The sequence below is a fragment of the Saccharothrix lopnurensis genome (assembly GCF_042658445.1).
GTDB lineage: Bacteria > Actinomycetota > Actinomycetes > Mycobacteriales > Pseudonocardiaceae > Actinosynnema > Actinosynnema lopnurensis.
Genome location: NZ_JBHSQO010000005.1, coordinates 171378 through 220964 on the forward strand (window position 1 = coordinate 171378; position 49587 = coordinate 220964).

A 49587-nucleotide genomic window follows, 5' to 3' on the forward strand; every position below is an offset into this window, starting at 1 on the left:
CCTGCCCCCTCTCCCTCACCGGACCCCCCACACGCCCCACCCACCCCACCCAGCACCACGACCAACGCCACCACCACCGCGCGCCGCATAGCCACCCCCGCGAGTCGTACGTCCAGGACCACCGTGTCGTACGCCCAGGACCCCCGAGTTCAGCGTTCAGGACCTCCGAGTTCAACACTCGGAACCCCCGGGCGCCACCTTTCCGGGTGGTCAGCGCTGCGGGGCCTCCTTGAGGAAGCAGGTCAGGCGGGCCGTGCACACGCGGCGTTCCCGCTCGTCGCTGATGGCGATCTCGTACGTGGCGGTGCTGCGCCCCCGGTGCACGGGCGTGCACACCCCGGTGACGACACCCTCCGTGACACCCCGGTGGTGCGTGCACGACAGCTCCAGGCCCACCGCCAGCCGCTCCGGCGCCGCGTGCATGGCCGCCGCGATCGAACCCAGGGTCTCGGCCAGCGCCGCGCTCGCGCCGCCGTGCAGCAGCCCGTACGGCTGCCGGTTGCCCTTGACGGGCATCGTCCCGACCAGGCGATCGGCATCCCATCGGGTGATCTCGATGCCGAGCCTGTCGGTCAGCTGCTCGTGGGCGGCCGCCGGGTCGGCGCCGGGGGTTTCCTCGGGTGATGTCGTCACGAACGTGCTCCACGGGTCGTCACGCGTCTGCTCCACGGGGTGCGGAACTGTCGGGCCCTCACCCTAGACTCGCCCCGTGAGCACTCCAGAAGCCTCCCGCCTGCTGCTGGTCGACGGCCACTCCATGGCCTACCGGGCGTTCTTCGCCCTGCCCAAGGAGAACTTCCAGACCGCGACCGGGCAGACCACCAACGCGGTGTACGGCTTCACCTCGATGCTGATCAACCTGCTGCGCGACGAGAAGCCCACCCACGTGGCGGTGGCCTTCGACGTCTCGCGCAAGACCTTCCGCACCGAGGCTTACGCGGAGTACAAGGCCGGGCGCAGCGCGACCCCCGACGAGTTCCGCGGGCAGGTCGACCTGATCAAGGACGTGCTGGGCACGCTGCGCATCCCGGTGCTCACCAAGGAGGACTTCGAGGCCGACGACGTCATCGCCACGCTCACGACGCAGGCGACCGACCTCGGGTGGGACGTCCTCATCTGCACCGGCGACCGCGACGCGTTGCAGCTGGTCAACGACAAGGTGACGGTGCTGTACCCCGTCAAGGGCGTGTCCGAGATGGCCCGCTACACACCGGAACTGGTGCTGGAGAAGCAGGGCGTGCCGCCCGGCCTCTACGCCGACTACGCGGCGGTGCGCGGCGACTCCTCGGACAACCTGCCCAACACCCCCGGCGTCGGCCCGAAGACGATCGTGAAGCTGCTCACCCAGTTCGGGTCGCTCGACGGGCTGATCGACCACGTCGACGAGGTGTCGGGCAAGGTGGGCGACGCGCTGCGCGCCAACCTGCCCAACATCATGCTGAACCGGCGGCTCACCGAACTGGTGCGGGACGTGGAGCTGCCCGCGGGCCCCACCGACCTGGAGGTCAAGCCGTGGGACCGCGACGCGGTGCACCGGCTGTTCGACGAACTGGAGTTCCGGGTGCTGCGGGACCGCCTGTTCGCCACGCTGTCCACCGCCGAGCCGGAGGCCGAGGAGGGCTTCGAGGTGCGCGGCGGCGCGGTGCCCGCCGGCGGGCTGGCGGCCTGGCTGGCCGAGCACGCGCGCGGCGGCCGGGTCGGCGTCGCGTTCCGGTCCTCGGGCGGTGAGCTGGAGGGTCTGGCGTTCGCCGCGGTCGGCGGCGAGGGCGGGTACGTCGAGGTGGCCGCGCTCACCGAGGAGGACGAGAACGCGCTGGCCGCGTGGCTGGCCGACGAGTCGGCGCCCAAGGCGGCGCACGACCTGAAGCTGCCGCTGCGCGCGCTGCGGGCCCGGGGCTGGGCGCTGCGCGGCGTCACCAGCGACACCGCGCTGGCGGCGTACCTGGTGCGGCCGGGCCAGCGGTCGTTCAACCTCGACGACCTCGCGCTGCGCTACCTCCAGCGGGAGCTGCGCGCCGAGGACTCGGACGACAACCAGTTGTCGCTGCTGGCCGACGAGGAGGAGGAGCGGCAGAAGGTCGCCCAGGGCGTGATCGTGCGGGCCTTCGCGGTGGCGGAGCTGGCCGACGCGCTGGACGCCGAGCTGGTGCGCACCGGCCAGGAGTCGCTGCTGTCCGAGCTGGAGCTGCCGTTGCAGCACGTGCTCGACGAGGTCGAGGCGGTCGGCATCGCGATCGACGCCGAGCACCTGGCGGCGCTGGAGGCGCACTTCGCGGCGGGCGTGAAGCAGGCCGCCCAGGACGCGTACTCGGTGATCGGCCGGGAGATCAACCTCGGCTCGCCCAAGCAGCTCCAGGTGGTGCTGTTCGACGAGCTGAACATGCCGAAGACGAAGAAGACCAAGACCGGCTACACCACCGACGCGGACGCGCTCCAGAACCTGTTCGAGGCCACCGAGCACCCGTTCCTCCAGCACCTGCTCGCGCACCGCGACGTGACCAGGCTCAAGACCACGGTCGACGGCCTGCTCAAGGCGGTGGCCGACGACGGGCGCATCCACACCACGTTCCACCAGACGATCGCGGCGACCGGGCGGCTGTCGTCGACCGACCCGAACCTCCAGAACATCCCCATCCGCACCGACGAGGGCCGGCGCATCCGCCAGGGGTTCGTGGTCGGGCCCGGGTACTCCGAGCTGATGACGGCGGACTACAGCCAGATCGAGATGCGGATCATGGCCCACCTGTCCGAGGACGAGGGGCTGATCGAGGCGTTCCGCAGCGGCGAGGACCTGCACACGTTCGTGGCGTCCCGCGCGTTCTCGGTGCCGACCTCCGAGGTGACGCCGGAGCACCGCCGCCGCGTCAAGGCCATGTCCTACGGGCTGGCGTACGGGCTGTCGGAGTTCGGGCTGGCGCAGCAGCTGCGCATCTCCGCGGTGGAGGCGCGGGAGCAGAAGGAGGCGTACTTCTCCCGCTTCGGCGGGGTGCGCGACTACCTGCACGAGGTGGTGGAGGTGGCCCGGAAGAAGGGCTACACCGAGACCATCCTCGGCCGCCGCCGCTTCCTGCCGGACCTCAACAACGACAACCGGCAGCGGCGCGAGATGGCGGAGCGGATGGCGCTGAACGCCCCGATCCAGGGCAGCGCGGCGGACATCGTCAAGGTGGCGATGCTGGGCGTGTTCCGGGCGCTGGTGGACTCCGGGCTGCGGTCGCGGATGCTGCTCCAGGTGCACGACGAACTGGTGCTGGAGATCGCCGAGGGGGAGCGCGAGGCGGTGGAGGCGCTGGTCCGCGAGCACATGGGCAACGCCTACGAGCTGTCGGTGCCGCTGGAGGTGTCGGTGGGCGTGGGCCGGTCCTGGGACGACGCGGCGCACTGAGGGCGAGCGGCCCGGCACGAGCCGGAGCCGGGCCCGGCAGTGCCGGGCCCCGCGCTGACGCACCCGTCCCCGGCGGGTGCGGACAGCCGTACTTCGCTCCCGCCGACGCTGCCCGATGATCGTGGTGGCGAACGGGGGACGGCGATGGTCGACAGGTCGGCACCGGGGTGGTCGCGGCTGTTCCTCCCGATCGGGGTGTTCCTCGGGATCTTCGGGGTGTTCAACTTCGCCGAGCTGCCGCTGGGCTGGAAGGACCGCCAGGAGCAGGTCGGCCGCTACCTCGACGCCACGCTGGCCCTGGGCGCCGACTGGGTGATGCCGGTGATCTGGCTGGCCAAGCTGGTCGAACTGGCCCTGGGCCTGCTCGCCCTCGCCGCCACCGCACGGCGCGACACCCGGTGGCTGGCCGCGGCGGTGGTCGGCTGGCTGGCGTGGTTCACCCTGTTCAGCGCCGTGGACATGTGGGCGGCCGACCGGGTCGAGCTCCAGGAGCACACCGTCTACTTCGTCATGTTCGCGGTGCTGCTCGGCATGATCCACGTCGTCTCGGCGGTGGAGCGCTTCCTCGACGCGCGCCGGTGATCCGGGGCGGGCGGGCGGCCGGGTATCCGGCCTCCCGGCGGAGCGGCACCCCGGCAGCCACCGGGCCCGCGCAAGCGTTTGCGGCCACCTGTGCCGGCCCGACCCGCCGGTGCCCCAGATCCGTCCACTGTGGACCTGAGGGGTGCTCGGCGAACCGGTGCGCGCGGTGATCCATCAGCCCTGTGGCTGAGCCCGTTCGGGTGGATCTTCTTCGCTGGAAGGGTGACGAAGGTAACCTGATCGGGTGCCGTTCCTGGGGTCAGCCGACGAGTTGCCGCACCCTCCGCGACGGGTGCTCGTGACCGGGACCTCGGGTTCCGGAAAAACGACCCTGGCCCGTTCCGCCGCGGCGTTGCTCGGAGTGTCCTGTGTGGAGATGGACGCCCTCTTCCACGGTCCGCAGTGGACCCCCAGGGCAGAGTTCCTCGCCGACGTCCGCCGGTTCGCCGACGGCTCGGCCTGGGTCACCGAGTGGCAGTACTCCGCGGCGCGCCCGCTGCTGCTGGAGCGCGCCGACACCCTGGTCTGGCTGGACCACCCGAGGCACGTGGTGATGCGCCGGGTGGCGGTGCGCACGGCGGTGCGCCGGTTCCGCCGCCAGGAGCTGTGGAACGGCAACGTGGAACCGCCCCTGCGCACGGTGCTCACCGACCCCGAGCACCTGCTGCGCTGGGCGTGGCGGTCCCACCGCCGCACCGGCGAACGGGTCCGCGGGGTAGTCGCGGGCGAGCACGGCAACCGGCTCGCGGTGGTGCGGTTGCGAGGACAGCGTCAGGTCGACCAATGGCGGTCCGGCCCGTTGCGCCGGGCCGCGGAGCGGGGCGAGGAGTCGGTGCGATGAGCGAGCGGACGGCGTTGGTGCTGGGCGGCACCGGGATGCTGAAGGGTTGCGCGGACGAGCTGCTGGCGCGGGGCTGGCAGGTGGTGCTGCCGAGCCGCCGGGCCGAGGTGGGCCTCGGTCGGGCGGCTCGGGCCTCGCTGGGCACGCGCGGCCACGTGCCGCAGCAGGCCGGGCGGGCGCGGCCGGTGGTCGCGGACTGGGCGCGGCCGGAGGAGCTGGCCGAGCGGGTGCGGGCGGTGCTGGACCACCCCGCCGACCTGCTGGTGGCGTGGGTGCACGCGAGCTACCGGGACGACGTGTTGCGGGCCGTCGCGCCGCTGCTCGCACCTCGCGCGCCCGTGGTGGAGGTGCACGACAGCAGCACCGTCCAGCCGGTGCGCGGGATGCCGGACCCGGTGCTGGAGGGCCACCCGGCGCAGCAGGTGGTGCTGGGCTTCGTCCGGCACGGCGGCTCGACCCGGTGGCTCAGCCACGAGGAGACCTCGGAGGGCGTGCTGGAGGCCGTGCACCGCGCGCTGGAGGGCAGACCGCCCTCGGTCCACCAGATCGGCGAGATCGACACCTGGGTGATGCGGCACTAGCCCCCGACCGGGCTAACCCGGGCGCAGCCCCCGGACCAGCAGCAGCACCGATTCGCGCACCTCGGCGCGGCTGCGCTCGGGTTGGAACACCTGCCAGTCCAGCGCGATCACCAGCAGGGTGCCGAACAGCGCCGCGGCCGCCGTGCCGACCTCCACGCCCTCGGGCAGCCCGCCCGCGTCGGACAGCCGCTGCACCCGGTCGCGGATGATGGACACGATGTCGTCGCGCAGCAGGCTCAGCGTGCCGTGCCACTGCCCCGGCGTGCGCCACAGCTCGGAGACCAGCAGCTGCCCGAACGCCGGGTACTCGGCGAAGAACCCGAGCACCCCGTCCACCAGCGCCGAGGTCGCCGCCTCGGTCCCGACCTCGTCCCCGGCCACCCGCAGCCGGCCCGCGAGCAGCTCCACGCCGTGCCGCAGCAGGGCGTCGACCAGCGCGTCCTTGCTGGCGAAGTTGTAGTAGACGGTGCCCTTGGCGACCCCGGCCTCGGCGGCGATCTCCTCCACGGTCACGCTCGCCGCGCCCCGCTCGCCGACCAGCCTCAGCGCGGCGTCGAACAGCTTCTGCTTGGTCGCCGCGGTGCGGCCGGGACGCGCGCCGGTCACGGCACCGGTTCGGGTTCGGGGCGAGACGGGGTCCACACCCGCTGCTTATAGGCGGCGAACGTCGCCAGGGCAAGGCCCCCGATCAGGTGGGCGACCAGGACCGGGGTGTCCTCGTGTTGAACTGACCGGTCAGTTCAACCAGCGAACCGCGAGGGGCCGCCCGCAACCGCCGGGGGTGTGGCCTAGCGCAACGCGCCCGCCGGGCGCACCTCCCACATCGTCCACAGTGGACGGTAGCCCTGCCGGGGCCAGAACACCGAGGACAGCGGGTTCGGCGGGTTGTAGTAGAGGTAGGTGCCGACCGTGCCCAGCCGCGCCAGCTCGCGGTGCGCGAACGCCATCAGCTGCCGGCCCACGCCGCTGCCCCGCGCGCCCGGCAGCACCGACACGCAGTTCACGTAGCCCCAGCGGCCCGGCGGCAGGCGGGAGCCGGTCCAGTTGCCCGGCTCCGCGGTCACCACCGCGCACTCGACCAGCCCCACCGCCACGCCGTCGCGCTCGGCCAGCCACATCGGGCCGCCCGCGGCCAGCCGGTCGGCCAGCCCCCGCCGCTTGAGCTCCACCGCGTCCGGCCGCCGCACCGTGGAGCCGACCATCGACGAGTAGTGCAGCTCGGCCAGCGCCAGCGCGAGCACGGCCTCCAGGTCGCCGGGCGTGGCCCGGCGGATCGTCGCGACCCCCGCCACCGGCGGGCTCGGCCCGCGCCGCACCGCGATCACGGTCAGCGGCACCAGGCCGTGGTCGAGCAGCGCCCGGGTCGCCTCCGCGTCCCGGCTCGGCCAGGTCAGCACGCACGCCGAGTCGCGCTCGGCCGGCCGCGCCAGGTCCAGCCGCTTGCGCCAGGCGCGCAGCAGCGCGTCCATGCCCGCCCCGCCCGTGCCGCCCAGCAGCGGCGCCAGCTCCCACACCTCGGTCGCCGACCACAGGCGGGCGGGGGAGCGGCGCTCGTGCACCTGGTGGTGCAGCACCCCCGCGACCCGCGTGCCGTCCGGCAGGGCCGCGGTCACCACGTCCCCGTCCGCCGGGGCGGTCACCGGGGGCAGCAGCGGGTCGATGCCCGCGAACCGCGCGCTCTGCGCGTCCACCAGCACCCGCCCCACGGTCATGCCCGGGAGGCTACGGCTTCCGGGTGCGGAAGATCGCGGTGCCCGGGAACAGCCGGCCGCGCAGCGGGCTCCACTGGCCCCACCTGCGGGTGTGGCCCGCCGGCCACTCCGGCTCCACCAGGTCCAGCAGCTCCAACCCCGCCCCGACGAGGGCCCGCACGTAGTCCCCGGTGGTCCGGTGGTGCTCCACGTACGTGGCCCGGCCCGACTCGTCGACCTCCACGTACGGCGTCCGGTCGAAGTACGACTGGGTCACGGTCAGCCCACCCGGTCCCGGGTCGTCCGGGAAGATCCACCTCATCGGGTGAGTCACGGAGAACACCCACGGCGCCCCCGGCCGCAGCACGCGGGCCACCTCGCGGAACACCTCGCCCACGTCCGCCACGAACGGCACGCCGCCGAACGCCGAGCACGCCGCGTCGAAGGACCCGTCCCGGAACGGCAGTTGGTCGGCGCTGGCCTGGACCAGCGGCACGTCGAGCCCGGTCGCCGCGTTGCCCGCGCGGGCGTGCCGCAGCATCCCGGCCGACAGGTCCAGCGCCACCACCCCGGCCCCCCGGCCGGCCAGCCACCGCGCGCACGGCGCCGAGCCGCAGCCGACCTCCAGCACCCGCCGCCCGCGCACGTCGCCGAGGAAGCCGGCGTCCGCCTCGCGGAGCCCCTCCGGGCACCAGACGAAGTCCGCCGCGCCGAGGAAACCCCCGTGCTCGGCGTGGTAGTCGTCGGCGTCGGCGTCCCACCACACCCGGTTGGCCGCCCGCGACTCGTCGGCGTCGGCGCCCCGCTTGGCGATGCCGGTGGTGCCGAGCGCCAGTTCGGCGCTCGCGTGCTGGTCGGACACACTGCTCCATTCACGTGGACCGGTTTGCCCGGCGGTCGTCGAGCCGCGTACGATACCGCGTGCGTGGTGCGTTCGCGCTGCCCATGATCGGTGATCCCCTGGTGAGTCGGTCTCCGCGGTGGGGCGTGCCCTCCGCGAAGCGTTGAACCCGCAGGCCGAAACCCCAATCCGTACCGGAGCCACCTACCTAATGTCCACCGACACCACCACTGTCCCGGTTGCCGCTGCGCCGAAGCAGGTCGCCATCAACGATATCGGGACGGAGGAGGACTTCCTCGCTGCTATCGACAAGACGATCAAGTACTTCAACGACGGCGATATCGTCGAGGGCACGATCGTCAAGGTCGACCGGGACGAGGTCCTGCTCGACATCGGCTACAAGACCGAGGGCGTCATCCCCTCGCGCGAGTTGTCGATCAAGCACGACGTCGACCCCAACGAGGTCGTCAAGGTCGGTGACGAGGTCGAGGCCCTCGTCCTCCAGAAGGAGGACAAGGAAGGCCGGCTGATCCTCTCCAAGAAGCGCGCCCAGTACGAGCGCGCCTGGGGCACCATCGAGGCCCTCAAGGAGAAGGACGAGCCGGTCCGCGGCACGGTCATCGAGGTCGTCAAGGGCGGCCTGATCCTGGACATCGGCCTGCGTGGCTTCCTCCCCGCCTCCCTGGTGGAGATGCGGCGCGTGCGCGACCTCCAGCCGTACGTCGGCCGGGAGCTCGAAGCCAAGATCATCGAGCTGGACAAGAACCGCAACAACGTGGTCCTGTCCCGCCGCGCCTGGCTGGAGCAGACCCAGTCCGAGGTCCGCAGCGAGTTCCTCAACCAGCTGCAGAAGGGCCAGGTCCGCAAGGGCGTCGTGTCCTCCATCGTCAACTTCGGTGCCTTCGTGGACCTGGGTGGCGTCGACGGCCTGGTGCACGTCTCCGAGCTGTCCTGGAAGCACATCGACCACCCCTCCGAGGTCGTCGAGGTCGGCCAGGAGGTCACCGTCGAGGTCCTCGACGTCGACATGGAGCGCGAGCGCGTGTCGCTGTCGCTCAAGGCGACGCAGGAAGACCCGTGGCGCCAGTTCGCCCGCACCCACGCGATCGGCCAGATCGTGCCGGGCAAGGTCACCAAGCTCGTCCCGTTCGGCGCGTTCGTCCGGGTGGACGAGGGCATCGAGGGCCTGGTCCACATCTCCGAGTTGGCCGAGCGCCACGTCGAGATCCCGGAGCAGGTCGTGCAGGTCGGCGACGACGTCATGGTCAAGGTCATCGACATCGACCTGGACCGCCGCCGCATCTCGCTCTCGCTGAAGCAGGCGAACGAGGGCTTCACGCCGGACTCGGAGTTCGACCCGACCCAGTACGGCATGGCCGCCGAGTACGACGACCAGGGGAACTACATCTACCCCGAGGGCTTCGACCCGGAGACCCAGGAGTGGCAGGAAGGCTTCGACAAGCAGCGCGAGGAGTGGGAGCGGCAGTACGCCGAGGCCCACACGCGCTACGAGGCCCACATGAAGCAGGTCGTGAAGGCCGCTGCCGCCGAGGAGGAGGCCGCGGGCGAGACGAACTACTCGTCCGGTGGCGACGCCCCGGCCGCCGCGTCCTCCACGGGCGCCCCGGCCCAGGCCGGTGGCACCCTGGCCAGCGACGAGCAGCTGGCCGCGCTGCGGGAGAAGCTGTCGGGCGGCGCCTGATCGCTTGAGGTTCGCTGAACCTCCCGGTCGCCCCCTGCCCACAACGGGCAGGGGGCGATCCCTTTTCCTGGGTCTCCGGTCCCCACCCAGAGTCACCAAACCATGACTTTTCGCCGCGAAACCATCCGATTGCGCTAGGTTGATCACCCTATGGGTGCGCGGATGGTGGGCCTCGTGGTGCTGGCGGTGCTGTGCTCGGCCTGCGTGTCCGAGCCGTCCCCGGCCGCGCCGCCGCCGCGGATCCCGACGATCCTGCCGCCCACCACGATCACCAGGGTCCCGCAGATGGTGGACCGCGAGCTGCCCGTCGACTGCGAGCTGATCGTGCCGACCGACGTGCTCACCACCCACCTCGGCCACGAGCTGCCCGGCGAGCTGACGCAGGTCGTCGGCATCCCCGAGCCGTCCCTCGGCCGCACCGCCAAGATCGACTGCTACTACGGCGTCGGCCGGGGCCTCGCGACCGCCCCGGTGGTCGTCGGCCTGGCCACGTACGTGGACGAGCCCACCGCCGCGGGCCGCGTCACCGACAGCGTGGACGCCGAGCGCCGCGAGGGCGCCACCGCCACGCAGGTCGACGTGACCAGGCACAAGGCGTCCCTGGTCACGACCAGGGACGAGCGGCTGCTCATCGGCTCCCTGGGGAAGACCACGTTCGTGGCGCGCGTCAAGGCCGGCGTCGTCCCGGACGAGAAGGTGGGCGCCGTCCTCGCCGCGCTGGCGCAGCAGGCGATGACCCCCGTCGAGGAGGACTGAGGGCCCCGCGGCCGGCAGGCTGTGCCCATGTTGCGCGTGGGCCTCTCCGGGGGAATCGGGTCGGGCAAGTCGACGGTGGCGGGCAGGCTCGCCGAGCACGGGGCGGTGGTGGTCGACGCCGACCTGCTCGCGCGGGAGGTGGTCGAACCCGGCACCGAGGGGCTGGCTGAGATCGTCGAGGCGTTCGGCGCCGACGTCGTGGGCGCCTCCGGCGCGCTGAACCGCCCGGCCCTGGCGGCGAGGGTGTTCAGCGACGAGGCGGCCCGCGCCACCCTCAACGGCATCACCCACCCGAGGATCGCCGCCCGCACCGCCGAGCTGATCGCCGCCGCGCCCGCGGAGGCGATCGTCGTGCACGACGTGCCGCTGCTGGTGGAGAACGGCCTCGCGCCGCTGTACCACCTGGTGGTGATCGTGCACGCGGACGTCGAGGAGCGCGTGCGGCGGCTGGTCGGCCGGGGGCTGGCCGAGGACGACGCCCGCAGGCGCGTCGCCGCCCAGGCCGACGACGAGCAGCGGCGCCGGGTCGCGGACGTGTGGCTGGACAACTCCGGCACCCCGGACGTGGTGCTGTCGCGGGTGGACGAGCTGTGGGCGGACCGGCTGGTGCCCTACGAGGCCAACGTCCGGCTGCGCCGCCACCGGGGGACCCCGCCGGTCGTGGTGCCCTACGACGGGACGTGGCCCGAGCAGGCGGACCGCGTCGTCGCCCGGCTCCGGGCGGTGGCCGGCGGCCGCGCGGTCGAGCACATCGGCTCCACGGCGGTGCCCGGCCTCGCGGCCAAGGACGTGCTGGACCTCCAGCTCGGCGTGCGGTCGCTGGAGGAGGCCGCCGAACTGGAGGACGTGCTGTCCGACGGGGGTTTCCCGGGTCTCGGCCTGAGCGAGGACACCCCTCGGAACCCCGGCGACGCGCCGGAGCTGTGGCGCAAGCGGCTGCACGTGGGCGGCGACCCGAAGCGCCGGGTCAACCTGCACGTGCGGGTCGAGGACGGCCCGGCGTGGCGGTGGGCGATCCGCTTCCGCGACTGGCTGCGGGCCGACGCGGCGGCGCGCGCGGAGTACGAGGCGCTGAAGCTGGAGCTGGCCGGGAGGCACCGGGTGGACGGCCACAGCCTCGACTACGCCGACGCCAAGGACCCGTGGATGGCCGCCGCGACCGCCCGGGTCGAGGCGTTCTACAGGGGCGGCCAGGCGTCGTAGATGCCGCGGTGGGTCAGCCACGCCCGCAGGTCGTGGCGGTGCAGGCTGACCTCCTCCAGGGTGCGGTGCACGGTGCGCAGCGCCTGATCGGCGTCGTCGGGCCCCAGCACGCGCCCGGCGACGGCGGCCGCGAACTCCTCGGAGCGCACGATCCGCGCGGTCGTGCCGCCCGGCACGGCCAGGCCCAGAAGCAGGTCCGTGGTGCGCCACGCGCGGCCGTCGCGCTGCACGCGGACCGCGCTGAGCACGCTCGGGCCGCTGCGGGCGTGCCGGGAGCGGGGTCGGTGGTGGGTGAGCCGCAGACCGAGCTCCGGCATCAACCAGGTGACCTCGGAATCCGAGAACGGGTCCTCGGGGGTGGGGCACTCCAACCGCAGCCCCCAGTCCTCGACCCGGCACGTGGACAGGAGTCGCGACGTGCCGCTGGAGTAGCTGCGAACTGCGCTGATGGTGTCGACCACGTCGACCAGCTGAGGTGTGATGACCGCTCCCACGCGATCCGAGGGTAGCCGCAGGTGTGCTCCCGGTAACTGTCCGGGTCGATTTGTTACATCACGGTCTGTGGTGTATGCGGTCTCTATCCGGTGACGGACCGGGATGGCGGTTGACCTGCATGTGTGACTGTCTGTATTAGCGCCGATGCCGGTTCGTGATCATCGCCCGGGTGGGTGGCGCGGGTTGCCGGGGTGGGCGCGCGCTCCGGCGCCGGGCGGGCGAGGCGCGCAGGTGGGGAACCGCGCCCGCGCCGGCGTCGCGGCCTGTCCGGGGGCCCGTGGTCCGCGGCAGGTGGGTCCGAAGGTGTGACGCGGCGCGACCGGCCGTTCGGCTACCCCCGGCGCCAGGTCGTGACCGCGCCCTGGGCGGCCAGCCAGCGCACCGCGTCGTGGCCGTGCGCGGCGATCCCGGCCACCGCGCGGTAGGTCGTCTCCAGTGCCCACTGGGCCCGCTCCGGCCGGATCAGCCCCCGGTCCAGGGCGGCCAGCAGCTCGTCGGTGTCCAGCACGGTCACCCCGCGCCCGGTGCGCACCACCAGGTCCAGGTACAGGTCGACGGTCTTCCACACCGACCCGCTGGAGCTGATCTCCACCACGTCCAGGTACAGGTCGTAGTCGCGCTCGCGGCCCGGGTGCCAGGTCCACCTGGTCACGCGCAGGCCGTGGCCGGGCAGCAGCCACGACTCGGTGTGCGCGATGTCAGGGTGGCCGGGCATCGGCCGGGCCATGTAGAGGCCGTGGGGTGCCAGCCGGTACTCGTCGACGCCGCGCAGGAACCCCTTCGGGTCGGTGTTGCTCTTGGCGTCGAGGTCGAAGTACTCGATCTTCGGCGGGTGGATGTGCATACGGGTCCCGGCGGAGCTCGGCGTCACAGGCCCGACCCTATGCAGCCCGACCCGTAGGACACTCACTTTTATCACCCGAAAGTAGGATGATCGCTTAGTCTGCGGGCATGTTCGGCATCATCCGCCCCTGCCGGAACCGCCTGGGCCCCGAGCTGCGCGAGGCGTGGCTGGCCCACCTGTGCGGCCTGTGCCTGGCGCTGCGCGACGACCACGGCCAGCTGGCGCGCGTGGTCACCAACTACGACGGCCTGGTCATCTCCGCCCTGGTGGAGGCGCAGGCCGGGCGCGCGCGACGGTCCGCCGGGCCGTGCGCGCTGCGCGGTATGCGGTCGGCCGACGTCGCCGTGGGCGCGAGCGCGCGCCTGGCCGCGTCGGTGTCCCTGGTGCTGGCATCGGCCAAGGTCGACGACCACGTGTCCGACCGCGACGGCGCGTTCGCGCACGCCCCGCTGCGGGGCGCGGGCAGGGGGGTGGCCCGGCGCTGGGCGGCCCAGGCCGCGACCACCGGCGCCGACCTCGGGTTCGACACCGCCGTGCTGGTGGACGCCGTGCGGCGGCAGCCCGAGGTCGAGGCGGCGGCCGGGCCGGGGTCGTCGCTGCTCGCCGTGACCGAACCGACCGAGACCGCCGCCGGTGAGGCCACCGCGCAGACCGCGCTGCTGGCCGGGCGGCCCGGGAACGCGGCGCCGCTGCGCGAGGTCGGGCGGCTGTTCGGGCGGCTGGCGCACCTGCTCGACGCGGTGGAGGACCTGGCCGAGGACCGGGCGTCGGGCGCGTGGAACCCGCTGCTCGCGACCGGCACCCCGGTGGCGGAGGCGCGGCGGCTGTGCGACGACGCGGCGCTGGGGATCGAACTCGCCCTGCGCGAGGTGGAGTTCGCCGACGACCGGCTGGTGCACGCGCTGCTGGTGCACGAGGTGCGCGAGTCGGTCCGGCGGGCGTTCGGCGAACCGCACGGCCCCTCGTCCCCGGGCCCCTCGTCCCCGGGCCACTCGGCACACGACGGCTCCTCCCGCGACCACTCACCCCGCGACCACTCACCCCGCGACCACTCACCCCGCGACCACTCACCCCGCGACCACTCGCCCGGGGACCCGCGCGGCCCCGTGCCGCCGTTCGGCGCGCCACCCGGGACCTGCTCGCCGCCTCCCGGCCACGTGCCGCCACCCGGTTACGCGCCCCCCGGCGCGACCGGCCCCGCCGGCCCGCCGCCACCCACCGGTCGCAAACCCCGCAAGGGCGGCGCCGACCCGGTGGGCCCCGGCAGCGGCCTGTGGTCCTGGCCGGAGCTGCGCCGACCGCCGGTCGGCCGGGGGTTCTCCGCGGGCTGCCTGGCGGTGCTGTACCAGTGCGGCACCTGCCAGTACTGCTGCCGCGACCCGCACCCCGGGCCGTGGAGCGGCAAGCGGCGCGAGGCGTGGTGCAACTGCGACTGCGGCCCGGACTGCAACTGCTGCAACTGCTGCGACTGCAACTGCTGACCACGCCCGTTCCCCGCCACCCGCCCCCACCAGGGCGGACGGAAATTGTCAGACCCGAGGCGTACCTTTCTGGACGTGGCATTCCCTACCGAGATCCCGGTCAAGGCGCACTCGTCGCACCGTCCCGTCGGTGACATCCCCCGCACCGACGGGCGGTTCCGCGTGGTCAGCGACTACCAGCCGGCGGGCGACCAGCCCGCGGCGATCGCGGAGCTCGAACAGCGCGTCCGCGCGGGGGAGAAGGACGTCGTCCTGCTCGGCGCCACCGGTACCGGCAAGTCGGCCACCACGGCGTGGCTGGTGGAGAAGCTCCAGCGGCCCACGCTGGTGATGGCGCCCAACAAGACCCTGGCGGCGCAGCTGGCCAACGAGCTGAAGGAGTTCTTCCCCGACAACGCGGTGGAGTACTTCGTCAGCTACTACGACTACTACCAGCCCGAGGCGTACATCCCGCAGACGGACACGTACATCGAGAAGGACTCGTCGATCAACGAGGACGTCGAACGGCTGCGCCACTCGGCCACGATGAGCCTGCTGACCCGGCGCGACGTGATCGTGGTGGCCTCGGTGTCGTGCATCTACGGCCTGGGCACGCCCCAGTCGTACCTCGACCGCTCGATCCTGCTGGAGGTCGGCGGGGAGATCGAGCGCGACCTGCTGCTGCGGGCCCTGGTCGACGTGCAGTACGCGCGCAACGACATCGCGTTCAACCGGGGCACCTTCCGCGTGCGCGGCGACACGGTCGAGATCATCCCGGCGTACGAGGAGCTGGCCATCCGGGTCGAGTTCTTCGGCGACGAGATCGACAAGCTGTACTACCTGCACCCCCTGACCGGCGACGTGGTCAAGGAGGTCGAGGAGCTGCGCATCTTCCCGGCCACCCACTACGTGGCCGGCCCCGAGCGGATGGAGAAGGCCATCCGCAACATCGAGGAGGAGCTGACCGGGCAGCTGGCCAGGATGGAGCGCCAGGGCAAGCTGCTGGAGGCCCAGCGGTTGCGGATGCGCACCACCTACGACATCGAGATGATGCGCCAGGTCGGCTTCTGCTCCGGCATCGAGAACTACTCGCGCCACATCGACGACCGCCCTGCCGGCACCGCGCCCGCCACCCTCATCGACTACTTCCCGGACGACTTCCTGCTGGTGATCGACGAGTCCCACGTGACCGTGCCGCAGATCGGCGGCATGTACGAGGGCGACGCGTCCCGCAAGCGCAACCTCGTCGAACACGGCTTCCGCCTGCCCAGCGCGCTGGACAACCGCCCGCTGACCTGGGAGGAGTTCGCCGACCGGATCGGGCAGACCCTCTACCTGTCCGCGACGCCCGGCCCGTACGAGATGGGGCAGGCCGGCGGCGAGTTCGTCGAGCAGGTCATCCGCCCCACCGGCCTGGTCGACCCGCAGGTCGTGGTCAAGCCGACCGAGGGCCAGATCGACGACCTGGTGCACGAGATCCGCACCCGGACGGAGCGCGACGAGCGCGTCCTGGTCACCACCCTGACCAAGAAGATGTCCGAGGACCTCACCGACTACCTCCTCGAACTCGGCATCCGGGTCCGCTACCTGCACTCGGACATCGACACCCTGCGCCGCGTCGAGCTCCTGCGCCAACTGCGCCTCGGCGAGTACGACGTGCTGATCGGCATCAACCTGCTCCGCGAGGGCCTCGACCTACCCGAGGTGTCGCTGGTGGCGATCCTCGACGCGGACAAGGAGGGCTTCCTCCGCTCCGGCACCAGCCTGATCCAGACGATCGGCCGCGCGGCCCGCAACGTCTCGGGCGAGGTCCACATGTACGCGGACCGGATCACCGACTCCATGCGGCACGCGATCGACGAGACCAACCGCCGCCGGGCCAAGCAGATCGCCTACAACGAGGAGCGGGGCCTCGACCCCCAGCCGCTGCGCAAGAAGATCACCGACATCCTGGAGCAGGTCTACGCCGAGGCGGAGGACGCGGTCGAGCCGGGTGGCTCGGGCCGCAACACGAGCCGGGGCAAGAAGCCGACGGGCGATCCGGGTGCCTCGGGCCGCAGCTCCGGCGTGCTGACCGACCGGGACACCAGCAGCATGGCGCGCTCCGAACTGGCGGACCTGGTGCAGCAGCTGACCGACCAGATGATGAACGCGGCGCGCGAGCTCCGGTTCGAGCTGGCGGGCCGACTGCGCGACGAGATCCAGGACCTGAAGAAGGAACTGCGCGGCATGGACGCGGCGGGGGTGAAGTAGGAGGGGCGTGCCTAACTCGATCGAGTGGTCCCGACGGCCGTGATGTACGGAAACGCCGTTACGCTCATCGGTTGAGAAAGACGGAGCCCCGAGACCACCCAGCAACCCCCGAACCCTCCCGCCGACCCGCCGACCCGCCGACCCGCCACACCCAAGGCCCTGAGCCGGACCGCCACCCGGTGGTCCAGAACAGCCCGCCGCCCAGCGACCCGACACAGACCGCCGCCCGGTGCCCCGGCACGGACCCGCCGCCCGGCGACCCGGCACGAACGGCCGCCTGGTGTTCCGGCACGGACGGCCACGGGTTGGCGGGCACGGGTATGGACCGCCGCCTGGTGGCCTGTGCCGGCCCGAGGCCACAGGTTGCCTGGCGCGGGCCGGCGCCCGATGGTCTGGCACGGACTGTTCCCCAGCGGTTCGGCACGAACTGCCGCCCGGCGGCGTGGCGTGGCCCGCCACGCCGCGCTGACGGCCTCGGCGGCGCGCGAGTCCGCCACCAGCCCACTTCCACGGCACCTAAAGTTGCGCCATGACGCTCGACGAGGTCATCGCCCACTGCCTGGCCAAGCCCGGGGCCGAGGAAACCTATCCCTGGGGCGACGAGGAACTGGTCTGCAAGGTGGGCGGCAAGGCGTTCGCGTTCATCGGGCTGCCCAGCCACACCGTGGGGGTGAAGTGCGGGGCCAACGCCGAGGAGGCCGCCGAGTGGCGGGAGCGCCACCCCGACCACATCACCACCAGCGCTTACGTCGGCCGCTACGGGTGGAACCGGGTGGAGCTGGCGGGGTCGGTCCCGGCTGACGAGGTGCGCGAGCTGCTCGACGCCTCCTACGACGCCGTTGTGGCCAAGTTGCCCAAGGCCAAGCGGCCCTGACCGGCGGCGAGGCCCCAGAAGGCGATAAGGCCCGAGAGGCGGTAGACCCCGGGAAGGCGACAAAGGCCCGAAAGGCGACAAAGGTCCCGGAAGGCGGCAAGGCCCGGAAGGCGAACCAGCCCTGAAAAGCCAAAACGGGGGCGCCGGGTGAGAACCCGGCGCCCCCGTCAAGATCCAGACCTCAGCTCGTGATGTCCTTCCGCGCGAACTTCCGCGCCGCCAACAGCATGAAGAACGCCCCGAAAGCCAACGCCGAGAACGCCCCCCGCGCCATCTGCGACCAGTCCACGTCCGTCGACAGCAGGTCCACCCACGCCAACGCGTAGTGCGTCGGCAGGTAGTCCCGCAGCCCCTCCAGCGCCGTGATCTGGTCCAGGATCTGCGACAGGATCGACGCCAGCACCGCGCCGCCCACCGCACCCAGCGGCGCGTCCGTGGACACCGACAGGTACAGCGCCAACCCGGCCAGCCAGAACAGGTGGATCGAGATGTACACGACCGCCAGCGCCAGGCCGTAGACCCCGGTCCCGAATGACGCGGCCTCGCCCGTGGGCGACACCGCCTCCCCGGCCCCGTACCAGAGCACGCCCACACCCAGCGCCACCGCGGGCAGCAGCACCATCGCGAACACCGACAGCAACCCGGACGCCAGCGCCTTCTGCCGCAGCAGCCGGTGCCTCGGCACGGGCGCCGCCAGCAGGTACTTCAGCGACGACCACGACGCCTCGGACGCGATCGTGTCGCCGAAGAACAGCGCCACGATCATCGGCAGCAGGAAGCTGCCCGACACGAACAGCGTCAGGATCACGAAGTTCACGCCGCTGGCCGTGGCCAGGTCGACGAAACCACCCGACCGCCGGTTCTCCTGCGACTGCCCGACCTCGAACGCCACCACCAGGATGAACGGCAGCAGCACCAGGAACCCCAGCACCAGCTGCGTCCGCCGGCGCCGCAGCTGCCGCGCCAGCTCGACCCGGATGCGCAGGGTCTTCCCGGCCCGGTAACCGGCCTTGGAGCCGTCCGCCGCGACCTCCGACGACTCGGCCGCCGCGGCCGCGGTCAGGTCCGCGATCGCGCCCGGGTCGGTGTGCACCCCGTTGGACGCCCTGCTCGACGGCCCACCCGACGCCCCGCTGGGCGCCCTGCTCGACGTCCCGCCGGAAGTCCCACTCGACGTCCCGCCGGAAGTCCCACTCGACGTCCCGCCGGAAGTCCCGCCGGACGTCCCGTTCCGCGTGCTCATTCGCCCACCAACTCCAGGAACGCGTCTTCCAGCCGCCGTCGCGGACCGGCCTGGTCCACCGCCACGCCCGCGGCCACGAGGGCCTGCAACGCCGATGCCCGGGGCATGCCGTTGAGGCCGGCGTGGACCTGCTCGCCGTCCACGTGCACCTCGTGCACGCCGGACAGGCCGCGCAGCACGGAGGCCGCCTCCTCTGGCCGGTCGACCCGGAAGCTGGCCTCGCCGCCACCCGTCGCGATCTCCTCGACCGGACCGGCCGCGACCAGCGTCCCCTTGTGCATCACCACGACGTGCGAGCAGGTCTGCTCGACCTCGGCGAGCAGGTGGGAGGACACCAGCACGGTGCGCCCCGCCGCCGCGTAGCGGCGCAGCACCTCGCGCATCTGGTGGATCTGGGGCGGGTCGAGCCCGTTGGTCGGCTCGTCGAGCACCAGCAGGTCCGGCAGGCCGAGCATGGCCTGCGCGATCGCCAGCCGCTGCCTCATGCCCTGGCTGTAGGTCCGCACGCGCCGGTGCACCGCGTTGCCCAGGCCCGCGATCTCCAGCGCCTCCTCGACGTGCGCCTGCTCCTCCGGCCGGCCGGTGGCCTCCCAGTACAGCCGCAGGTTGGCCGCGCCGGACAGGTGCGGCAGGAAGCCGGAGCCCTCGACGAACGACCCGATCCGGGACAGCACCGGCGCGCCGGGGTGCACCCGGTGCCCGAACACCCGGATGCCGCCCTCGCTGGGCCGGATCAGGCCCATCAACATGCGCAGCGTGGTGGTCTTGCCCGCGCCGTTCGGCCCGAGCAGGCCCAGCACCTGGCCGTGCTCCACCCGGAACGACAGGTCGCGCACCGCGGTCAGCCCGCCGGGGTAGGACTTGGTCAGGCCCTCGATCACCAGCGGCACGCCCGCCAGCTCCGGGTCGACGTCCGCGGCCAGCCGCCGCCGGAACCACGCGACCACGGTCGCGATCACGCTCGCGATCAGCACGAGCCCGATGCCCCACAGCGCGCCGGTCGGCACGTCGCTGGTCGCGTTCACGCCCGGCACCACCGGCACCGACAGCGCGGGCGAGGCCAGCGACACCCGGTACGCGGCCGGCTGGGTGGCGTTGGCGTAAGCCTGGTCGGTGGTCGACACCACCAGCTGGAACCGGTGGTCGGTCTCCACCGGCCGCACCGCGCCGGGCAGCGTCACGGTCACCTCGACCGGCGTGCCGTCGGCGGGCAGGTTCGCCACCCGCACCGGCGCGACCGCCGAGCCGGGCAGCACCCGGACCCCGTTGGCGTCGGCGTCGTAGAGCTTCGCGAACAGCACCGCGCCCTCGGGCGGCACCGGCTGGCCGGGCACGGCGGCCACGCGCAGCCGCACCGCGGAGGCGCCGGTGACCAGCGTCTGCCCGGTCTGCGGCTCGCTCTGGAACACCGCGGTCTGGCCGGGGAGGTCGAGCGAGAGCCGCGAGGACAGCGAGCTGGACCGCGACACCACCGCCCCGAGGCCGGGCAGGCTGGACACGGCGGCCGGGTTGCCGCCCGCCGGGTTCACCACGAGCTGCTCGCGCCCGGACAGCGGCACGTCCACCCGCTGGACCGGGGCGGAGCCCGCCAGGCCGGGGTAGGCGGGCGCGACGACGTTGCGCAGCGACGGCGAGCCGCTGCTGCGGAACGCGCCGACCACGGTGTACTCGAAGCCGGTGCCGGGGTCCTCGCCCTCGCCGGACAGGTGGAACGCCAGCCAGTCGGCGATCTGCCCGCGCAGCTCCGGCCCCGGCGAGCCGCCGTCGTGGCCGCCGGAGTACCAGACGACCTTGACCTTCGCGCCGTTGGCGGCGATCTGGCGGGCGTTGGCGTCGGCCTGGTCGAGGCCGAACAGGGTGTCCTGCTCGCCCTGCACGATCATGGTCGGCTGGGTGATCCGGCCGGTGACCGCCGCCGGCGACGCGCGGCGCAGCACCTCCAGGGCCTGCGGCCCGGCCCGGCCGGTGGTCGCGACCTCGGTGTAGGCGGCGCACACGTCGGCCTGGAAGCGGCCGCACGCGCCGGTGGCCGGGCCGGTCGGCCGGACGTCGTCCGGCGCGGCGGGCGTCGGCTGGGTCGCCGCGGCGGCCGCGCCGCCCAGGCCCTGGTCGTCGTCCTCCTGGCCGGGCTCGCTCGCCTCCTGGCCCGGGTTGGTGGCGTCGGCGCCGGACAGGCCCGCGGAGAAGAAGATCCCCGCCCACGACCGCTTGAACACGCCGTTGTCGGCGAACGCGCCGGGCGAGGGGGTCGAGGGGTCCACGCCGTCGGCGCGCGCCGAGTTCGGCAGCAGCGCCTGGGCCAGGTCGTTGTAGGTGATGACCGGGGCGATGGTGTCCACCCGCGGGTCCACGCCCGCCAGCGACAGCGCGAGCGCGCCGCCGTAGGAGCCGCCGGTCACGCCGACCCGGGGGTCACCGCCGCCGTCGCGCTCGACCTCCTCGCGGGTGGCCAGCCAGTCGAGCAGCTTCTGGGCGTCGACGACCTCGTGGTCCAGCGAGTTCAGCGCGATCTGCCCGGTGCTGCGGCCGAAGCCGCGCGCCGACCAGGCGAGCACGACGAACCCGCGCTGCGCCAGCTCGGTCGCCTGGACGGCGACGCTCGCCTTGCTGCCGCCGAAGCCGTGCGGGAGCAGGACGGCGGGCGCGGGGGTGCGCTCGGGGAGGTACAGGGTGGTGTCGATCTGCACGGTGCGGTCGCTGCCGGGGCTTTCCGGCACGTCGATCACCGCGTCGCGGGTGCTCACCGGGGGCGGTTCGTCTCCCTGGCGCGTCCAGACCGCGGTGGCGCCCACCAGGGCTACCACGAGGACCAGCGCGGGGAGCGACCACCTGCCGCGGAGGCGGTTGAGGGGGGCCACGCAGTTGACCTTAGGTGTGATTGGCTGAGAACGGGCTGTGAGCACCGCGTCGGACTCTCAGCGTACGCCGGGAGGCAAAACGGACTAACCTGACTTGCGACACGACGCAGTCCGGTGCCGCTGATCACCCCGGGTGGCGCGAACCGGCCGTCATGGGTGAGACTATCCGCAGGTGGAGGGGAGTACTCCCTACACGGTGGTGTCGTCAGCACGGAACCCGGCGCGGGGTTCCCGGTGCCACCGGTCGGCGTCACGTGGAGCCGGCGGAGGAGACCTCCGGTCATTGGCGTGCGCGCTATGCACCGGAGGGTTGTCCCTATGTCTGTTCCCGTGTGGCTGTGGCTCGCCACGATCGCCGGTTTGATCGTGCTGCTCGCGATCGACCTCTTCATCGTCGACCGCAAACCGCACGAGGTCACCATCGGTGAAGCCGGTCGGTGGGTGTCCTTCTACATCGGTATGGCGATCCTGTTCGGGCTGGGCGTCTGGTACTTCGCGGGTGGCACCCCGGCGGGCGAGTTCTTCGCCGGGTACATCACCGAGTACTCGCTCAGCGTGGACAACCTGTTCATCTTCCTGATCATCATGAGCACCTTCAAGGTGCCCGCGATCCACCAGCACAAGGTGCTGCTGATCGGCATCCTGATGGCGCTGGTCATGCGTGGCATCTTCATCGCCGTCGGCGCGGCGGTGATCGCGCAGTTCAGCTGGGTGTTCTACCTGTTCGGCGCGTTCCTCATCTACACCGGCTACAAGCTCGCCTTCACCAACCACGACGACGACGGCGAGGAGTACAAGGAGAACATCGCCACCCGGGTGGTCCGCAAGGTGTACCCGGTGACCGACGGTTACCAGGGCGGCCGGTCGTTCGTGAAGATCGACGGCAAGCGGTTCGTCACGCCGATGTTCATCGTCATCGTCGCGATCGGCACCACCGACCTGCTGTTCGCGCTCGACTCGATCCCGGCGATCTTCGGCCTGACCAAGGAGCCGTTCCTGGTCTTCACCGCCAACGCCTTCGCCCTGATGGGTCTGCGGCAGCTGTACTTCCTGCTCGGCGGTCTGCTGAACAAGCTCGTCTACCTCTCCATCGGCCTGTCGGTCATCCTGGGCTTCATCGGCGTGAAGCTGATCCTGGAGGCGCTGCACACCAACTCGCTGTCGTTCCTCAACGGCGGTGAGCCGCTGCACGTGCCGACCGTGGGCATCGAGGTGTCGCTCTCGGTCATCATCGGCGTGCTGGTCATCACGACGGTCGCGAGCCTGGTCAAGGTCAAGCGGCACCCGGAGGCCGCCAAGCACGTCGGGGCGGGGACCGACCCCGGGAAGTGACGTTCTGTGAGCGTCAAAAACTCGTAAGCCTTGCTAAAGATCCTTGGGGTAACGTGCTGGAGCGTGCGCCCCGATGATCTGCAACAGCTGACCCTCCCCGGCTCCGTGACGGTTCGCGGCGACCTGGTGCTGGTGAACGTGACCACACCGGACGTCGCCGCGAACGCCTACCGGGGCGGGCTGCACCGCGTGCCGCTGGACGGCAGCGGGCCCCGGCGCTGGACGTGGGCGGAACGCGACCTGGCCCCCCGGATCTCCCCGGACGGGCGCTGGGTCGCGTTCCTGCGCGTCGGGGAGCGGGGCGGGGTGCCCCAGCTGCACGTCATGCCCGCGGCCGGCGGCGAGTCCCGCAAGCTCACCGACCTGCGGCTGGGCGCGGGCGCGCCGACCTGGTCGCCGGACTCCCGCCGCCTGGTGTTCACCTCGCGGGTGCCCGAGGCGGGCCGCTACGGCGAGCCCCGGGAGGGCGAGGACGCGGCCCCCGAGCCGGACGCCGAGGCCCCGCGCCACATCACCCGGCTCGACTACCGGATCGACGACGTCGGCTTCGTCGCCGACCGCCGCGCGCGGCTGTTCACCGTCGACGCGCTGGACCCCGACGCCGCGCCGGTGGAGCTGACCGACGGCTCGTTCGCCGTGGCCGAGCCGACCTGGACCGCGGACGGCGAGCGGCTCGTCTTCGTGGCCGAGCGCGACCTCGGCGCGGTCGAGACCCTCGACACCGACCTGTACTCGGTGCCCGCGACCGGCGGCGAGCCGGAGCTGCTGGTCCGGTCCGCGGGCCAGGCGCACTGCCCGGTCGCGCTGCCCGACGGCGGCGTGGTGTTCTACGGGGCCGAGTCCACCGGCGTGCACGCCGTCGCCCGCAACCAGGGCCTGTGGCGGTTCGACGGCGGCGAGCCGGTGCGCCTGACCGACACCGAGACCGTGGACTGCGAGAAGGGCTCCGGCCCGGCCGTGGTCACCGCGTCCGGCGTGCTGGTGGCGGTGCGCCACCGGGGCGCGGTCGAGCTGCGCCGGGTGCCGCCGGACGCCGCGGGCGCGACGCTGGACGAGCTGGAGCTGCTGGCCGGCGAGCGCGGCGAGGTCAGGTCCTTCGCCGCCGACGGCGACGTGGTCGTGGCGGTGGTGAGCACCCCGGACAACACCGGCGAGGTCGTGCTCGTGGGCGGCGGCCCGCTGACCGACCTCGGCTCCGCCGTGCCGCTGCGCCCGGCGGTCGAGCTGACCGGCGCCGCCCCCGACGGCTACCCGGTGCACGGCTGGCTCGTGCTGCCCGAGGGCGAGGGGCCGCACCCGGTGCTGCTGGCCGTGCACGGCGGCCCGTTCATGTACCACGGCTGGGGCTTCTTCGACGAGGCCCAGGTCTACGCCGCGGCCGGGTACGCGGTCGTGCTGCCCAACCCGCGCGGCTCCGCCGGCTACGGCCAGGCGCACGGCCAGGCCGTCATAGGCGCCTTCGGCACGGTCGACGTGGACGACGTCCTCGCGGTGCTCGACCTGGCCCTGGAGCGGCCGGAGCTCGACGCCGGGCGCGTCGGCGTGATGGGCGGCTCCTACGGCGGCTTCATGACCACCTGGCTGGCCGCGCACCACGGCGAGCGGTTCCGCGCGGCCTGGAGCGAGCGCGCGGTCAACGCCTGGGACTCGTTCTCCGGCTCCTCGGACATCGGCTGGTACTTCACCGAGGCGTACTGCGGGCCGGACCCCGCGGCGCACCGGGCGATGAGCCCGCTGACCCACGCCGGGAAGATCACCGTGCCGTTCATGGTCGCGCACTCCGAGCACGACTGGCGCTGCCCGCTGGAGCAGGCCCAGCGGCTGTTCGTGGCGCTGCGCCGCAACGGCGTCGAGGCCGAGATGCTGATCTTCCCGGGCGAGGGCCACGAGCTGACCAGGTCGGGCAAGCCGCGCCACCGGCAGCAGCGCTTCGACCACGTGCTGGCCTGGTGGGCACGCCACTTGGGCTGAAACAGCGGGAAAAGAGGGGCCGACGACCCCCGCGGGCGGCACACTGGGCCTCCCGCGGAGGGAGTCGAGATGGCGGTCCCGTCGAACTGGCCCGCAGGCACCTACCTGGACACGCTCTCACCGGCCGGTCGCACCACCCTGCTCGGCCTCGGCACGCCGAGGACCTTCCGGCGCGGCGAGGTGATGGTGCGCGAGGGCGACCGGTCGGACCACGTCGTGCTCCTGCTCCAGGCGCTGGTGAAGGTGACCCAGGCCCTGGACAACGGCCGCGTCGCGCTGCTCAACATCAAGGTCGGCGGCGACGTGGTCGGCGAGATGGCGTTCCTCAGCGGCGACCCGCGCTCGGCCACGGTGACCGCGTGCCTGGACACGCGGGCGCGGGTCGTCCCGGCCGCGCAGTTCCAGCGCTACCTGGTGGAGTTCCCCGACGCGAACCTCGCCCTCACCCGGATGATCATGAACACGCTGCGCTGGAACCAGCAGCGCCGGGTCGACTTCAACGGCTACCCGGCCTCGGTGCGGCTGGCCCGCGTGCTGGACCACCTCGCCGAGGCGTACGGCAGGCCCGGACCGGGCGGCGTCAGCCTCCGGCTCGGCCTGACCCAGGGCGAGCTGGGGTCGCTGGTCGGCGTCGAGGAGGACACCGCGCGCCGCGAGCTGCGCGCCCTGCGGGACCGGGGCGTGATCAGCATGGGCTACCGGGTGATCACCGTGGTGGACCGGGCCGTGCTGCGCGGGATGGCCTCCTGACCGGACGGGCGACGGGAAACCCGGCCATCGCCCTGTTTCCGCCGGCCCGGTCGCGCGATGCTCGACGGGTGAAGCTGGACACGATGCCCCCGCTCGACGGACTCGTCTACCGCCTGGTGGTCGCCGTGGACGTCGAGGGGTACAGCAAGCTCGACGCCCTGGACCAGTTCCTGGTGCAGTCGAGGCTGGGCGAGGTGCTGGACCTGGCCGCCCAGGACGCGGGACTGGACCGCTCCCACTGGTACCGGCAGGTGCGCGGGGACGGTGAGCTGGCCGTGCTGCCCGCCGACGCCGACACGGCGTGGGTGATCGCCCACTTCACCGAGCGGCTCGCGGCGCACCTGGCCGACCTGCGCCGCGCGGGCACCCCGATGCGGATGCGGGTGGCCATGCACTGCGGCACGCTGACCGCCGGCCGGTTCGGCCTGGTCGGGGACGCGCCCATCGTCACCTGCCGGCTGCTGGACGCCAAGGTGGCCCGCAAGGAGCTGGCCACCACCGGCTCCGACCTGGTGCTGGTCGTCTCGCAACGGCTGTTCGACGACGTGGTCCGCACCCGCTTCCACGACCTCGACCCGTCCCGGTTCCGCGCCACCCGGTTCCGGGCGAAGGGCGTGTCGTACGCGGGCTACCTCTGCCCGGGTCCGCCCAGACGGGGTTGAGCCGAAACCTGGCGAACGGCGCGGTCCTTGCGGCAGGCTCTGGCGGATGCAGTGGACCGTGCGGGCCGCCAGGCCCGACGACGCGCCGGAGATCGCCCGGATCAACGTCGAAGCCTGGCGGCACTCCTACCGGGGCGTCGTCGCCGATCCCGTGCTGGACCGGATGCTGCCGGAGAGCAGGCTGCCGGCGTGGACGAGGGTGCTGCGGTTGCCCGAACCCAGCCGGGTGTTCGTCGCGGTCGAGCCCGGCACCGGGCGCATCGGCGCCTACTGCGCGGTCGACGAGGTCCGGGCGACCACCGACGCGCACCCCGACCTGCACACCGGGCAGCTGGTCGCGATCTACGCCGACCCCCGCTACCACGGCACGGGCGCGGGGCACCTGGTGCACGAGGCGGGCCTGCGGCACCTGCTGGACCAGGGGTTCCGCTACGCGGTCCTGTGGGCGTTCCAGGACCACGCGCACAGCCGGGCGTTCTGCGAGGCCCACGGCTGGCGGCACGACGGGTCGGTGCACCGCGGCGAGCAGCGGCTGCCCGAGGTGCGCTACGGCCGGTTCCTGCCCGTGCCCCGCCGCAACCGGCAGGTAAACCAGGCGTAACCGCCGGTTCGGGGCAGGCCCGCCCGGGGCCCGCTCAGGCCAGGCCGGCTCAGGCCAGGCCCGCTCAGCCCAGGCCCGCTCAGCCCAGCAGCGTGTAGTTCAGCTCCTCGCACGCCCGTGCCAGGGGCAGGTCCAGCCCGGGGTGCTCCAGCGGCAGCAGCACGTCCGGCGAGGCGGGCAGCCCGGTGCCGCCCGGCGGGTCCCACAGGCACACCGCGGGCGCGCCGGAGTCCATCGACGAGCGGTACCACAGCCCGTCCAGCTCGGGGTGGGCCGCCCGGATCGCCCTGGCCCACTGCTGCGTCAGGTGCTTGGGCCCGGAGCTGATCTCCTGCGACGCGCCGACCCGCGTGGGCCACAGGCCCGCCAGGTCGAGCAGCCGCAGGGTGCGGCGGGGGCGCAGCACCACCATGAACGGGCTGCGCGTGCGCCGGTCCACCACCGCGGTGGCCTGGAACACCTCGGCCACGGAGGTGCGCATGGACAGGCCGAAGTACAGCACCCCCTGGTCGTGGGCGTGCGTGAACGAGCCGTCCGGCGACGGCGGTTGGGTGTCGAAGCGCGCGTGGGGCAGCGGTCCGGTGTAGCGGAAGCTGTTCCAGCGCTGCGGGTGCAGGCCCTTGGCGGCGAACACGCGCACCAGGCGGGTGGCGCGGTGCACCGCGACCACGTCCTCGGTGCGGCGCAGGCTCGCCTGGAGCACGGCGGGGGCGGGCGGCTGGGGGAGCCGTGACATCTGCGTCCAGGGATCTCGGGGGCGGGGGGATTCAGGCGGGGGATTCAGGCCGGGGTGCCCAGTTGCGCGGCCAGCGCCGCCACCCGGCGGGGGTCCCCGCCCGCCAGCAGCCACTCCCGCGGCGTGGTGGGCGAACCGTCCACCGGCAGGTCCTCCTGCGCGGTCGTCATGAACCCGGCCACCACCAGCGCGGGCTGGTCGGCGGGCACCGCGGCCAGCACGACCTCCAGGCCGGGCAGCACGCCCGTGCCCGCGAACTGCCACGCGGGCAGCCGCCAGCTGCCGCGGTCCTTCCAGCCGACCAGCCGGCCGACGCCGAGGCGGTGCCGCACGCGGCTGGTGTCCACGCCCAGCTGCCTGGCGGCCTCGGCGACGGTCAGCGCCGAGTCGCGCAGCACGGCGTGCACCACCACGGTGCGCGCCCTGGCCTGGTCGTCGGCGACGCGGTGGGGGCTCAGGTCGAGCCCCACGTCCAGCAGCGCGTCGCGCTGGTCGGGCGGGAAGTAGCTCCCCGGGTCGGGGTGAGGTGGGGCCAGCCGCTTGGCGGCGTCGGCGACGAGGGACAGGAACTCGTCGGGGGTGACCTGAAGGCCGGCCTTCGCCAAGGCCGACGCCAGAGCGGTTGTCATGCGCACAGGGTATCCCGGGCGTGCGCTTTTGTGCGGGGAGATAGCTCGAATGTCGGAAGGTGCGAACGCTGCGCGCACAGGACGGCACACTGCGTGAGCAAAGTGCCCGAAGAGCCCGAACCCGGGCCTCACCCGACCGCTGGGAACCGCGCCCACCGGACCACCGCCGGTGGGACCGGTCAGGCGTCCCCGGTGATCAGCGCGGCCGCGCGCTCGCGGGTCGCCTCGTCCACCTCGCCCAGCCGGAACCCGCGCGAGACGATGTGCTCGACCAGGTCGGGCTCCGGCGGCAGGCCGTGCTTGCGCAGGTAGTGCGGCACCGCGCCGGCCCAGATCCAGGTGCCGTCGGTGCGGAAGTCCAGCGGCACGTCCTGCTCGCCGGGCACGAACTCGTCCACGCCGAGGCCCTGCGCGGTCAGCACCACCGGCGCGCCCTCCAGGTACGTCAGCAGCGCCTCGGCCAGCCGCCGGTCGACCACCTGCCGGTTGACCACCGGGCGGTTCGCCCCGTCGAGCCCGTCGTAGACGTGCGCGGCGCGCAGCCCACCCCCGGGCGCGGGCTCCGGCAGCGGCGGCAGGCCCACCCGCTGCCGCAGCCAGTCGGGAATCCGCTCGTCCTGCCGGGGGAACGCGCGCAGTTCGTCCTGGAAGCCGATCACCGGCGGCGCGTTGCGCCAGCGCGGTTCCTCGTCGGCGTTGAAGTCCACCGAGAACGCCGCGGGGGCCTCGATCCCGTAGACCGCGCTCAACCACGTGCCCCGGTCCGAGCGGTGCATCCCGGCGCGCAGCCGGCCGAACAGCCGCACCACGTCCATCGGCGGCCGCACCGGTCGCCACTGGCCGTCCGGTCCCGCGAACGCGAGGTCCACCTCGACGTGCCGCCCGGCCGCCCGGTACTCCGCCCGCACCCGCTGCCAACCCTGCGGCAGCGCGGGGAGCATGGCGCGGCCGAGGTGCTTGATGAGCCGGGTCTGCTCCTCTTCGGACAGCGGTGCGGCGGGCTCACCCGGCTGGCTCATGCGAAGAACACCCTCTCGGCTCCCCCCGGACACGGTCCGCTGATCCTAACGGCCGGACCAGGGCGCCGGGGCCGAGTCGGGCGACCCGCGACCAGCCCGCTCGCCCCGTCGAACAGGGCGGACGGGGCCCGGTCCCGCACCCGGCGCGGTGGCCGCGGGCGGCGGGACCGGGCGCGCGGCCTAGTTCACCCCGAGCAGGTCCACCACGAAGATCAGCGTCTCGCCGGGCTTGATCACGCCGCCCGCGCCGCGGTCGCCGTACCCCAGGTGCGCCGGGATGACGAGCTTGCGCCGGCCGCCGACCTTCATGCCCGCCACGCCGCGGTCCCAGCCGGCGATGACGCGGCCACCGCCCAGCGGGAAGGAGAACGCCTCGCCGCGGTCCCAGGAGGCGTCGAACTGCTCACCGGTCGAGTGCGCCACGCCGACGTAGTGCACGTGCACGAGCTGACCGGGCGCGGCCTCGGGGCCTTCGCCGACGGTGATGTCCTCGATCACCAGGTCGGCGGGCGCGCTGCCCTCGTACGGCTCGACCACGGGCTTGCTCGGGGCCATTGTCGCTCTCCCTGTGTTTCGCGCCGCGTCCGGTCGGACGCGGTCGGGACCTACTCAATCACGTGGGCGCGCGGGCGGCCGACCGGCCCGCCGGCCACCGCGCAACCATTCCGCCGCGCCGTTCCGTCCTGGGGTCATGACGCGAAAGTCCTGGGGAGGGCGGGCCGCGCTGCTCGCCGGCGCGGCGCTGGTGGCGGGGGTGAGCGCGGCCTCGGCCGTGCCCGGCGCGCAGGGGGGTCCGCCGGTCGAGGCGGTGCCGGTCGACCTGGTGGCGTTCGACACGTGCGACACCGCGCTGGCCGGGCTGCGCCGCGCGATCGCGCCCCACGTCGGCGCGTACGGCCTGGGCGGGGGGTACTTCGCCGCGCAGGACGGCGGGGTGGCCGCCGACGCGAGGGCGGGGGCCTCGCCACCGGTCGCCGCCCAACAGGGGGCGACCCGGCGGGAGGCCGCCGCGGTGCCCGACGCCGTGCCCCGGGAGCCCGGCGCCCCCGGTCATTCGAGCACCAACGCGCACGAGGCCGGCGTGGACGAACCGGACCTGGTCAAGACCGACGGCGAGCGCGTCGTCACGGTGGCCGACGGCAGGCTGCGGGTGGTCGACGCGGCCGACCGGCGGGTCACCGCCACCCTCGACCTGCCCGGCGGCCACGCCTCCCAGTTGCTGCTGCACGGCGACCGGGCACTCGTGGTCGGCTCACCGGCGATGGCGATGCCGGGGTGGGGCGTCACGGACCTGCCCGCCACCGACCCCGTCGGGCAGGGCTCCTCGATCACCCTGGTCGACCTCGCGGGGCAGGCCCGGGTGCTGGGCTCGCTGACCGTCACGGGCCGGTTCGTCGACGCCCGGCAGACCGGTGACGTGGTGCGCGTGGTGACGCACTCCGCGCCCCGCCTCGGGTGGGTGTACCCGACGGACGGCGGGGAGGTGGCGCGGTCGCTGATCCGGAACCGGGAGATCGCGGCGACCGCGCCGATCGAGGCGTGGCTGCCGCGCTACGAGCTGACCGGCGCCGACGGGGCCCGCACGGAGGGCCCGCTGGTGGCCTGCGACCGGCTCAGCCACCCGGTCGAGCACCCGGCCACGTCGGTGCTGTCGGTGCTCACCTTCGACTTCCCCGGCGAGCTGGGTTCCGGCGACGCGGTGGCGATCACCGCCGACGGCGACACCGTCTACGGCACCGGCGCGTCCCTCTACGTGGCCGACGACCACCGGCTGCGGCCGTCGGCGCGCGGCGCGGCCACCGCGTTCCCGACCACCGCGATCCACCAGTTCGACACCTCCCGGCCCGGCCCGCCCGAGCACGTCGCGTCCGGTGAGGTCCCCGGCGCGCTGCTCAACCAGTACGCGCTGTCCGAGCACGACGGGCACCTGCGCGTCGCCACCACGACGTCCGAACCGGGGCCCGTGGCCCGCAACTCCGCGCCGCGCGAGGTCGCCACGCAGAGCTCGGTGACCGTGCTCCGGCGCGCGGGCAAGGCGTTCGAGCAGGTCGGCAAGCTCGACGGGCTCGGCGTGGGCGAGCAGATCTACAGCGTGCGGTTCGCCGGCCCGGTCGGCTACGTGGTCACCTTCCGGCAGGTCGACCCGCTCTACACGCTGGACCTGTCCGACCCGGCGGACCCGCGCCGGGTCGGCGAGCTGAAGATCACCGGCTACTCGGCCTACCTGCACCCGGCGGGCGACGGGCGGTTGATCGGCGTCGGCCAGGAGGCCACCGCGCGCGGGCGGACCACCGGCACACAGGTCTCCCTGTTCGACGTGTCCGACCCGGCCGCGCCCGCCAAGGTCGCGGGCCACCACCTGCCGGGCGCGTACTCGGAGGTCGAGTTCGACCCGCACGCGTTCCTGTTCTGGGACGACCTGGTGGTCCTGCCGGTGGTCGACGAGCGGACCAGCGGCCTGCTGGTGCTGCGGCTGGACGGCGCCGGGTTCTCCCCGCTGGGCACGGTTCGGCACGGGGGCGCGGACGTCGACCCCGGTCCCCGGCGGGCGCTGGTGATCGGCGAGGAGCTGTGGACGGTGTCCGCGGCGGGCGCGGGCGTCCACGGCCTCGCCGACCTCGGTCAGCGGGCGTGGGTGCCGTTCACCTGAGCTGGTCGTGCAGCAGGCGGTGCGCCAGCACCGTGCCGCCCGCCATCGCCGCCGGCAGCACCACCAGGGCGGCCAGCGGCACCAGGCACAGCAGGTAGGCGGGCACGGCGAAGCCGAGCGTCACCGCCCGCCGCCTGCGCAGCACCTGCCTGCGCACCTTGAGGTCCAGGCCGCGCCGGGTGAACGGGATCGCGGTCAGCTCGATGCTCAGCAGCGTGGCGTTCACGCACACCGCGAGCACCGGCACCACCGTCTGCCCCAGCACCGGGATGAACCCGGCGATGAACAGCGGGACCGCGCACAGCACGGCCAGTCCCACCAGCAGCAGCCCGTCCCGCGCGCCCATCGCGGCCGACCGCAGCCACGTCACCTGCTCGGCCTCGGGCACGCCGCCGAGGTGCCGGTCCTCGACGGTCTCCGCGATGTGCTCGTAGAAGGGGCCGCCGATGATCAGCGTGATGGCGGTGAACAGCAGCAGCCCGACGGCCACGAACGCGCCGATCACGCCGAACCCGGCGGCGAACCGGGTGACCGCCCGCACCGTCTCGTTCCAGTCGTCGGCGAACGGCGTGAGCCAGGCGGCGATGTCGTCGACCCACACCGCGAGCCCGACCAGGCCACCGATCAGCAGCACCGTGGTGAGCAGCGCCGGGATCGCCCCGATCAGCAACAGCTTGGGCGACCGGAACACCAGCCCGAACCCCTGGCCGAGCAACCCCACACCGGTCGAGAAGTCCCGCAGCGCCCTCATCACGGCCGGGAGCATAGCCGCGCGGACCGGGCGGGAGGGACGTACCGGACCGGACTCCCGGTGTGCGGAGCCTCACCGCCGGGCGACGGGGCCGGGTCCTGGGGCAGGGTCGCGGGGCCGGCTGCCGGGGCGGGGCGTCGGGGCCGGGTCGCGTTCCGGCCGGGGCCGGGACTCCCGCAACGGCGGTGTGCCGGGCCGGGGAGCGGTGCCAGGATTCGGGATCTGCCCGTGGGAGGGGTCGACCATGCCACCGCACCACGACGGCCCGACCGCCGGCCGCCCCGCACCGACCCGCACCCCGGGACCGCTGCCGCCGCTGCCGCCGTCGCTGTGGGAGAGCCGCGAGGTCCGGCAGGCGGTGCGGGACCAGGCCCCGGGAGCCGTGGTGGCGGCGGCCCGGCGCGCGCACGGGCTGCGCCAGGACGAGCTGGGCGCGCTCGCCGGGTTCTCCCAGTCGGCCGTCTCCCGGTTGGAGTCGGGCAGCGACATCGCCTTCGACCTGCGCGTGCTGCGCCCGCTCCAACGGCTGCTGGGCATCCCGGCCGCCCTGCTGGGCCTGGCCGACGAGGGCGCCGTGCCGGACGCCGGGCCCGCGCGGCGGGTCCCGCCGGGGTTCGCCGACGCGCTCGACGGCTGGTCGGCGCGGACGCCGACGCGCTGAGGGCGTCGACCGGCCCGGGGTGTCCGCTGACCGCACGCGTATGCGTCTGCCGCATACGGGGGCTCCGATTCGGCATCGGCCCGGGGGCGCGGTCGCCGCGCCGTCCCAGGATGGCGGGGTGACCGACGCGGGTCCCACGAGGGGAGTTGGTGGTTGACGTGAACGGCTCCCAGCGGGCCGAGGAGCCCGTGCTCCTCGTGCGCAGGCGCGGCGGCCCGACCGACGGGTGGGGGAACGGCTGCCACCTCGTGCCGCTGCCCGACGGCACCCGCTCCGCGCTGGTGGCGCTGTGCGGCGAGCGGATCGACGTCGGCACAGCGGAGCTGCTGCCCGAACCGGACGGCGTGCCCTGCGTGGCCTGCCTGGTGATCGGGGTCCCGATCGCGGGCGACTGACGTGGAAGGGCCCCGGACCGGTGCGGTCCGGGGCCCTGTCCGGCCGCAGGGGTCAGCGGCGCCGGCGGAAGCTGAGGGAACGCGCGCCGGAGCCCACACCCGCCAGGTGCAGGGCGACGCAGAGCAGGCCGGCGAAGAGCAGCGCGCCGCTGTCCATCACGCCGAGCGAGGCGCCGGCGAGGTCCAGCAGGAACGCCAGGCCGAAGATGACCGCGGCGATGATCGCAAGCACGTGAGCCTCCCGGGGAGAGTTGTCGACCCCGAATTACCCGGCCCCAACCGCGCCGAAGCAGGCATTCGGACCAATTTGGAGCCCCGGGGTTGCGGCCGGTGGCCCTGCTCCGGGCGGCTCGTGGCGGTTCCGGCCGATCGGGTCGGTGCTCCCCCCCGGCGCGGCCCCGATCAGCCCCCGGTCAACCTCGGCACGCCGTCGCCCGAGGCGGCCCAGGCCACCAGCCCGGCCACGTCCACCCCGTGCGGCGGTTCCTCGCGGTAGGGCTCGATGTTGCGGGCGCCGCGGGTCAGCAGCGCCGAGGCCCCGGACGGGTTGCCGCGCGCGGCGTGCGTCAGGCCGACGGCCAGTTGCGCCAGGCCGCGCCAGAGCTCGCGCTCCGGTTCGGGCGCCACCTTCCAGGCGTCCTCCAGCACCTCGTGGGCGTGGAACGGGCGGCCGGTGTCGAGCAGCCGCTGGGCCTCGGCCAGGGCTTCGGCGGGCGGGCGCGGCACGCCCTCGGGTTGGCGCTCCACCCCGGGATCGCCGTAGGGCAGGGGGCGGCCGAGGCCGTCGCGCGGTCGCGCGTTGCGGGCCCGGCCCTGCTCGTCCCGGTCGCGCGGGCTGGTCGACATGCCTTGATCGTGGCACGAACCCGGCCCGAGCGGGGAACGGCGCGGCCGGGGAACGCGGAAGTCCACTTCGGACCGCCCGGTGGAAGGTCCGAAGTGGACGACGCGATCGGGTCGACCGGCCGGTGGGGTCAGACCCCGGCGATCGACTGGATCCACGACCGGTACCGCGTGACGTTGGTGTACGCGGTGGTGGTCTGCCGGTCGCTGGTGGAGGCCACGCCGACCTGCGCGCCGCCGGCCATCATCGGGCCGCCGGAGTCGCCGCCCGCCGTGATGCCGTTGCCGCGCCGGGCGCAGATGGCCGAGCCGCCGTAGGCGTCGGTGCACCCGCCGGTCACCGTCACGGTGGCGACCTTCAGGTACTGCGACTGGCAGTTGGCCTCCGAGCCGCACTGGGACGTGGCGCCCCAGCCGTAGACCTGCACGGACTGGCCCACGGTGACCGAACCGGCCGCGCCGAGCCGCGCGTAGGTCCCGGGCACGGAGCGGTCCAGCCGGACCAGCGAGAGGTCCGACGAGTGGTTGTAGGTCTGCACGCCGTTGGCCACCGTGCCGCCGCTGCCCTGGTCGAGGCTGCCGATCCGGAACGACAGCCCGCCACCGCTCACGCAGTGCTTCGCGGTGAGGATCCACGTCGGGGCGATGATGGTCGCGCTGCACGTCTGCCGGCCGTTCGAGAACAGCCGGGCCGCCCACGGGGCGTTGCTCGCGTAGCCGCCGCCGATGATGTACGGCGTGACCTCGCCGCCCGGCGCCGGGGCCGCCGAGCCGTTGGGCGCCAGGGTGAGCAGGGAGAGCAGCGCGGCTGCGAGCGCGGGGACCAGCCTGGTGAGTCGCAAGGGTTCCTCGTTTCCGAAGACACGCGATTTCTCGCGCACAGGGTGTCTTGGGTCACGGAATTCGTACCACTCGATCGGGTGAGTTGGGATATATCGAAAGAGTCATAACGTGAGCGCCATGCTCGTCGAACTGGCCATCGGGGACGCGTACGGCGCGGGCTTCGAGTACGCCGACCCGGACTACGTGACCAGGCACAACACCCTCGCCGGCTACGTGCGCAACCCCCGGCACCCGCGGCTCGCGCCCGGCCACTACACCGATGACACCCAGCTGACCCTGGCGCTGGCCGAACTGCTCGTCTCGGGGGAGCCGTGGACGCGGGAGACCGTCGCCGAGGCGTTCGTGACCGCGTTCCACCGCGATCCGCGCGAGGGTTACGCGCGGGGTTTCCACGCATTCCTGGGCACCGTGCGGACGGGGGAGGAGTTCCTCGCGCGCATCCGCCCGGACAGCGACAAGAGCGGCGCGGCCATGCGGACCGCGCCGCTCGGGCTGCTGCCGACCCCCGCCGACGTGCTGCACCACACCGACGTGCAGGCCCGGGTCACGCACGACACCCCGGACGGCGTGGCCGCGGCGCGGGCCGCCGCGCTCGCCGTGCACTACTGCGACCGCGGCCTGGGTCCGGTGGCGTCGGTCGGCGCGTGGGTCGCCGACCGGCTCGGCTCCCCGGTCTGGGCGCGGCCGTGGCGGGGACCGGTCGGCCCGAAGGGCGTGGCGAGCACGCGGGCGGCGCTGACCGCGCTGGCCGCCGGCGGCACGCTGAGCGGGGTGCTGCGGGCGTGCGTCGCCTTCACCGGCGACGTGGACACGGTCGCGACCATCGCCCTGGCCGCCGCCTCGCGGTCGGCCGAGGTCGTCCCGGACCTGCCACCGGTCCTGGTGGCCGGCCTGGAGAACGGCGCGTACGGCCGCGACCACCTCGCCGCCGTGGACGCCCGGCTGCCGTAGTGCCCGACCGGCTCGACCGGCTCGACCGGCTCGACCGGCTCCGCGTGCCACGCGCCCGGCGCGCGAACGCCCGGTCGACGGGCTCACCGCGAGCCCGTCGACCGGGCGCTCCTCGTCCCGCGGGACGTCGGGGGCGCGACGCCGCCCGCGCGGTGTCAGCCCGCGCGGGTGATCGGCATCAGCGGTCGCGCGTCCGTGGTCAGGAAGTCGGTGATCAGCGACGCGCACAGCTCCGGCCGCTCGAACAGCATCAGGTGCGAGGTGCCCGGCAGCACCGCGAGCTGCGCGCCCGCGACGCCCCGGTACATCGCCACGGTGTGCTCCAGGTGCACGATGTCGTCGTCGCTGCCCAGCACGAGCGTCGGCGCGGTGATCGCGGCCAGGTCCACCACCTCGTCGGAGTTCGCCGCCCGCGCGTACTTCTCCACCACCACCGGCAGGTGGTCCCGCCCGTCCGGCGACACCTCCGCGTACCGGTCGGCCAGCTCGGCGGGCAGCTCACCGCCCGGCTGCGGCAGGAACACCCAGCCGTCCCTGGCGAACGCGGTGTTCAGCACGACCAGCCTGCGCACCAGGTCCGGCCGCCGCTGCGCCAGGCCCAGCGCCACCACGCCGCCCGCGCTGAAGCCGACCAGGTGCGCCGGCCCGCCGACCACCCGCTCCAGGAACGCCGCCAGGTCGCCCGCCAGCACGTCGAGCTCCACCGGTCCCGGCACGTCCGGCGTGCGCCCGTGCCCGCGCCGGTCGACGGTGTGCACGCGGAACCGGTCCGCCAACCGCGCCAGGTTCGGCCCGAACTCCCGCGAGTCGCTGAACCCGCCGTGCAGCAGCACCACGGGCTCACCCCCGCCGCGCACCTCGTGCCACGTGCGCACACCGTTCACGTCTTCGTACACCGGTCCTCCTCGAAAAGGGCTTCACCCCCTGTTACGGGAGCCGGCGGGCAAACTCATCGGCAAACCGAAGATCGGGAACAGCCCGTCCCCGAGGCAGGTGGTCGACCCCACCTGCCACCCACCCGAGAACTCCACCAGCACCAGCGCGAACGGCCGGTACCCGCCCCGCTCGTCCGGCCGGTACTGGCCGAACGCGGGCACGCCGTTCGCCCACGTCCGCACCACCCGCGCGTCCTCGCACCCGCTGCCGCCGGCGGACAGCGCCGCCGCGATGTCGGCCTTCCCCCGCAGCCACCACGTGAACGGCGGCATGGTCATCGTGGCGTCCTCGTGCAGCAACGACACCAGCGCCGGCACGTCGTGCCGCTCGAAGGCCGCCGCGTACCGCTCCAGCAGGTCCTCGTCGACCGGGCCCAGCGGTTCCGGCCGGCGGTCGGCGATCCCGGCGCGGGCCCGCTGCAACGCGCTGTTCACCGACGCGACCGTGGTGTCCAGCAACCGCGCCACCTCGGCCGCGCGCCAGCACAGCACGTCCCGCAGGAGCAGCACCGCCCGCTGGCGGGGCGGCAGGTGCTGGAGCGCGGCCACGAACGCCAGCCGCACGCTCTCGCGTCCCACCACGACCTGGTCGGCGGGCAGCACCCGCTCGTCCGGGACGGGCCCCACCCACGCCGACGCGGGCAGCGGCTCGCCCAGCGGGGAACCCGGGGCCGACGGCGAGGTCAGGTCCATCGCCACGGCCCGCCGCCGCGCGCTGCGCAGCACGTCCAGGCACACGTTGGTGGCGATCGCGTAGAGCCAGGCCCGGAGCGTGCCGCGAGCCGGGTCGTAGGTCCCGCGCCAGGCCCGCACGAACGTCTCCTGCACCGCGTCCTCGGCCTCGAACGGCCCGCCCAGCATCCGGTAGCAGTAGCCGGTCAGCTCGACCCGGTGCGCCTCGAACTCCACCACGCCAAGGTAGACGCCGAGGTAGACTCCGGGGTGGCGCCCTCGACCCCTCGGTGCGACCCCCACGCGTGGCACGACCGCGTTTCGCCCGTCCCACGACTCCCCGAGGACCCCCGTGCCACGCACCTTCGCCGGCTCGCCCGTCCGCGACCTGCTCGCGCTCACCGCCCGCCCCGAGGTGATCTCGTTCGCGGGCGGCCTGCCCGCGCCCGAGCTGTTCGACGTCGAGGGCCTGCGCGCGGCGTTCGACCGGGCGGTGTCGCGCCGCTCCCTCCAGTACTCGCCCACCGAGGGCGACCCCGACCTGCGCGCCCTGGTCGCCGACCGGCTCACCCGGCGCGGCCTGCCCACCGGCGTGCCCGACCTGCTCGTCACCACCGGCTCCCAGCAGGCGCTGATCCTGGTGGCGACCGCCCTGCTGGAGCCCGGCGCGGTGGTCGCGGTCGAGGAGCCCACCTACCTCGCGGCGCTCCAGTGCTTCGGGCTCGCGGGCGCCCGGCTGGTGCCCGTCGCGTCCGACGAGCGCGGCGTGGACCCCGACGCGCTGGCCGACGTGGTCGAGCGCGAGCGGCCCGAGCTGCTGTACCTGGTGCCCACGTTCGCCAACCCGACCGGCCGCACGCTGGACGCCGGGCGGCGGCGGGCGATCGCGGAGCTGGCCGACCGCCACGGCCTGTGGGTGGTCGAGGACGACCCGTACGGCGAGCTGCGCTACCGGGGCGAACCGGAACCCGCGCTGGCGTCGTTCAGCGACCGGGTGATCCACCTCGGCAGCTTCTCCAAGGTCGGCGCGCCGGGCCTGCGGCTGGGCTGGCTGCGCGCGCCCGGGTCGATCATGCGCACGCTGGTGGTCGTCAAGCAGGCGACGGACCTGCACACCTCCGCCGTCGACCAGGCCGCGGCGGCGGCCTACCTGGCGGCCAACGACCTCGACGCGCACATCGGCCGCCTGTGCGCGGCCTACCGGGAGCGGCGGGACGCGATGATCGCGGCGCTGCCGGGCACCGTGCCGGCGGGCACGCGGTGGACCGACCCGGACGGCGGGATGTTCGTGTGGCTGACCCTGCCCGGCGGGGTGGACACCGCGGAGCTGGTGCACGAGGCGCTGGCGCGGGACGTGGCGTTCGTGCCGGGCGCGTCGTTCCACGCGGTCACCCCGGACCACTCGACCCTGCGGTTGTCGTTCACCACCAACACGCCCGAGCGGATCGCCGAGGGGATGCGCCGGCTCGCGTCGGTGTTCTGACCGCGCGGTGTTCCGACCGCGCGGGACCCCGGCCCCCGGGCCGGGGTCACCCCGCCGGTTCGCCGTCGTGCACGACGTCCGCCCGCAGGTCCGACCCCGCCGCCGCCCGGACGCCGCGGACCGCCAGCCGGTCCGCGCGCTCGTTCTCCGGGTGCCCCGCGTGGCCCTTCACCCAGTGCCACTCGACCCGGTGCGGCGCGGCGGCGGCGTCCAACCGCTGCCACAGGTCGACGTTCTTGACCGGCTGCCGCCCGGAGGTGAGCCACCCGTTGGCCTTCCACCTGGCCAGCCACGAGAGCACGCCGTTGCGCACGTAGGTGCTGTCGGTGTAGATCCGCACCGAGGACGGCCGCTTGAGCGTCTCCAGCGCCTGGATCGGCGCCATCAGCTCCATCCGGTTGTTGGTGGTGGCCGACGACTCACCCCCGAACAGGTCGCGCTCGTGCGCCCCGTACCGCAGCACCGCGCCCCACCCGCCGGGACCGGGGTTCCCGCTGCACGCGCCGTCGGTGTAGATCTCGACCACCTGCTCCACGCGAGGACCATACCCACCGCGGGATCCGTTCGCGGGCGAGTCCGCGCGCCCGCCCGCGCGGTTGATTCCCGTACCGCCGGGCCCGCGTCGTGCCCTGGCCTGGCTCGCGGTCAGCGTCACGTTCGCGTTCGCCGAGGTCCTGTTCGCCCCGCTGTCCACGGCCGCTGCCGCGGCCGTCGGGCGCGCAGGGGCGGGCGAGCGCGCTGTTCCAGCTCTCCTGGGCGATCCCGGCGGTCGGCGGCCCGCGCTGTTCACCGCCCTGCTGGCGGCGGGCGCCCCGGTGCTGTGGACGACCCTGGCCCTGACCTCGGCCGCCGCCGTGCCCGCGGTCCGGCGGCTGCGGCGGTCGCCGACCCTCGGCCTGCACACCGCGCCCGCCCCGGTCGCGCGCCGTCCCGTTCGGGAACCGTGAGTCGTCCCTTCCGGAACCCCGGGCCGTCCCGCCCGACCTTCAGACCACCCCGCCCGACCCCGCGTCGTCCCGCCCGGGACCCGGAGCCGGCCCCGCCCTACCCCGGGCCGTCCCGCCCTACCCCGGGCCGTCCCGCCCTACCCCCGGGCCGTCCCGCCCGGGAACCCCGGACGGGACGGCCCGGGGCTCAGTTCCCGCGCCGCAGCAACGCGTTCGCCCCCACCGCGGCCACCACGCCGCAGCAGCCCAGGCCCAGCACCACCACCCGCAGCGCCTCGGTGAAGCCGTCCCCGACCAGGTGCCCGCCGCTCAGCGCCGTCAGCACCGAGCCGGCGGTGGCCAGCGCGACGGTCTCGGTGGTCAGGCGCGCGGTGTTGAACAGCCCCGCGGCCGTGCCCGCCCGGTCGACCGGCGCGCTGGAGACGGCCAGCCCGTCGACCACGCCGGTGGTGAGGCCGACCCCCGTGCCGACCAGCAGCAGCGACAGCCACGGCGGACCCGCCGGGCCGGTGGCGACCAGCGAGACCACGCCGACCGAGGCCACCAGGACCGCGCCGGTCGCCAGCAGGCGCGGCGACCGCCGGGCCACCGCCGCGCCCGGACCGGGCAGCAGGACGGACGGGACGGTGAGCACGAGCATCCACAGCCCGGCCCGCGCCGGCTCCAGCCCGACGACGTCGATCAGGTACGACGGCAGGTAGACCAGCAGCGGGACCAGCAGGCCCATCAGGGCGGCCGCCACCAGCGAGTACCCCAGGAAGGCCCGGTCGCGCAGCAGCGCGAGGTCGAACACCGGCGCGGACCGGCGGCGCTCGACCCGCACGAACCCGACCGCGCCCCCGACCGCGACCGCGCCGACCGCGAGCACCGCCGGGTGGGCGGGACCGAGCGCGGGTGCCTCGACGAACACCCAGATCACCGCGCCGAGCCCGAGCGTGAACAGGACCCCGCCGAGCCAGTCGACCTCCCCGCGCCCGGCACCCGGCCCGGCGGGCAGGGCCGGGCACAGCAGCAGCGCCAGGGCCGCGAGCACCGCCGGCACCCCGAACACGGCCCGCCAGCCCACCGCGTCGACGAGGAAGCCCGAAATCGTCGGCCCGAACGCCAACCCGGCGCCCAGGACGGTGCCCAGCGCCCCGAACACGCGGGTGCGCGCCGCGCCGTCGAACGTCGCCGCCAGCAGGGACTGCCCGGTCGCGGTGGCCACCGCGGCACCGGTCCCGGCGAGCAGGCGGGCGGCCACGAGCACGCCGACGTCCCGCGCGAGGGCGCACAGCACGCTGCCGACGAGGAACGCGGCGACCCCGGCGACGTAGGGGCGGCGCCTGCCCAGCCGGTCCGCGAGCGAGCCGCCGAAGGCCAGGAACGCGGCGAAGCACAGGTTGTAGCCGGTGACGACCCACTGGGCGCCGGTCGGGGAGGCCCCCAGGTCACCGGTGAGGTCGGGCAGCGCCACCGAGGCGCCGGTGATGGTCAGGGGGAAGGAGGACAGGGCCGGCAGGACGGCCGCCGGCACGAGGAAGCGGCGGTTCACCCCGACCACCGGTCCGAGGTGGGGCGGGAACGGGTTCGCAAGGCGGAGCTCCGGGAATCGTCAACGGAGCCGGGGCAGCGCGAAGGGCCACACCGGCGAGGACTTCGCGGGCGCGGCGACGCTGCTCTTACGACCTGGGGTTCACGCCGCCGCTGAGGACGGCCACCCTGTCCGAGGCGGGCACGGGTCGATCGTAGGGGGAACCGGTTCGCCGCCGAACCGGTTTTGCCGGGGCGGGGCTCACCCCGCCGCGGCGATGCCGGCGGGACCCTCCCGGCGTGCACGAGGTTGCCGTCCGGCGCGCCGCGGCGGCTGGTCCGGCAGGCGAGGTCCTCGGCCGGGTCGGTCCGCCCCACCCTGCCCGCGAACAGCGAGTCACCTGAATGGGCAATAGGTCAGCCGGATGTAGCTCATCGTGCTACGCAGGGCTACGCTAGGTCGGTGAAGGTCATCAGTCAACGGGAGTTCCGCAACAACTCCGCTGCGGTCATGGACGCGGTCGAGGCTGGGGAGACGTACCACGTCACCCGCAACGGCGTGGAGATCGCCGAGGTCCGTCCGCTGCCCCGTCGTCGGCGCCTGACCGCCGAGGAACTGGTCGAGCGGCACCGGAAGCTCCCGAAGGTCGATCACGGCCTCATGCGGCGTGAAGCCGACGAGTTGTTCGGCTCCGAAGACCGGATCGGTGACGACGACCCGTGGGAGCGCAGCCGTGGCTGACCGGCACGAGTCGGGCGTGCTGGACACCTGCACGTACATCGACCTCGGACTACTGGACCCGGCGGTGCTGCCGGAGGTCCCCGAGTTGACCGCGATCACCCTGGCCGAGCTGCACCAGGGTGTGGCGATGGCCAAGGATGCCGCGGCGCGGGCGGTGCGGACCGAGAAGCTGGGGGCGGCGATCGCCGAGTTCGAGCCGTTGCCCTTCGACGGTCAGGCCGCGGCTCGCTTCGGCACGCTGGTGGCGCTGACCCTCGCAGCGAAGCGCGACCCGAAACCGCGCCGGCTGGACCTGATGATCGCCGCCATCGCCTCGACCCGAGGTCTGCCGCTCTACACCCGCAATGCCAAGGACTTCGCCGGACTCGACGGCATGGTCCAGATCGTCGAGGTGTGAGAAGTGCGGCTGGTGAGCTCCGCTCGGGCTCACCAGCCGCGTGAGCGCCACTCGTCCAGGTGAGGACGTTCACTCCCAAGAGTGGAATCGTCCCCATGTCCCGGGTAGAACCACGTCTCGTCCGGCAGCACGTCGAAGATCCGCGCCGACACGTCGTCGATCAACGAGGCGAAGTCCTCCGGTGACGCCGTCCGCCCCACCCCACCCGGGAACAGCGAGTCCCCGGTGAACAGGTGCGGACGACCGCCCGGGTCCCGGTACAGCAGCGCGATCGACCCCGGCGTGTGGCCGCGCAGGTGGACCACCTCCAGCGGCACCTCCCCGACCCGCACCACGTCACCGTGCTCCACCAGCACGTCCGGCGGCACCGGCAGCACCCCCGCGTCCAGCGCGTGCGCCACCGTGTTCGAGCCGTTCGCGCCCGCGACCGCCCCCAGCGCCCCCCAGTGGTCCGCGTGCTGGTGCGTGGTGACCACGGTCTTCAGCCTGGGCCGCTCCGAGGAGTGCCCGATCAGGTCCGACAGGCGCCGCGGGTCGGCCGCCGCGTCGACGAGGAGGGCCTCGTCGGTCGCGCGGCACACCAGCAGGTACGCGTTGTTGTCCATCGGGCCCACCGAGACCTTGGTGATGGTCAGCGCGTCGAGGGTGCGCCGGGCCGCCGGGCCGTCCGGTGACACGTGCCCCGTGTAGTCCTCTAGTACGTCCACAGTGGCCGACCGTAGTCGACCCGGCACACCCTTCAGGACCCGCACAGGTCGATCCCTTAGTCTTGGTAACGACCCCCGCCGCTCCGCAGATGTCGTTCGAATGGGGTTTTCCACCTCGTGCCTACCAAACGCCGGATCAACTGGGACGTGCTGCGCGTCCTGGCCGTCCTCTGTGTGATCCTCCAGCACGCCACCCACGCGGGACCGGCGGCCCACCCCGAGATCAGCGCCCCCTCGTTCGCCTTCTCCCTGGAGTTCGGCGCGAGCGCGCTCGTGGTCATCTCCGCCTTCTTCGCCTGCGCGGGCCTGGCCAAGGGCGAACCGGCCCGCTTCCTGCGCAACCGCCTGGCCCGCCTGTTCCCCGCCTACCTCGCCGCCGCGGTCTTCACCTACGCCCTGGTCCGGTTGGCCGCCCCGCCGGACTGGAGCCACGCCGGGCCGCGCGACCTGCTGCTCAACGCGCTGATGCTCCAGAACTGGTTCCCCGGCGTGAACCTGATCGACCACTCCTACTGGACCCTCCCGGTGCAGGTCACCGGCTTCGTCGCGGGCGCGCTGCTGGCCTCCCGGCTGCGGGGCGGGGCGCTCAAGGCCCTGCTGTGGACGCTCGTCGTCGCCCCCCTCGTCCTGCGGGAGCAGGCCGCCGAACCCGGTCTGCTCAACACCCTCTACAACGGCCTGGGCGCGCACCGCGGCCAGCTGTTCGCCATCGGCGTCGGCATCTGGCTGTGGTCCCGCTCACGGCTCGGCGACCACCACCTGTTCGCCCTGCTCACCTGCGCCCTGCTGGCCCAGGCCACGCACACCGAGGACCTGCGCTCGACCATCGGCCTGGGCGTGGTCCTGATCGGTGTGTGCGCGGCCGCGGGCGGCCCCGACTGGGACGTCGCCCCCGTGCGCGCGCTGCGCCGGCCCATCAGGTGGCTGGCGGGCATCTCCTACGGCGTCTACCTCGTGCACCAGGAGATCGGCTACTTCGTCATGGTGCGGGTGGCCTCGGTCACCCCGGGCCCGCTGGTGGAGCTGGCCGCGTTCACCACCTCCGCCGTCGTGCTGGGCTGGCTGCTGACCGCGCTCGTGGAACGCCCCGCCTACCGCGCCCTCACGGCGAACCGCCGCCCCGCCGTGGTCGGCCTGCTGCTCGCCGCTCAGAGCCAGCTGGGCAGCGCCGGCGCGGCCCCGGTCAACCGCTCGCCGCTGTGGCGGCCGGTCAGCCACCCCAGCACGTCGGCCGCCGCGCCGCTGACCAGCGGCGAGCCCTCGCCCGCCGAGCCCGCCGAGCCCGCCGGGCCGAGCGCCCAGTCCCGCTGACGGCCGTCCGGGAACTCGACCTCGATCCGCACCTCCGGCGTCCCGGGCTGGTCCGCGTAGTGGGCGGCGGCGTCCTCCAGGAAGCCCTCGACCAGCTCGGGCGGCAGGTCGGCGAACCCCACCCCGCGGTCGAGGTCGACCAGGTGGACCCACACCTCGCGCAGCCGCAGCCACGGCACCCGGTGCGCGCGGAACAGCCCCAGGCGCGGGTGGTCGACCTCGGCCTCCCACGCCCCGGTCGGCAGGTCGCGCGCGTAGGCGGCGAACCGCTGGCACGCCGCGTCCAGGTCCGCCCGCAGCAGCTGCGGCAGCCGGCCCGAGCCCTCCTCGATGTCGGCGTCCCGGTCGGCCCGGCTCAGGTACATGGGGTGCTCGACCCCGGTCTTCGCCCACGTCAGGAGGTTGACCAGGGCATCCGCGTTGCGCGCCAGGTGCGTCACCACGTGGCCCCGGCTCCAGCCGGGCAGCAGGCTCGGCCCGCGCAGGTCGAGCTGGTCGAGCTCGGCCACCACCCCGTACAGCGCCTCGGTGGCCCGCGCCACCTCGGCCAGCCCGGCGGCCGCGTCCTGCACCGCGTCCCGCGCCGCGCCCGGCTGCCCGCCCCGCGCCGCGGCGGACTGCTCGCGCGGCGCGGGTACGCTCGCCTGGGCGGATCGGACCTGTGCGGCATCAGTGAAGCTCATGGGCACCCCATCCCGCGTCTATGCGGCCGAACGGCCTATCGTCCCAGCGTAGGGGCGGCGACTACCCCTTGGTAGACCCGTTGGCGGCACGATCGCGGGAACTCGCCCACCCAGTCTTTGTCGGTGCCCGCACCTAGCATGGTGCACGCCCTCCCCGACAGACCCGGCCCGGTGGGTCCGATACGCTGCTTCGAACACCTGTTCGGGGGAAGGTCAAAAACCGAAGGGAAACGTTGTGGCCGACCGGCTCGTCGTTCGCGGGGCACGCGAGCACAACCTGCGGGGGGTGGACCTCGACCTGCCGAGGGACAGCCTCATCGTGTTCACCGGGCTGTCCGGCTCGGGCAAGTCCAGCCTCGCCTTCGACACGATCTTCGCCGAGGGCCAGCGGCGCTACGTCGAGTCGCTGTCGGCCTACGCCCGCCAGTTCCTCGGGCAGATGGACAAGCCGGACGTCGACTTCATCGAGGGCCTCTCGCCCGCGGTCTCCATCGACCAGAAGTCGACCAGCCGCAACCCGCGCTCGACCGTGGGCACCATCACCGAGGTCTACGACTACCTGCGCCTCCTCTACGCCCGCGCGGGCAAGCCGCACTGCCCCACCTGCGGCGAGGCGATCAGCAAGCAGACCCCGCAGCAGATCGTCGACCAGGTGCTCGCCATGGAGCAGGGCACCAAGTTCCAGGTCCTGGCCCCGGTCATCCGCGGCCGCAAGGGCGAGTACGTCGACCTGTTCGCCAACCTCCAGTCGCAGGGCTACTCGCGCGCCAAGGTCGACGGCGCGGTCTACGCGCTGGGCGAGGTGCCCAAGCTCAAGAAGCAGGAGAAGCACCACATCGCGGTGGTCATCGACCGCCTGGCGGTGAAGGCGAGCGCCAAGCAGCGCCTGACCGACTCCGTGGAGACCGCGCTGCGGCTGGCCGACGGCCTGGTCGAGCTGGAGTTCGTCGACGTGGCGGAGACCGACCCGGGCCGGGTGCGGGGCTTCTCCGAGAACCTGGCCTGCCCCAACGGCCACCCGCTGGCGATCGAGGACCTGGAGCCCCGGTCGTTCTCCTTCAACTCGCCCTACGGCGCGTGCCCCACGTGCACCGGCATCGGCGTGCGCAAGGAGGTCGACCCGGAGCTGGTCGTGCCGGACGACGAGCTGTCGCTGGCCGAGGGCGCGATCGCGCCGTGGGCCTCGGGGCAGACCGCCGAGTACTTCACCCGCCTGCTGGAGTCGCTGGGCCTGACCATCGGCTTCCGCATGGACACGCCGTGGCGGCAGCTGCCCGCCAAGGTCCAGAAGGCGATCCTGCACGGCATCGACGAGCAGGTGAACGTCCGCTACAAGAACCGCTACGGCCGCGAGCGCTCGTACTACGCGAACTACGAGGGCGTCATCCCGTTCCTGGAGCGCCGCCAGGAGCAGACCGAGTCCGAGTACATGCGCGAGAAGTACGAGGGCTACATGCGGGAGGTGCCGTGCCCGGTGTGCCGGGGCACGCGCCTGAAGCCGGAGATCCTGGCCGTCACGCTGCACCACCGGACCAAGGGCGACCGGTCGATCGCCGAGGTCTGCTCGATGTCGGTGGCCGAGTGCTCGGACTTCCTCGACGGGCTGGAGCTGGCCAAGCGCGAGTCGATGATCGCGGGCGCGGTGCTCAAGGAGATCCAGGCCCGCCTGCGCTTCCTGCTCGACGTGGGCCTGAACTACCTGTCGCTGGACCGCGCCTCGGGCACCCTGTCCGGCGGCGAGGCGCAGCGCATCCGGCTGGCCACGCAGATCGGCTCCGGCCTGGTCGGCGTGCTGTACGTGCTGGACGAGCCGTCGATCGGCCTGCACCAGCGCGACAACCACCGGCTGATCGAGACCCTGACGCGCCTGCGCGACCTGGGCAACACGCTGATCGTGGTCGAGCACGACGAGGACACGATCCGCACCTCCGACTGGGTGGTCGACATCGGTCCCGGCGCGGGTGAGCACGGCGGCCACGTCGTGCACAGCGGCACCTACGAGACCCTGCTGAAGAACAAGAAGTCGATCACCGGCGCCTACCTGTCCGGGCGCGAGGAGATCCCGATGCCCGCCGTCCGCCGCCCGGTGGACCGCAAGCGGCAGCTGACCGTGGTGGGCGCGCGCGAGCACAACCTGCGCAACATCGACGTGTCGTTCCCGCTGGGCTGCCTGGTGGCGGTCACGGGCGTGTCCGGCTCGGGCAAGTCGACGCTGGTCAACGACATCCTGGCCACGGTGCTGGCGAACAAGCTGAACGGCGCGCGCCAGGTGCCCGGCCGCCACACCAGGATCAAGGGCCTGGAGCACGTCGACAAGCTGGTGCAGGTCGACCAGTCGCCGATCGGCCGCACGCCGCGGTCGAACCCGGCCACCTACACCGGGGTGTTCGACCACATCCGCAAGCTGTTCGCGGCGACCACCGAGGCGAAGGTGCGCGGCTACCAGCCGGGCCGGTTCTCGTTCAACGTCAAGGGCGGGCGCTGCGAGGCGTGCGCCGGCGACGGCACCATCACCATCGAGATGAACTTCCTGCCGGACGTCTACGTCCCGTGCGAGGTGTGCAAGGGCGCCCGGTACAACCGGGAGACGCTGGAGGTCCACTACAAGGGCAAGACCGTCGCCGAGGTCCTCGACATGCCCATCGAGGAGGCGGCGGACTTCTTCCAGCCGATCAACTCCATCCACCGGCACCTGCGCACGCTGGTGGACGTCGGCCTCGGCTACGTGCGGCTGGGCCAACCGGCGACCACGCTGTCCGGTGGCGAGGCGCAGCGCGTGAAGCTGGCCTCGGAACTCCAGAAGCGGTCGACCGGCAAGACGGTCTACATCCTCGACGAGCCGACCACCGGCCTGCACTTCGAGGACATCCGCAAGCTGCTGGGCGTGATCAACGGCCTGGTGGACAAGGGCAACACGGTGATCGTGATCGAGCACAACCTCGACGTGATCAAGACGTCGGACTGGTTGGTGGACATGGGTCCGGAGGGCGGTTCGGGCGGCGGCGTGGTGGTGGCCGAGGGCACGCCGGAGCAGGTGGCCGCGAACAGCGGCAGCCACACCGGCGCGTTCCTGCGCGAGTCGCTGCCCTCGGTGGCGGCGGTCGGCTGACGCGCACCCCGGGTGGTGGCCTGCGCCGCCACCCGGGATGCGTGAGCATGGTCGACATGTCGCTGAACTCCTACCGCTTCCGCAGCGCCTGGTGGCTCGACAGCGCCCCCGGGCAGGTCTTCGACGTGCTCGCCGACCTGGGCGGTTACCCGCACTGGTGGCGCGAGGTGCGGGAGGCGCGCCAGGTCGCGCAGCGCGCGGCCGAGCTGCGGTGCCGGTCCCTGCTGCCCTACGACCTGGTGTTCGAGGCGCGGCACCACACCGAGGACCGGGGCGCGGGCCTGCTGCGGGCCGACCTGGCGGGCGACCTCGACGGCACGGCGAGCTGGCGCGTCCTGCCGGACGGGCCGGGCGCGCGGCTGGTCTTCGAGCAGGAGGTGGTGGTGCGCAAGGCGCTGCTGCGCGGGTTGGCGCCGGTGGCCCGGCCGGTGTTCCGGTTCAACCACGCGCTGATGATGCGCAGCGCCGAACGCGGCCTGCGCACGTACCTGGCGGGTTTCCTGGCGGGGCGGCGGGAACGGGTGGCCGACCAGGTCGGGTAGGGCTCGGGCCAGGTCGGCTGAGCCGGCCCGAGCTGAGCCGGCCCGAGCTGAGCCGAGCCGAGCCGGCCCGAGCCGAGCCGGCCCGAGCCGAGCCGGCCCGAGCCGAGCCGGCCCGAGCCGAGCCGGCCCGAGCCGAGCCGGCCC

The 49587-nt window shown here is 73.6% G+C and carries 47 protein-coding genes and 1 pseudogene; 26 read left to right on the forward strand and 22 right to left on the reverse strand.

Features of this window, described 5'->3' with window-relative positions; genetic code table 11:
* Positions 1-210: 210 nt before the first annotated feature.
* Positions 211-633, reverse strand: a complete 423-nt coding sequence (locus tag ACFP3R_RS07440) for a hotdog fold thioesterase (RefSeq protein WP_380634240.1) — start codon at positions 631-633, stop codon at positions 211-213.
* Between the two features lie 76 nt (positions 634-709).
* Between ACFP3R_RS07440 and polA the strand changes: the two genes are divergently transcribed.
* The 4 genes from polA (at position 710) to ACFP3R_RS07460 (ending at position 5389) form a co-directional block, all read left to right on the forward strand.
* The gene (gene polA / locus ACFP3R_RS07445; RefSeq protein ID WP_380634062.1) at positions 710-3385 is read left to right on the forward strand and encodes a DNA polymerase I; all 2676 of its coding nucleotides are present in this window, start codon (positions 710-712) and stop codon (positions 3383-3385) included.
* A 144-nt stretch (positions 3386-3529) separates the two neighbouring features.
* A complete protein-coding gene (locus tag ACFP3R_RS07450) occupies positions 3530-3967 on the forward strand; it encodes a hypothetical protein (protein WP_380634064.1) in 438 nt (145 codons plus the stop codon).
* A 376-nt stretch (positions 3968-4343) separates the two neighbouring features.
* Positions 4344-4808, forward strand: a complete 465-nt coding sequence (locus ACFP3R_RS07455) for a P-loop NTPase family protein (RefSeq protein ID WP_380634066.1) — start codon at positions 4344-4346, stop codon at positions 4806-4808.
* On the forward strand, positions 4805-5389 hold the full coding sequence (locus tag ACFP3R_RS07460; RefSeq protein ID WP_380634069.1) for a Rossmann-fold NAD(P)-binding domain-containing protein: 585 nt from the start codon (positions 4805-4807) through the stop codon (positions 5387-5389). The genes ACFP3R_RS07455 and ACFP3R_RS07460 overlap by 4 nt, the downstream gene beginning before the upstream one ends.
* A 12-nt stretch (positions 5390-5401) precedes the next feature.
* On the opposite strand, the gene ACFP3R_RS07465 is transcribed toward ACFP3R_RS07460, so the two are convergent.
* From ACFP3R_RS07465 to ACFP3R_RS07475, 3 genes are all read right to left on the reverse strand, one after another.
* A complete protein-coding gene (locus ACFP3R_RS07465) occupies positions 5402-5995 on the reverse strand; it encodes a TetR/AcrR family transcriptional regulator (protein ID WP_380634071.1) in 594 nt (197 codons plus the stop codon).
* A 182-nt stretch (positions 5996-6177) separates the two neighbouring features.
* On the reverse strand, positions 6178-7101 hold the full coding sequence (locus ACFP3R_RS07470) for a GNAT family N-acetyltransferase (RefSeq protein WP_380634073.1): 924 nt from the start codon (positions 7099-7101) through the stop codon (positions 6178-6180).
* Between the two features lie 10 nt (positions 7102-7111).
* The gene (locus tag ACFP3R_RS07475; RefSeq protein ID WP_380634076.1) at positions 7112-7942 is read right to left on the reverse strand and encodes a class I SAM-dependent methyltransferase; all 831 of its coding nucleotides are present in this window, start codon (positions 7940-7942) and stop codon (positions 7112-7114) included.
* 190 nt (positions 7943-8132) lie between these two features.
* Here ACFP3R_RS07475 and rpsA point away from each other — a divergent pair, with 190 nt between their 5' ends.
* The 3 genes from rpsA (at position 8133) to coaE (ending at position 11582) form a co-directional block, all read left to right on the forward strand.
* Positions 8133-9623, forward strand: coding sequence for a 30S ribosomal protein S1 (gene rpsA / locus ACFP3R_RS07480; protein WP_380634079.1), 1491 nt, complete (start codon positions 8133-8135; stop codon positions 9621-9623).
* 162 nt (positions 9624-9785) lie between these two features.
* Entirely contained in the window at positions 9786-10379 is a 594-nt protein-coding gene (locus ACFP3R_RS07485; RefSeq protein ID WP_380634081.1) for a hypothetical protein, read from the forward strand.
* Between the two features lie 27 nt (positions 10380-10406).
* The gene (gene coaE / locus ACFP3R_RS07490; protein WP_380634084.1) at positions 10407-11582 is read left to right on the forward strand and encodes a dephospho-CoA kinase; all 1176 of its coding nucleotides are present in this window, start codon (positions 10407-10409) and stop codon (positions 11580-11582) included.
* Here coaE and ACFP3R_RS07495 read toward each other — a convergent pair.
* Together ACFP3R_RS07495 and ACFP3R_RS07500 are read right to left on the reverse strand one after the other, a co-directional pair.
* Positions 11558-12076 (reverse strand): ribonuclease FAU-1 family protein, encoded by a 519-nt coding sequence (locus ACFP3R_RS07495; protein WP_380634087.1) that lies wholly within the window; start codon positions 12074-12076, stop codon positions 11558-11560. The two genes, coaE and ACFP3R_RS07495, sit on opposite strands and share 25 nt — an antisense overlap.
* A gap of 332 nt (positions 12077-12408) precedes the next feature.
* The gene (locus ACFP3R_RS07500) at positions 12409-12921 is read right to left on the reverse strand and encodes a ribonuclease FAU-1 family protein (protein WP_380634242.1); all 513 of its coding nucleotides are present in this window, start codon (positions 12919-12921) and stop codon (positions 12409-12411) included.
* A gap of 107 nt (positions 12922-13028) precedes the next feature.
* Between ACFP3R_RS07500 and ACFP3R_RS07505 the strand changes: the two genes are divergently transcribed.
* From ACFP3R_RS07505 to ACFP3R_RS07515, 3 genes are all read left to right on the forward strand, one after another.
* Entirely contained in the window at positions 13029-14402 is a 1374-nt protein-coding gene (locus ACFP3R_RS07505) for a DUF5685 family protein (protein WP_380634090.1), read from the forward strand.
* A 75-nt stretch (positions 14403-14477) separates the two neighbouring features.
* Positions 14478-16634 carry an excinuclease ABC subunit UvrB gene (uvrB, locus tag ACFP3R_RS07510; RefSeq protein ID WP_380634093.1) on the forward strand — a complete coding sequence of 719 codons (2157 nt, stop codon included), beginning with the start codon at positions 14478-14480 and terminating at the stop codon, positions 16632-16634.
* Between the two features lie 529 nt (positions 16635-17163).
* Positions 17164-17508, forward strand: a complete 345-nt coding sequence (locus ACFP3R_RS07515) for an MmcQ/YjbR family DNA-binding protein (protein WP_380634096.1) — start codon at positions 17164-17166, stop codon at positions 17506-17508.
* A 181-nt stretch (positions 17509-17689) separates the two neighbouring features.
* Here the strand turns inward: ACFP3R_RS07515 and ACFP3R_RS07520 are convergent, their stop codons facing one another.
* The gene (locus ACFP3R_RS07520; protein ID WP_380634097.1) at positions 17690-18601 is read right to left on the reverse strand and encodes an ABC transporter permease; all 912 of its coding nucleotides are present in this window, start codon (positions 18599-18601) and stop codon (positions 17690-17692) included.
* A 146-nt stretch (positions 18602-18747) separates the two neighbouring features.
* The gene (locus ACFP3R_RS07525; RefSeq protein WP_380634100.1) at positions 18748-21609 is read right to left on the reverse strand and encodes an alpha/beta fold hydrolase; all 2862 of its coding nucleotides are present in this window, start codon (positions 21607-21609) and stop codon (positions 18748-18750) included.
* Between the two features lie 318 nt (positions 21610-21927).
* Between ACFP3R_RS07525 and ACFP3R_RS07530 the strand changes: the two genes are divergently transcribed.
* From ACFP3R_RS07530 to ACFP3R_RS07550, 5 genes are all read left to right on the forward strand, one after another.
* Entirely contained in the window at positions 21928-22941 is a 1014-nt protein-coding gene (locus ACFP3R_RS07530) for a TerC family protein (protein ID WP_380634102.1), read from the forward strand.
* A gap of 63 nt (positions 22942-23004) precedes the next feature.
* Positions 23005-24912 (forward strand): S9 family peptidase, encoded by a 1908-nt coding sequence (locus ACFP3R_RS07535; protein WP_380634104.1) that lies wholly within the window; start codon positions 23005-23007, stop codon positions 24910-24912.
* A 69-nt stretch (positions 24913-24981) separates the two neighbouring features.
* Positions 24982-25662 (forward strand): Crp/Fnr family transcriptional regulator, encoded by a 681-nt coding sequence (locus ACFP3R_RS07540; protein WP_380634105.1) that lies wholly within the window; start codon positions 24982-24984, stop codon positions 25660-25662.
* Positions 25663-25730: 68 nt separating this feature from the next.
* Positions 25731-26324 (forward strand): hypothetical protein, encoded by a 594-nt coding sequence (locus ACFP3R_RS07545; protein WP_380634107.1) that lies wholly within the window; start codon positions 25731-25733, stop codon positions 26322-26324.
* 46 nt (positions 26325-26370) lie between these two features.
* Complete coding sequence (locus tag ACFP3R_RS07550) at positions 26371-26925, forward strand: GNAT family N-acetyltransferase (protein ID WP_380634108.1); 555 nt, start codon at positions 26371-26373, stop codon at positions 26923-26925.
* Positions 26926-27004: 79 nt separating this feature from the next.
* Here the strand turns inward: ACFP3R_RS07550 and ACFP3R_RS07555 are convergent, their stop codons facing one another.
* The 4 genes from ACFP3R_RS07555 to ACFP3R_RS07570 all read right to left on the reverse strand — a co-directional run bounded on the left by ACFP3R_RS07555 (position 27005) and on the right by ACFP3R_RS07570 (position 29864).
* Positions 27005-27661 (reverse strand): RES family NAD+ phosphorylase, encoded by a 657-nt coding sequence (locus ACFP3R_RS07555; protein WP_380634110.1) that lies wholly within the window; start codon positions 27659-27661, stop codon positions 27005-27007.
* 44 nt (positions 27662-27705) lie between these two features.
* Positions 27706-28290, reverse strand: coding sequence for a DNA-binding protein (locus tag ACFP3R_RS07560; RefSeq protein ID WP_380634112.1), 585 nt, complete (start codon positions 28288-28290; stop codon positions 27706-27708).
* A 179-nt stretch (positions 28291-28469) separates the two neighbouring features.
* Positions 28470-29309, reverse strand: a complete 840-nt coding sequence (locus ACFP3R_RS07565; protein WP_380634115.1) for a hypothetical protein — start codon at positions 29307-29309, stop codon at positions 28470-28472.
* 180 nt (positions 29310-29489) lie between these two features.
* Positions 29490-29864, reverse strand: coding sequence for an FKBP-type peptidyl-prolyl cis-trans isomerase (locus ACFP3R_RS07570; RefSeq protein ID WP_380634118.1), 375 nt, complete (start codon positions 29862-29864; stop codon positions 29490-29492).
* Between the two features lie 136 nt (positions 29865-30000).
* Here ACFP3R_RS07570 and ACFP3R_RS07575 point away from each other — a divergent pair, with 136 nt between their 5' ends.
* Positions 30001-31959, forward strand: coding sequence for a beta-propeller domain-containing protein (locus ACFP3R_RS07575; protein WP_380634120.1), 1959 nt, complete (start codon positions 30001-30003; stop codon positions 31957-31959).
* Here the strand turns inward: ACFP3R_RS07575 and ACFP3R_RS07580 are convergent.
* Entirely contained in the window at positions 31952-32710 is a 759-nt protein-coding gene (locus tag ACFP3R_RS07580) for an EI24 domain-containing protein (RefSeq protein ID WP_380634244.1), read from the reverse strand. The two genes, ACFP3R_RS07575 and ACFP3R_RS07580, sit on opposite strands and share 8 nt — an antisense overlap.
* A gap of 244 nt (positions 32711-32954) precedes the next feature.
* Between ACFP3R_RS07580 and ACFP3R_RS07585 the strand changes: the two genes are divergently transcribed.
* The gene (locus ACFP3R_RS07585; protein ID WP_380634123.1) at positions 32955-33371 is read left to right on the forward strand and encodes a helix-turn-helix domain-containing protein; all 417 of its coding nucleotides are present in this window, start codon (positions 32955-32957) and stop codon (positions 33369-33371) included.
* A gap of 149 nt (positions 33372-33520) precedes the next feature.
* Positions 33521-33766 carry a hypothetical protein gene (locus tag ACFP3R_RS07590; protein ID WP_380634125.1) on the forward strand — a complete coding sequence of 82 codons (246 nt, stop codon included), beginning with the start codon at positions 33521-33523 and terminating at the stop codon, positions 33764-33766.
* A 52-nt stretch (positions 33767-33818) separates the two neighbouring features.
* On the opposite strand, the gene ACFP3R_RS07595 is transcribed toward ACFP3R_RS07590, so the two are convergent.
* The 3 genes from ACFP3R_RS07595 to ACFP3R_RS07605 form a co-directional block, all read right to left on the reverse strand.
* Entirely contained in the window at positions 33819-33998 is a 180-nt protein-coding gene (locus ACFP3R_RS07595; RefSeq protein WP_380634126.1) for a hypothetical protein, read from the reverse strand.
* Positions 33999-34168: 170 nt separating this feature from the next.
* The gene (locus tag ACFP3R_RS07600) at positions 34169-34612 is read right to left on the reverse strand and encodes a DUF309 domain-containing protein (RefSeq protein ID WP_380634128.1); all 444 of its coding nucleotides are present in this window, start codon (positions 34610-34612) and stop codon (positions 34169-34171) included.
* 128 nt (positions 34613-34740) lie between these two features.
* Entirely contained in the window at positions 34741-35451 is a 711-nt protein-coding gene (locus ACFP3R_RS07605) for a S1 family peptidase (RefSeq protein ID WP_380634130.1), read from the reverse strand.
* A 118-nt stretch (positions 35452-35569) separates the two neighbouring features.
* On the opposite strand from ACFP3R_RS07605, the gene ACFP3R_RS07610 reads away from it, so the two are divergent.
* On the forward strand, positions 35570-36403 hold the full coding sequence (locus ACFP3R_RS07610; protein ID WP_380634133.1) for an ADP-ribosylglycohydrolase family protein: 834 nt from the start codon (positions 35570-35572) through the stop codon (positions 36401-36403).
* A 155-nt stretch (positions 36404-36558) separates the two neighbouring features.
* On the opposite strand, the gene ACFP3R_RS07615 is transcribed toward ACFP3R_RS07610, so the two are convergent.
* A complete protein-coding gene (locus ACFP3R_RS07615) occupies positions 36559-37299 on the reverse strand; it encodes an alpha/beta fold hydrolase (protein ID WP_380634135.1) in 741 nt (246 codons plus the stop codon).
* A 21-nt stretch (positions 37300-37320) separates the two neighbouring features.
* Positions 37321-38247, reverse strand: a complete 927-nt coding sequence (locus tag ACFP3R_RS07620) for a sigma-70 family RNA polymerase sigma factor (RefSeq protein ID WP_380634138.1) — start codon at positions 38245-38247, stop codon at positions 37321-37323.
* Positions 38248-38362: 115 nt separating this feature from the next.
* On the opposite strand from ACFP3R_RS07620, the gene ACFP3R_RS07625 reads away from it, so the two are divergent.
* Entirely contained in the window at positions 38363-39493 is a 1131-nt protein-coding gene (locus tag ACFP3R_RS07625; protein WP_380634140.1) for an aminotransferase-like domain-containing protein, read from the forward strand.
* A 46-nt stretch (positions 39494-39539) separates the two neighbouring features.
* Here the strand turns inward: ACFP3R_RS07625 and rnhA are convergent, their stop codons facing one another.
* Positions 39540-40028, reverse strand: coding sequence for a ribonuclease HI (gene rnhA, locus ACFP3R_RS07630; protein ID WP_380634142.1), 489 nt, complete (start codon positions 40026-40028; stop codon positions 39540-39542).
* 61 nt (positions 40029-40089) lie between these two features.
* On the opposite strand from rnhA, the gene ACFP3R_RS07635 reads away from it, so the two are divergent.
* A complete protein-coding gene (locus ACFP3R_RS07635) occupies positions 40090-40440 on the forward strand; it encodes a hypothetical protein (RefSeq protein WP_380634144.1) in 351 nt (116 codons plus the stop codon).
* Between the two features lie 187 nt (positions 40441-40627).
* Here the strand turns inward: ACFP3R_RS07635 and ACFP3R_RS07640 are convergent, their stop codons facing one another.
* Positions 40628-41983, reverse strand: coding sequence for an MFS transporter (locus ACFP3R_RS07640; protein ID WP_380634146.1), 1356 nt, complete (start codon positions 41981-41983; stop codon positions 40628-40630).
* A 432-nt stretch (positions 41984-42415) separates the two neighbouring features.
* Between ACFP3R_RS07640 and ACFP3R_RS07645 the strand changes: the two genes are divergently transcribed.
* Together ACFP3R_RS07645 and ACFP3R_RS07650 are read left to right on the forward strand one after the other, a co-directional pair.
* The gene (locus ACFP3R_RS07645) at positions 42416-42694 is read left to right on the forward strand and encodes a type II toxin-antitoxin system Phd/YefM family antitoxin (RefSeq protein ID WP_380634148.1); all 279 of its coding nucleotides are present in this window, start codon (positions 42416-42418) and stop codon (positions 42692-42694) included.
* Positions 42687-43091 (forward strand): type II toxin-antitoxin system VapC family toxin, encoded by a 405-nt coding sequence (locus ACFP3R_RS07650; RefSeq protein ID WP_380634150.1) that lies wholly within the window; start codon positions 42687-42689, stop codon positions 43089-43091. The genes ACFP3R_RS07645 and ACFP3R_RS07650 overlap by 8 nt, the downstream gene beginning before the upstream one ends.
* Before the next feature lie 29 nt (positions 43092-43120).
* On the opposite strand, the gene ACFP3R_RS07655 is transcribed toward ACFP3R_RS07650, so the two are convergent.
* Complete coding sequence (locus ACFP3R_RS07655; RefSeq protein WP_380634152.1) at positions 43121-43798, reverse strand: MBL fold metallo-hydrolase; 678 nt, start codon at positions 43796-43798, stop codon at positions 43121-43123.
* 147 nt (positions 43799-43945) lie between these two features.
* Here ACFP3R_RS07655 and ACFP3R_RS07660 point away from each other — a divergent pair.
* Positions 43946-44857: pseudogene (locus ACFP3R_RS07660) on the forward strand (acyltransferase family protein); the annotation flags it as partial.
* 89 nt (positions 44858-44946) lie between these two features.
* On the opposite strand, the gene ACFP3R_RS07665 reads toward ACFP3R_RS07660, so the two are convergent.
* Positions 44947-45792: a maleylpyruvate isomerase family mycothiol-dependent enzyme gene (locus ACFP3R_RS07665; RefSeq protein ID WP_380634155.1), complete on the reverse strand. Its 846-nt coding sequence runs from the start codon at positions 45790-45792 to the stop codon at positions 44947-44949.
* Between the two features lie 235 nt (positions 45793-46027).
* Here ACFP3R_RS07665 and uvrA point away from each other — a divergent pair, with 235 nt between their 5' ends.
* Both uvrA and ACFP3R_RS07675 read left to right on the forward strand, forming a co-directional pair.
* Positions 46028-48901, forward strand: coding sequence for an excinuclease ABC subunit UvrA (gene uvrA / locus ACFP3R_RS07670; RefSeq protein WP_380634158.1), 2874 nt, complete (start codon positions 46028-46030; stop codon positions 48899-48901).
* A 47-nt stretch (positions 48902-48948) separates the two neighbouring features.
* Positions 48949-49443, forward strand: coding sequence for an SRPBCC family protein (locus tag ACFP3R_RS07675; protein ID WP_380634246.1), 495 nt, complete (start codon positions 48949-48951; stop codon positions 49441-49443).
* The last annotated feature ends 144 nt before the right edge of the window (positions 49444-49587 follow it).

Excerpts from the sequence above, each read along its gene's own strand:
- ACFP3R_RS07530 (WP_380634102.1), top strand. The coding sequence starts at position 21,928 with ATGTCTGTTCCCGTGTGGCTGTGGCTCGCCACGATCGCCGGTTTGATC.
- ACFP3R_RS07505 (WP_380634090.1), top strand. The coding sequence starts at position 13,029 with ATGTTCGGCATCATCCGCCCCTGCCGGAACCGCCTGGGCCCCGAGCTG.
- ACFP3R_RS07460 (WP_380634069.1), top strand. The coding sequence starts at position 4,805 with ATGAGCGAGCGGACGGCGTTGGTGCTGGGCGGCACCGGGATGCTGAAG.
- ACFP3R_RS07500 (WP_380634242.1), bottom strand. The coding sequence starts at position 12,921 with ATGCACATCCACCCGCCGAAGATCGAGTACTTCGACCTCGACGCCAAG.
- ACFP3R_RS07575 (WP_380634120.1), top strand. The coding sequence starts at position 30,001 with ATGACGCGAAAGTCCTGGGGAGGGCGGGCCGCGCTGCTCGCCGGCGCG.
- ACFP3R_RS07570 (WP_380634118.1), bottom strand. The coding sequence starts at position 29,864 with ATGGCCCCGAGCAAGCCCGTGGTCGAGCCGTACGAGGGCAGCGCGCCC.
- ACFP3R_RS07610 (WP_380634133.1), top strand. The coding sequence starts at position 35,570 with ATGCTCGTCGAACTGGCCATCGGGGACGCGTACGGCGCGGGCTTCGAG.
- ACFP3R_RS07515 (WP_380634096.1), top strand. The coding sequence starts at position 17,164 with ATGACGCTCGACGAGGTCATCGCCCACTGCCTGGCCAAGCCCGGGGCC.
- ACFP3R_RS07470 (WP_380634073.1), bottom strand. The coding sequence starts at position 7,101 with ATGACCGTGGGGCGGGTGCTGGTGGACGCGCAGAGCGCGCGGTTCGCG.
- ACFP3R_RS07560 (WP_380634112.1), bottom strand. The coding sequence starts at position 28,290 with ATGACAACCGCTCTGGCGTCGGCCTTGGCGAAGGCCGGCCTTCAGGTC.
- ACFP3R_RS07455 (WP_380634066.1), top strand. The coding sequence starts at position 4,344 with ATGGACGCCCTCTTCCACGGTCCGCAGTGGACCCCCAGGGCAGAGTTC.
- ACFP3R_RS07540 (WP_380634105.1), top strand. The coding sequence starts at position 24,982 with ATGGCGGTCCCGTCGAACTGGCCCGCAGGCACCTACCTGGACACGCTC.
- rpsA (WP_380634079.1), top strand. The coding sequence starts at position 8,133 with ATGTCCACCGACACCACCACTGTCCCGGTTGCCGCTGCGCCGAAGCAG.
- ACFP3R_RS07565 (WP_380634115.1), bottom strand. The coding sequence starts at position 29,309 with ATGAGCCAGCCGGGTGAGCCCGCCGCACCGCTGTCCGAAGAGGAGCAG.
- ACFP3R_RS07450 (WP_380634064.1), top strand. The coding sequence starts at position 3,530 with ATGGTCGACAGGTCGGCACCGGGGTGGTCGCGGCTGTTCCTCCCGATC.
- ACFP3R_RS07665 (WP_380634155.1), bottom strand. The coding sequence starts at position 45,792 with ATGAGCTTCACTGATGCCGCACAGGTCCGATCCGCCCAGGCGAGCGTA.
- coaE (WP_380634084.1), top strand. The coding sequence starts at position 10,407 with ATGTTGCGCGTGGGCCTCTCCGGGGGAATCGGGTCGGGCAAGTCGACG.
- ACFP3R_RS07485 (WP_380634081.1), top strand. The coding sequence starts at position 9,786 with ATGGTGGGCCTCGTGGTGCTGGCGGTGCTGTGCTCGGCCTGCGTGTCC.
- ACFP3R_RS07580 (WP_380634244.1), bottom strand. The coding sequence starts at position 32,710 with ATGAGGGCGCTGCGGGACTTCTCGACCGGTGTGGGGTTGCTCGGCCAG.
- ACFP3R_RS07585 (WP_380634123.1), top strand. The coding sequence starts at position 32,955 with ATGCCACCGCACCACGACGGCCCGACCGCCGGCCGCCCCGCACCGACC.
- ACFP3R_RS07600 (WP_380634128.1), bottom strand. The coding sequence starts at position 34,612 with ATGTCGACCAGCCCGCGCGACCGGGACGAGCAGGGCCGGGCCCGCAAC.
- ACFP3R_RS07675 (WP_380634246.1), top strand. The coding sequence starts at position 48,949 with ATGGTCGACATGTCGCTGAACTCCTACCGCTTCCGCAGCGCCTGGTGG.
- ACFP3R_RS07550 (WP_380634108.1), top strand. The coding sequence starts at position 26,371 with ATGCAGTGGACCGTGCGGGCCGCCAGGCCCGACGACGCGCCGGAGATC.
- ACFP3R_RS07555 (WP_380634110.1), bottom strand. The coding sequence starts at position 27,661 with ATGTCACGGCTCCCCCAGCCGCCCGCCCCCGCCGTGCTCCAGGCGAGC.